A 55,119-nucleotide genomic window follows, 5' to 3' on the forward strand; every position below is an offset into this window, starting at 1 on the left:
CACGAACTGTCCCAGGCGCTGACCGCCGACCTCGACGCCTACGACGAGCGGCTGGACGCCCTGCCGCCCGCCGACCGCGCCGCGACCCGCATCACGGAGGGCGAGGGCGTCGCGTTCCAGGACCTGCGACGGCTGCGCCGCCGGATCGCCGCCCGCCACGCCCGGTCGGAGCAGCTCGGCGCGCGCATCCACGCCCGTTTCACCGCCGCACGGCTGCGCGCGACGAGCCACTTCGACCGTTCCGACGAGAAGATCGCCGTCTACTGGAGCGCGTACCTGCGGGCGCTGTCGCCGCGCCTCGTGCCCGTCCGGGCGCCGGCCCTGCATCGCGCCGACTCGCTGGCCGGCCGGGAGACCTCCGTCGACCGCTGGCATCCCGCGGGCTCCGTCCAAGCGTTCACACCACCCACGTCACCATCCACCGAACCAGGGAGCGTCGATGCGTCACCGTGACAGGATCACCGAGTACCGGGTCCCCTCCACTGCGGGGCTGCGACGGCGGCTGCTCTGGCGGCTGCGGCGGCTGCGCGGCGCCGTCGACGTCGAGACGCTGGAGGTCTTCGAGCACGAGCTGGCCGCGTTCGAGCGCGTCGGGGTCGCGGATCTGGAACGCCAGCGCACCCGCAACGTCTCCGACTGCTCCGCCCGCCTGGCCGAGGCGCAGTCGCGGGTCGAGCTGATCCGGCACGCGCTGGAGCGCACGGAGGCCGACATCCGCCGCGCCGAGCAGGACGCCGCCAGCCTCGACGCCAAGCTCGCCGGCGGCGACCCCGAGCTGCACAGTTACGCCTAGGAGGATCGCATGCCGAGAGACATCGTCACCAAGCCCCCGCGGGTCCGCCCGAGTGTCGGCCACCTGTCGCCGGCCGCGCACGTCCTGGTCTACGTGCTGCTGCTGGCGATGCTGGCCGTCGACTACCTCCTGCTCGCCCAGGCGCTGACGCTGCTGCTGCGGAACGACAGCCAGTACGGCTCGATCGGGCTGCAGATGTACGTGATCACGCTGGGCATCTCCCTCGCGGTCGTCTCGCTGCCGCACGTGTCGGCGATCCTGCTGCGACGGGTGCAGGCGCGCGTGATGTCCCACGGCTGGATCGCGGTCTCGGTCGCCCTGCTCCTGGTCTGGGCGGCGCTGCTGACGGCGATCACGGTCGCGCGGATCAAGGCGGGCATGGACGCGGCGAGCTCGGGAGGCCTCACCGGCCTGGTCGGCGGCGGGACGACGAGCGCGCCCACGTTCTCGTGGACCGCGCCCGACACGCTGATGGCGTTCCTCATGCTCGGGGTGCTCGCCACCTCCGGGACGATCAGCTTCGTCGTCGCCTGGCTGACCACCCGGCCGCTGCTGACCGCCGCGGAGAAGGCGCACGCGCACGTCGCGAAGCTCCGCACCCACCGCGACCGGCTGCTCGCCGAAGCGGTGAAGGCGGACGAAGCCGCCCGCCACGCCGCCCAACTCGACGCCCACGATGCCGTCCGCTACACGGGCGCGCGCGTCACGTTCCATTCCCGGGTGGACGTCATCCGCGCCCGCCTCGCCACCAGTCTCGCCCAGCGCGAACGGGACCCGGAGAGCACGAGCCAGCTCATCCGCGAACTCCGCGCGCGGCGCGTGGTGGAGGCCTCGGCCCCGACGCCGGCGGTGCCGATGGCACCGGAGGCCGCAGCGATGGAGGGGCCGGAGGCCGCGCCGACGTGGCCGTCCTCGACGACCGGGCTCGAGCGATGAGAGGCGGCACGAGCTCCCGCTCTCTCCGCGCGTTCGTCGCCGTCGCCGGAGTCCTCGCCGTGGGCGCCGGCCTCACCGCGTGCACGTCGGCGACCGCCGCCGGCCAGGCGTGCGACCAGTCGCACAAGCGCAACCTCGGCGTCGTCGCGGGAAGCACCGCCAACGCCCCCGCCGTCGCGGTGCCCGCGAGCGCCACCGACCAGCTCAAGGCGGCAGGGACCACCAACGGCAGCGTGACGGTGGTCATCCCCTCGGGCACGCCGCAGACGATGGGCACCACGTCGCTGGGCTCCAGCGCGCAGGACGCGATCGTCTGCCAGAACGACCAGCGCACCAAGCTCACCCAGATCGGCAGCTATCTCGCGGGCCTCAAAGCCGCGACGCCGGAGGTGGACTTCCTCGGCGCGATCGGCCAGGCCGCCCGAGACCTCGGCGACCATCCGCTCGGCGTGCTCGTCATCGGCAACGGCCTCCAGACCGCCGACCCCCTGAACTTCGCTGGAAGCGGCCTGCTCTACGCCGACCCGGCGCAGGTGGTCTCCGACCTCCGCTCGCGGAACCTCCTCCCCACCGATCTGAAGGGCGTCACCGTCTACTGGTCCGGGATGGACGACACGGCGGGAGCGCAGCAGCCGCTCACCGTCCCCGCGCGCAGCAACCTGGCCGCCATCTGGACCGCCGTCATCACGGCCGCGGGCGGGACCCTCTCGCTGCTGCCCGAGCCGGCGTCCGGCGCGGCCGCGACCGGGCTGCCCGCCGTGACTCCCGTGCCGGTGGAGGCCGTGGCGACCAAGACGGACTGGTCGCATCCCGTGGTCATCCGCAACAGCGACCTCCACTTCGTCAAGGACACCGCGACGTTCTCCGACCCCGCAGCCGCGCAGCAGCTCCTTTCGACGCTCGCGCCGTCGATCGAGCAGGCCGGCGGCGTGATCACGATCACCGGCACCGCGTCGAAGGACCAGGCCACGAACAACACCGTCGACACCGCGCTGTCGCTCCGCCGCGCGAACGCGGTGAAGGCCGCCCTGGTGTCGCTCGGCGTGCCGGAGGCCAAGCTCGCGACGGCGGGCGTCGGCTTCCAATGGTGCGGCTGGCGGAGCGAGACGGACGCGTCCGGGTCTTACTCGGACGCCCTCGCCGAGCAGAACCGCTCGGTCATCCTCACCTCGCCCGGAGTGTCCCTCTGCGGCTGACCGCCGGTCAGGTGTTCGGCGTCGGAGCCGGGCTGGCCGTCGTGCCGTGCTTGCCCGCTCCGAGGTGGACGATGCGCGTCGCCGTGACGGTGTCGCCGCTGCGTGCTCCGATCACGCCGACCCGGTCGCCGACGGCGAAGGAGGAGGCGGTGTCCGGCTTCTTCGCCGTTCCGAAGGCGGTGCTGGAGTCGACGGTGACCGTGACGGTCGCGCCGGCGGCCGACTGAATCGTCCAGGAGCCGCCCGACAGGGCGGTCACGGTTCCGACGGTGCCGTGGGCGTGCTTCTGCTTGGCGGAGGTCGCGCCCTTCTTGGCGTGCGCCGCGTTCATCGCCACGGGGGCCGCGGAGTCGCCCCCGGCGATCGCCGCGGACACTCCCCACGCCGTTCCGCCCGCGACCACCACGATCGCGACCGCCGCGGCCGCGATGGAGAGACCGATCGCGTGGCGGCGGAGGAACGAGGGGCGGTCGGCGTCGGCGGACTTCATCGAGTCCGTGACCGCCCGGCCCGCTGGAGTCGCGGACGCGACAAGCGGAACGGACGCCGCGGGCGCTGCGTGCGCCGTCGCCGCCACCGGTGGAATCGGTGCAGCGGGCGTCAACGGCTCGGTGTCGCCGGCGTCCCCGGCATCCGGCCGCTCCGCCCACCACGGCAGCGGCTCGGTGGGATGTTCGTCGCCCGCGGCGTCGTTCGTGTTCATGGCACAACCGTGTCAGGCGCAGATCAGGGCGAGGCTCACGGAATGTCAGAGGACGGTAAAGTCACCCGGAACTCGGTCCCTCCGCCCTCGGCAGGCGCCGCGGCGATCCAGCCGCCGAGCCGGCCGACGAGCGTTCGCGCAATGGAGAGGCCGAGGCCGGTGCCGACCGGCCTCGCTCCGCGATAGCGGGCGTGGAGGGCTCCGCGGTCGAACGCGACGGCGGTGTCCTCTGCGCTCAGGCCCGGTCCCCGGTCGCGGACGGCGAGCTCGACGACCCGGTGCGGAGTGAGCCCGGCGACGATGACGATCTCGGTGCCGGCGGGAGCGACCCGCAGCGCGTTCTCGACCAGCCCGTCGAGGATCTGCCGCAGCCGCATCTCGTCGGTGTGCACCGGGATCGGGTCGCCCGGCAGGTCGGCGCGGAGCGCCACGCCCGCGCCCCCGGCCGCTCCGGCCCACGCCCGCACCACGGCGCCGACGGTGTCGCGGGCGTCGAAATGCTGCGGCAGGATCGTGAAGTCGTCCGCCTCCAGCCGGGCCAGCTCCAGGAGGTCGTCGAGGAACCTCCGCAGCCGCTCGGACTCGGCCGAGAGGGTCCGCCCGGCCTCCGCGACATCGGCGGGAGGGATGACGCCGTCCGCCAGCGCCTCGGCGTACCCCCGGATGGCGGTCAGCGGCGTGCGGATCTCGTGCGAGACGGACAGCAGGAACTCGCGCTGGCGGTCCTCGCTCGTCGCCAGGGCGGTGTCGAGGGTGCGCAGCGCCTGGGCGATGTCGTCGATCTCGGCGACCGACTGCGTCTCGATCGCGACCCCGCGCCGGCCGCCGGCCAGTGCCCGCGCGCTGTCGGCCACCCGGCGCAGCGGGCGGCCGAGCAGTCGCGCGAGCAGCACACCGGCCGCGGTGGCGACCGCGAGGCCGATCGCGAGGGCGAGCACGATGCCGCGGAGCAGTTCGGCGTCGCCCGCGGCGATGTCGGCCACTTTGCGCACCCCGACGATCCCGCCGCCGTTCGGGCCGGGGATGCCGACCAGCACCGCATCCTTGCCGTTCAGGGTCGTGTTCGCCGAGACCGTCTTGCCGGCCTGGAGCAGCCGCACCACGTCGGAGCCGACCGATCCGCGCGCCGCGCCGGTGACCGTGCCGTCGGGCGAGACGACGGCGAACCGGTCGCCGACCACACCCACCCGTCCCTCGGCCGCGCGTCCGGAGGCGACCAGCGCCGCCGCCTGCGCCTTCAGCTGCTGGCGCGCCTGGTTCTGCTCCACCGTCTGCACCACCTGCACGGCGACGAGAGCGGTCACCAGCACGGCGATCAGGGCGACGGCGAACGTCACCAGGGTGAAGCGCGCGCTGAGCGAGCCGAACAGCCGCGTGCGCCGGGCCATGCCCTCAGCCCTCGTCCGCGACGCTGTAGCCGACCCCGCGGATCGTCCGCACGATCCCGGCCGCGTCGCCGAGCTTGACGCGCAACTGCGCGATGTGCACATCCACGGTGCGGCTGCTGCTGTAGTCGGCGACTCCCCACACCGACGAGAGCAGCTGCTCGCGGGTGAAGACCCGGCCGGGCTGGCTCATCAGGTGGTCGAGGAGGTCGAACTCGGTCGCCGTGAGCTCCACCCGTCCGGAGGCGGTCTCCACGCGCCTCCGCGCGCCGTCGATGCTCACGCCGCCGACCGTGCGGGTGGGTGCGGGGACCGGCCCGGCCGCACGCCGCACCATGCCTTTGACCCGGGCGACGAGCTCGCGCGGCGAGAACGGCTTGGTGAGGTAGTCGTCCGCGCCCAGCTCCAGGCCGACCACGCGGTCGATCTCGTCGTCCCGCGCGGTCACGAAGATGACGGGGGTCCAGTCGTCGCGCGCCCGCAGCGCGCGGCAGACCTCGATGCCGTCGAGGCCGGGGAGGCCGACGTCGAGCACGATCGCCGCGGGCCGCAGCCGATCCACCGCGGCCAGCGCCGCGTGCCCGTCGGTCTCGACGTGCACGCCGAAGCCGGCGCCGGACAGGTACAGCCGCTCCAGCTCGACGATGGCGGCCTCGTCCTCCACGACGAGCACCAGCCCTCTCTCCTCACTCACCTGACCATCTTCCCTGGTCGCGCGGCGGGGCACGGCCGTTTCCGGCGCGGTCTTACCGTTTCCTTACATTCCCCGCGCACCGCCCGAACACACCGGGCGTTGACTCGGCGCATGTCCTCCACCTCCCGTCTCAGCAGCCCGGCCGCCCTGCTGATCGCGTTCGGCGCCGCGCTCGTCCTCGCCGCGGGCGCCGCCGCTGCCACCGCTGCCACGGTCGCGTCGTCGGCCCCGCCTCCCCCGGTCGACACGACAGGCTTCCCCGCGGGAGGCTCGAACCCGGGCATCTTCACCGACACCTGCACCCGGTCGACCACCGCGCCGAACGATCCGATCATGATGCCCGGCATGACCGGGATGTCGATGCAGCACGATTTCTTCGGCAATCCGGCGGTGAACGCCTCCTCCACGGCAGCGATGCTCCGCGCCGGCTCGACCACCTGCTCGACCTCCGCCGACGCCTCGGCGTACTGGACGCCGGTCGTCTACCAGGACGGCGCGGCCCTGGTCCCGCAGCGCACACTGCTCTACTGGCGCACCCCGGCCGGAATCGCGTCCTCCACGCGGACCATGCCGGAGGGCATCAGCCTGATCGCCGGCGACGAGACGGCGACCGCTCCGCAGAGCACGTCCGTGGTCGACTGGACGTGCACGACGACCGCCTCCGACCCCCGTCCGGGACGGGCCGCGCTGCCGCACGACTGCCCGTCCGGCTCGCAGCTCCGGCTCGTCATCACCTTCCCGGACTGCTGGGACGGCCACACGATGGACGGCCGGGATCGCGCAGGGGCGGCCTACTCCACGACCACGGGATGCCCGGCGTCGCACCCCGTGCACATCCCGCAACTCGTCCTGCACGTCACGTACCCGACCGCGAGCGGCGCGGGGATCACCCTCTCGACCGGCCCGCAGACCCAGGGGCCGCCGGACACGGGGCACGCCGACTTCGTGAGCGGCTGGCAGCAGAGCCGGATGGACGCCGACGTCGCGGCGTGCGACACGGCGCAGGTGCGCTGCGGACCGGTGAAGGGGGCGGAGGCGACGCCGCAGGGTGGGAAGGTCCAGGGCGGGAAGGCGCAAAGCGGGAAGGCGCAGCCGTAGAACGGGCTCGGCCGCCCCCTGTACATTTCCATACGAACGCAACACAATGACATAACATGAGCCACCCTCATGTAATCCGGACTCCCGATCAGCGATTACGCATCTTCGTGTCGTCCACGCTGCAGGAGCTCGCGGCCGAGCGGCACGCTGCCAGGACCGCCATCGAACGGCTGCACCTCGCTCCCGTCATGTTCGAGCTCGGCGCGCGGCCGCACCCGCCCCGGGAGCTCTATCGTTCCTACCTCCAGCAGTCCGACGTCTTCCTCGGGCTGTACTGGGAGCGCTACGGCTGGGTGGCGCCCGACGAGGAGGTCTCCGGGCTCGAGGACGAGTACAACCTCTGCCCCGACGACGTGCCGCGGCTGCTCTACGTGAAGGTGTCCGACCACCGCGACGAGCGGCTCACCGGCCTGCTGAACCGGATCCGCGAGGACGACCGCGCCGCCTACAAGTACTTCGAGACCTCCAAAGAGCTGGCCCGGCTGGTGGAGGCCGACCTCGCCATCCTCCTCGCCGAGCGGTTCGATCAGAGCCGGCCCCTGTTCCTCGGCGAGCCGGATGCGCCGGGGCCGGCCATCGGGCGGTCGGGCCCCGATCCGGCCGTGGCGGACCCCGTCCGGCTGCCGTCGCCGCTCACCGGGCTGGTCGGGCGCGAGCGCGACATCGCCTCGATCCACGGGATGCTCGCGGAGGGGACCCGGTTCGTGACACTGGTCGGTCCGGGCGGGATCGGCAAGAGCCGGCTCGCGATCGCGGCGGCCCGCGCATCGGCGCCGGACTTCGAGGACGGCTCCGTGTTCGTCGACCTCTCCGCCGTGCACGACCCCGAGCGCGTGCCCAGCCGCATCGCTCAGTCCCTCGGCGTCCGCGACACCGGGGACGCACCCATCATGGAGAACCTGGCCACCGCGCTGCGCGAGCGCAGCATTCTGCTCGTGCTCGACAACTTCGAGCAGGTGGTGGAGGCCGCGCCCGCGCTCACGACCCTCCTCGCGGAGGCGCCGGAGCTCGCGATCCTGGTCACCAGCCGGGTGCTGCTGCGGATCAGCGGCGAGCAGAGCTACGACGTCGAGCCGCTCGCGGACGAGCAGGCGGTCGACCTCTTCGTCCAGCGCGCCCACGCCGTCAAACCGGACTTCGAGATCACACCCGACAACGAGGAGGCCGTCGAGCGCGTCTGCGAGGCCCTCGACGGGGTGCCCCTCGCGATCGAGCTGGCGGCGGCGCGCGTGCGGGTGCTCTCCCCCGCCGAACTGCTGGACCGGCTCGACCGGCGGCTGTCCGTGCTGGTCGGCGGGCCGCGGGACCTCCCGGCCCGGCAACAGACCATCCGGCGGACCATCGAGTGGAGCACGCAGCTGCTCGACAGCGACCAGCGGAAGCTGCTCGCCCGGCTGGGGGTGTTCGAGGGCGGCTTCACGCTGGAGGCCGCGGAGTTCGTGGGGGCGGCGGGTGCGACCGACGTCCTCGAGAACCTCGCCGCCCTCGTCGACAGCAGCCTCGTCGGGCAGCACGACAGCGACGACCGGCCGCGGTTCTCCATGCAGGCGATCGTCCGCGAGTACGCCAGGGAGCAGCTCGCCCGCAGCGGTGAGCAGCCGGCGACCCGCGACGCCCACGCCCGCTACTTCCTCGCGCTCGGGGACGACGCCGAGGACGACCTCCGCGGCACAGGCCAGCGCCGGTGGATGCAGCGGCTCGGCGACGAGCGCGACAACCTGCGGGCGGCCGAGCGGTTCCTGCTCGACGGCCGCGACTGGGACCGGGCCGCGCGCCTCGCCTTCAGCCTCTACCTGTACTGGTGGGTCACCGGCCTCCTCGGCGAGGTGCGCACGTGGATGGAGGAGGCGCTGTCATCCGGCGACGAGCTCGACCCGCACACCCGCGCGATCGCGCTCTACTTCAGCCGCACGATCATGTTCTGGAAGGACCCGGACGGCAGCGTCGCCGCCGACCTCGCCGAGAGCATCGACCTCTTCCACCGCACCGGCGACCCGAACGGCGAGGGGATCGCCTCCATCTCACTCGCCCTTGCGCTGCTCGCCGGCGACACGCCCGACACCGAGCGCGCCCGGCGGGTGATGGAGGCCGCCCTCGCCCTCTACCGGTCGACCGGCAGCGTGTGGGGCGAGTCGATGGCGCTGGTGCTGCTGGGGCGCGTCGCGCTGCGGGAGGGCGACCTGGCGGAGGCGCAGGACAACTTCACCACGAGCCTCGCGCTCACGAACCGGTCCGGCGACCGCGTGGGCCAGCGGATCGCGTCCTACCACCTCGGCTGGACCGAGCTCATGCTGGGCGATGTGGCGGCGGCGCGGTCGGACTTCGCGCTGAGCGTCACCATCTCCGCGGCGGTCGGGCACCCGGAGGGCATCGCGTACGGCCTGGAGGGCATGGTCGCGGTCGCGGCGCTCCTGCACGACGACGAGCGCGCCGGCGAGCTGGCCGGGGCCGCGCAGGCCCTCCGCGAGCGCAGCGGCCTCCACAACGGGCCGACGTTCACGTTCCACCAGCGCTACCTGGACGACCTGCTCGCGGGGCCGGACGGCGATGCGGTCGCGGCCGCCATCGCGGACGGGCGCGAGCTCACCGTGGAGGAGGCGGTCGCGGAGGCGCTGGCGGAGGGGCGGGGCGAGCAGGGGTGAGACCCCTTACGGCACCACGATGTCGAAGTCCGGATCCCCCTGATCCAGCACCCCGATCAGCGTCGTCAGCACCCCCAGGTCGCCGTCCACCACCAACCCGTCCGACTCGGTGTCGCCCCCGACCAGCCGCAGCAGCCGCGGCTTGGTCAGCGTCAGGTGCAGCGGCGCCTCCCCCGACGGCTCGCGCTCCACGTACACGAAGACCCCGTTGCGCAGGGTGAGGTGGAAGCTGCGGCCGAGGTCGGTCAGCGTGAGGTCGAACTCCAGGTCGAGGTCCCACGCGCGCGGGCCGTCGACGCGGATCGCGACCGAGTCGAACAGCTGCTCCGGGGAGAGCTGGATGAGGATGGCCGGCGACGCCGTCGCGGTGGGGGTGCCGAAGTTGCCGTCGCGCAGTTCCGTCGCTCCGGAGAGGAAGAAGTTGCGCCAGGTGCCGTTCTCCGAACCGTAGGCGAGCTGTTCGAGGGTGTCGGCGTAAAGCCCCTTGGCGGCCTCGTGCTCCGGGGAGGCGAACACGGCGTGGTCGAGCAGGGTCGCGGCCCAGCGGAAGTCGCCGGCGTCGTACGCCTCCCGCGCGACCTCGACGACGCGGTCCACGCCGCCGATCGCTGCCACGTACCGCTCCGCCAGCGCCTGCGGCGGGTGCGGCCACAGCCGCGCCGGGTTGCCGTCGAACCAGCCCATGTAGCGCTGGTAGACCGCCTTGACGTTGTGCGACACCGACCCGTAGTAGCCGTGCGTGCTCCACTCGGCGACCAGCGCCGGGGGCAGCTCGAAGTCCTCCGCGATCTCCGCCCCGGTGAAGCCGCGGTTGATGCCGCGCAGCGTCTGGTCGTGCAGGTAGCCGTAGAGGTCGCGCTGCACGCCGAGGAAGTGCCGGATGCGGTCGCCTCCCCAGGTCGGCCAGTGGTGGGAGGCGAACAGCACATCCGACCGGTCGGCGAAGCGCTCGATCGCCTCGGTCAGGTAGGCGGACCAGATGTGCGGGTCGCGGACGAGCGCGCCGCGCAGCGTGAGCAGGTTGTGGAGGTTGTGGGTCGCGTTCTCGGCCATGCACAGTGCGCGGTAGCGCGGCAGGTAGAAGTGCATCTCCGCCGGCGCCTCGGTGCCCGGCGCCAGCTGGAACTCGATCTCGACGCCGTCGATGGTGTGCGTCTGGCCGGTCTCCCGGATGTCGACGGTCGGGACGAGGATGCCCGCCTCGCCGGTGGAGGTCGTCTGGCCGAGGCCCGCGCCGACCTGGCCCGAGGGCCCCTTGTCGAGCGCGGCGCCGTACATGTAGCCGGCGCGGCGGCCCATCGCGGTGCCGGCGTAGACGTTCTCCGCGATGGCGTGGCCGAGGAAGCCGTCCGGCGCGACGATCTGCACCGTGCGGCCCTCCAGGTCGGCGGCCTCCACCACCCCGAGCACGCCGCCGAAGTGGTCGATGTGGCTGTGCGTGAAGATCACGGCGACCACCGGACGGTCGCCGCGGTGCGCCCGGTACAGGCCGAGCGCGGCGGCGGCGGTCTCCTTCGAGATGAGCGGGTCCACGACGATCACGCCGTTGTCCGACTCGATGAAGGATATGACCGACAGGTCGAGCCCGCGCGCCTGGTAGACGCCCTCGACCACCTCGTAGAGGCCGTGCTTGGCGACCAGCTTCGACTGCCGCCACAGGCTCGGGTTGACCGTGGCGGGCGCGTCGCCGTCGATGAAGTCGTACGCTGCCGCGTCCCAGACCGCGTTGCCGTCGGCGTCGCGGATCACCGGGTCCTCCAGCGTGCCGAGGTAGCCGCGGTCGGCGTCGGCGAAGTCGCCGGTGTCGGCGAACGGCAGGGCGTCGAGGAGCGCGCGGTTGGCGTCGGCGATGGAGGCGGTCGGGTCGTTCTGCGTCATCGGGTCTCTCCCTCGGGGCCGGTCGGCACGCGGTGCGCACCGTCATCGCCGAGGTTTCCTCAGAGGCGACCCGAGCGTCTAGCCCCGATCCGCCGGATCGCGCCACATCGTCGTGATCGGGGCGCCGTCGAGGACCGCGCGGAAGCCGCCCACCGGCCGGAAGCCGGCGCGCGCGTAGCGGTGGTCGTTCGCTGGGTTGGTCGACTCCAGGTAGGCGGGCAGGCCGTCCACGTCGAACCGGGCGAGGTCCTCCGCGAGGAGCCGCTGCCCGATCCCCTGGCCGCGGTGGCCGGGATGGGTCGCCAGGAGGCTCAGGTACATGTGGTCGGGCTCGTGCGGGTGCGCGTCGTCGAACAGCGAATAGAGCTGCTCGTAGGCGGCGTACCGCTCGGGCGACAGCGCCGCGACCAGGAGGGCGTCGAGGTCGCGCTCCTGCTCGGGCGTGAGCTCGTCGGCGCCTGGCGGCAGCCAGACGGCGACGGTCGCGGCCTCCCCGTCCGGCCCGTCGATGAGGGAGACGGTCCCGTGGCCGACGGCGCCCTCCACGAAGAAGCGCCAGAACGGGAGGAGGTGGCCGGTGCCGCCGTCCGCGGAGACGAGCGCCGGACCCCACACCGGGTCGTCGCGGAACGCGAGCGCGATGGTGGTGGTGACCGCGTCCACGTCCTCGGGACGCGCGGTGCGGTGGCTCATACCGGGAACTGTAGCGGGGAGGGCGCCGCTCAGGCGACCATCGTGTAGCGGCGGAACGCGTCGAGCACCTGGTTGGCGCGGTCGGCGCCCGCGACGGTGATCCCGTGCCGGCCGTAGACGGGGAGGGGCGCGTCCAGGCGGGCGCCGTCGGCGAGGAAGATGTGGATGGTGCGGGCCGGGAACTCGCGATTGTTGATCGCCACGAGCAGACGCCCCGGGTGGACGTGACCGATCGCGCTCCACGGGAGGACGACCCGCGGCTCGTCGGCGGACCCGCGCCACAGCTCGACGCCGAGCGGGCCGACGGAGACAGTGACCGACTGTCCGAGACTCGGATACTTGCCCATCAGCTCCTCGAGCGCGTCCTGCAGCTCCGGCGTGCGGCGGCTGAGGAAGACGAACGCGTCAGGGCGCCGCCTGGCGACCGCGGTGGTCTTCTGGCGCGTGCGGAGCGCAATGCCGCCGTAGACGGCCGCGATCAGGACGGCCGTGAGGCCGAGCACGAGCAGGAGCACCGCGAGTACAAACCCGGTGTCGGCGCCGTCCGGGGGCGCGGCGATGAGAGGGATCGCGACCACGAGCGTCACAGCGACGACCACGACGATTCCGATCAGCATCGCGCCGGTCTTGCCGGACCGACCGTCGAACCGCACCCCGCCCGACGACCCGCCGTTGAGCACCGCCCCCGCCGACAGTCCGGTCGCGTCTCCCGTGGCCGGACGCCCCGGCTTGGTGAGCACAGCGGAGCCCGCGCGGCGGATGACGACGCCGGTCAGGGGGTCCACCTGGTCGAACTGATGGAGGACGCCCGCGCGGGTCGTGTACCCGGCAGCCGTCTCCGCGGCGTCGCGTCGCCGCACGAGAAGGATGCTGATGGTGATCCAGGTCAGAACCGGAACGAGCACGATCAGGTACGTCACGATCCTGTCCGCGGAGCCTCCCCGTGTCGACTGGGCGAAGACGTACCAGACCACCGCGGCGATGGCTGCCGCGTACACCCCGAACTGCGCCCGTTTCAGGATGGCGTTGAGACGGTAGGCGGTCATCCCGGGAACCAGGTCGTACTGGGTCCGCTGCGGTGCTGTGTCGGTCACGGAGTGAGCCTAGGGTGCGTGGGCGCGCAGCGATGCTCCCCGGTTCGGGTGTCAGCCCTACTGCGGATGCGGCGTCCGGCCCGCCTCCAGCATCCCGATCAGCTTGGCGAGCCGGTTGCCGCGGCTGGTCGCGCTGGGCGCGGTGATCACACGGTGGATGACGGAGTAGCGGTTGGCCGCGTTGAGCGTCGCGAACGTCGCGGCGGCCGCGGCCGATACCTCCAGGGCCGCGGCGAGGTCCTCGGGGATCTCCGCCGTGCTCGACGGCGCGTAGGCGCGCTCCCAGCGGCCGTCGGCCTTGGCGCGCTCGATCTCGGCGTGGCCGCGGTCCCGCATCCTGCCCTCGGCGATCAGCGCCTCCACGAGCCCGATGTTGCGCTGCGACCACAGCGACGCCGCCCGCCGCGGCGTGAACCGCTCCACGAACGTCGACGCGTCGCGGCTGCGCTTCTGCCCGTCGATCCAGCCGCTGCACAACGCCTCGTCCACCGCCTGCGCATAGCTGAGGGAGGTCGGATCGGTCGTCCCCTTCTTGGCGAGCACGAGCCAGACGCCGTCCGAGGCGTCCTCGTTCGCGTCGAGCCACGCGCGCCACGCGGCGGCGTCGGCGACGATCAGCTCGGTCATCGTCTGCTGCCCCATCCCGCAACCCTAGCGACCGCCGCCGACGCCGGCGCCGCGTCACACGTGCAGCAGGACCAGCACGTGGTAGACGACGTACGCGGGCCAGACGATCGCCTGCAGCAGTCCGAGCACGACGCCCCAGAACGAGCCGTCGGAGACCGACACGAAGTAGACCGCCGCGCCGATGTACGCGATGAAGAAGAAGAACCCCCACTGCGCCGACTGCACCACCACCCGCCCGCGCCCGTTCTCGCTCATGGCCGCCAGCGTAGCGAGCCGCAAGGGCGCCGGGTAGCGCGAGAAGTCACACGCGCGACCGAGGCCGACTGCACCACCACCCGCCCGCGCCCGTTCTCGCTCATGGCCGCCTCCCGTTCCACTCGCCGCCAGGGTAGCGCGGGATGACCCGTCGAGGCGGCGCATAATCGCGATCTGGAACGATTCAATCCCTATTTTGGGCCGTTTCGACGGCGGAGACCGGGGCGCGTGTCACGGGGGACGGGGCGGGTTCGTCTGAGGGGGTGAAGCGAACAGGAAGGTGGACATCATGCGGGTCTTCGTGGCAGGTGGGAGCGGCGTGCTCGGGCGGCGGCTGGTGCCGCAGCTCGTGGCGCGCGGGCACGCGGTGACGGCGTCGACGACGAGCGCGGCGAAGCTCGGGACGATCGAGGCGATGGGCGCGGCGGGCGTCGTCATGGACGGGCTGGACGGCGCCTCCGTGGGCAGGGCGGTGGCGTCGGCCGAGCCGGAGGCGATCATCCACCAGATGACCGCGATCAACCCGGCGCACGCGGGCAAGCCGGACCTCAAGCATCCCGACAAGTGGTTCGCCGGCACCAACCGGCTGCGCACGGAGGGCACCGACCACCTGCTGGCCGCGGCCGAGGCGCAGGGTGTGACGCGTTTCCTCGCCCAGGGCTACGCGAGCTGGAACGGCCTCCGCGACGGCGGCTGGGTGAAGACGGAGGCCGACCCGCTCGACCTGCTCCCCGGCACGCCCGCCGAACCCGGGATGCGGGCGATGAAGCACGTCGAGGACGCGGTCACCGCGTTCGGCGGGACCGTCCTGCGCTACGGCGCCTTCTACGGTCCCGGCGCGACCGACGACCAGGTGGAGCTCGTGCGCCGCCGCCAGTACCCGCTCGTCGGCCGCGGCCAGGGCTACAGCTCGTGGGTCCACCTGGATGACGCCGCGTCGGCGACCGTCCTCGCGCTGGAGCAGGGCGCGACCGGCGTGTTCGACATCGTGGACGACGACCCGGCCCCGGCGAGCGAGTGGCTGCCGTACCTCGCGCAGTCGGCCGGAGCCAAGCCGCCGCTGCGCATCCCGGTGTGGCTGGCGCGGATCGCCGCGGGAGACCAGGCTGTCATCATGATGACCGAGGGACGCGGCTTCTCCAACGCGAAGGCCAAGCGCGAGCTGGGCTGGGAGCTGCGCTACCCGTCGTGGCGGCAGGGGTTCGCGGAGGGGCTGAGGTGACCGAGGGCACGCAGGAGACGTTCCAGGAGCTGCGCCCGCTGCTCTTCTCGATCGCGTACCGCATCCTCGGCAGCGTGACGGAGGCCGAGGACGCCGTGCAGGAGACCTGGCTGCGCTACGAGGCGGCGGGCGTCGAGCCGGTCTCGGTCAAGGCGTACCTGTCGACGATCGTCACCCGCGTCTCCATCGATGTGCTCTCCTCCGCCCGGGTGCGCCGCGAGGCGTACGTCGGGCCCTGGTTCCCGGAGCCGCTGCTCTCCGACCCGTACGAGGATCCGGAGCGCTCGGCGGAGCTGGCGGACTCGCTGTCGATGGCGGCCCTCCTGCTGCTGGAACGGCTCACCCCGCTGGAGCGGGCGGTGTTCGTGCTGCGCGAGGTGTTCGCGTTCGACTTCCCGGAGATCGCGGCGGCCGTCGGGCGGTCGGAGGCCGCGTGCCGCCAGCTCGCGGTGCGCGCCCGCCGCCACATGGACGCGGGCCGGCCGCGCTTCGACGCCGACCGGGCCGAGCGCGAGGACCTGGCCGCCCGGTTCTTCGACGCCTTCCGCGCGGGCGACGTGGAGGCGCTGCGCGTGCTGCTCCTGGCCGACGTCGAGATCGTCGGCGACGGCGGAGGCAAGGCGCCGCAGTGGGCGCGGCGCGTCGTCGGGGCTAGCGAGGTCGCGAAAGTCCTGATCGCGCTGGCCGGGCCGTTCGCGACGATCGGCGGGACGGTCGAGCCGCACGAGGTCAACGGCCAGCCGGGCGCGGTGTTCCGCGACCGCGACGGCCGCGTGGTCAACACGATGGTCCTGGAGATCGCGGGCGGCGGCGTCCAGACCATCCGCGCCGTCATCAACCCCGACAAGCTGACCCACGTCGGCCCGGTCGCCGACGCCTGGTCGGTGCTGCGGGAGGCCAACCGGGCGCGTCTCGCCGCCGGTGGAGACCCGCTGCCTCCGCTGGCCAAGCGCGTCCGGCCCGACTGAGCGGCGCCGCGCGCGGAGCCTTTTCCGCGCCCGCCCGCACCGATACTCTCGGCTCATGGCCTCCGTCCCGCTCACCGACGCCCAGGTGCGCGAGCTGCGCGAGAAGTACGCCGCCGGCGCACGCCAGGTGCAGCTCGCGGCGGAGTACGGCGTGCGCCAGAACACCGTGTCGAGCCTGGTGACCGGGAGGTCGCGCCAGGAGGCCGGCGGCCCGATCATGCCCGGCAAGGCGCGCAAGGTGACGAGCGCGGAGGTGGTCGCGATCCGGGAGGCCGTCGCCGCCGGCGCCCCGCGCGCGGAGGTCTCCGAGCGCTACGGCATCTCGCACCAGATGGTCTCCAACATCGCCTCCGGCCGCGCGTTCGCGGACGTGGGCGGACCGCTCACGTCCAGCGCGGCGACGCGCGCCCGGCCGCTGACCGTCGAGCAGGTGGAGCGCATCCGGGAGCGCGTCCGCGCCGGGGAGGACCGCCAAGCGATCGCGGACAGCTTCGGCGTCTCGCACTGGACGATCGCGTCGGTCGTCCGCGGCGCGACGACCGGGGTGGCGGAGGCGACTGCCGACGACGACGAGGTCGTCCAGATGCGGCGGCTGCACAGCGCGGGGGTGTCGCAGACCGAGATCGCCCGCCGGTTCGGCACCAGCCAGCAGCGGGTCAGCCTCATCGTGCGCGGCAGCTCGCACGCCGCCCACGGCGGCCCGATCGCCGCGGCCCACCGGAGGCGGCTCGGCGACGAGGAGGTCCGCGGCATCCGGGAGGCGTACGCGGAGGGCACGCCGCTCGCCGAGCTGGCGGAGCGCTACGACGTCGCGCCCGCGATCCTGCGGCTCGTGGTCACGGGGCGCACGTACGCGGACCGGCCGGGGCCGATCGCGGCGGATGGCCACCACCGCTGACCGCCCCGCCACCTGACCGCCCGGTGCGAGACGGTTGAGGTTCCCGCGATCCGGTGGGACCGTCGGGAGATGGGCAAGAAGAAGAAGCTCGTGAAGGCGGCCAAGAAGTCGTACAAGCAGGCGGCGAAGGCCGTCGACAAGGCGGTCCGCGCAGCGGAGAAGGCCGACGACGCGGCCCGCAAGCGCGCGAGAAAGCTCGCGGAGCGTCTCGCCGCCTCGTCGCCGGACACCCGGGATGGGCGGCCCGCGCCCGTCGACCTCACTCCGCCGCTGCCGAGGCCCCGGTAAGCGACAGACCTACGAGACCGCCGCAGGGCGACTAGCCCGCCGCATCCTCCACCACCGCCGCCGCCGCCTCCACCCGGTGGTAGTGCCGCAGCACCAGCCACAGCGTGACGATCCCCGCCGCGGACACGATCGCCAGCCCCGCCACGTAGAGCACCGTCGCGAGCGCCTCCACCTGGTTCGCCGTGCTCTGCTGCAACGCCCCGTTCTGCAGTTCCTGCACCGCCTCCCCGTTGAACAGCACCGCGAAGAACGAGGCAACGTCCCCCGACGAGTCCCACGCCGCGTGCAGCAACGACACGCACGCGTAGGTGAGAAGGATCCACCACGACCAGCGGAACCGCCTCCCGCCGCCGGCCGCGCCGAAGATCACCGCGCCGAGGATGGCCGTCCACAGCACGTGCCCGACCGGCGCCAGGATGGCGCGCACCAGCTCCGTCTGCAGGAGCGACACCAGGTCGATGCCGCGTGAGGTGATGGCGGCGTTGAACGCGTAGCCCGCCGACTCGAACGCCGCGAACCCCGCGCCGATCGTCGCGCCGAGCAGCGCGCCCTGCTTCGCCGTCTTGGGCACGGTCCGCCAGCCGAAGATAACCAGCAGCACGACTTTGACGAACTCCTCGATCAACCCGACCAGCCCATAGACCCAGAAGCTCTGATGGAGGTCGGCCTCCAGCAGCGACGCCCCGAGCACGCCGAAGATGCCGCCGACGAAGAAGGCGAGGATGAGCTGCAGCGTGCTGATCGAACCGGTGACGCGCTCGATCGCGAACAGCACGACGCAGAACGGCACCAGGAAGCTGCCGAGCAGGATGAGCGTCGGGACGAGGTTGACGTTGCCGGTGACCGCGGTGACGACGATGGTGATGATCCACAGCCCGAGGCCGGCGAGGAGCGTCTTCCACCACCAGCCGTGGTGGTGGTGCGGGTGATTCCGGTTCTCGACGTTCAGCGCTTCAGCTGCGGTCATGCGCCCGACGCTACCCCGTTGAGGGGCGCGCAGACACCGGGTCGCGGTTGGTGATGGTGAAAGCGAGTTGGGCGGCCGGGCCGAAGACCGGCAGGGCTCGCGCGGCGGGCGGGAGGTCGAGCACCGCGTGGATGACGTTGCGGTCCTGCGGATCGGTGGTGAGCGCGAGCTCGTCCGTCATCTGCCCGAGCTGGTTGATCGCCCCGGGGACGGCGCTGTTCCAGCCCGTCCACGCGCCGAAGCGGCCGTCCGCCGCGCGGCCGATGTCGACGATGAGCACGTCCTGCCAGTCGCCGACCTGCTCCAGGTTGCTGGAGAAGTCGAAGACGCCGTTGCGGGTGATGACCTGGTAGACGCGCAGGGTGAGGGCGTAGCGGGAGAGGTCCTGGCTGAGGCGGGCGTAGTCGGAGGCCGGCTGCGCGCCCGTCGGGGTCGCGGCCGCGTCCGCCGCGAGGTCGTGGGACACCGACGCGACCGCCGCCGCGGCCACCGCGGGCAGCGTCGGGTCGAGCGGGTTGTCGAGCGCGACGTTCACCGGCTCGAGCGTCGGCGCCTCCCGCTCCTGCTCCTCCTCCCCCGCGGAGAACGACTCCACGAAGCGATGCCACCAGCCCTGGTGTGCGGGCGCGGGCGGTGTGCTCGGCGCAGGAGCGACCGCCGGGGCCGGGTCGTCGCCGACCCCCGGTGTGACGTGCGTCGGCGGGAGGTCGGTCGGCGGCTCCTTCGAGAACAGGAACGTCCCGACCAGCGGGATGGGCGCGTCCACCGAGTCGTCGCCCGGCGCGCCGGCGGCGTGTTGCGCGATCTCCGCGTTGAGCTGCACCGGGTTGTAGTGCACGGCCTTCTGCTCGGTGATCAGCACCGACAGCCCGCGGATGGCGAGCTGGAGGTCGGCCTGCCAGGCGACGTCGGGCTGCGCGGCGATGGCGGAGGCGGGCGGCAGCTTGCTCAGCTCCACCTGCACCGACCAGTGGCCGAACAGGAAGCGCGACAGGTTCTGGTAGCCCTCCTCGGAGTTGACCTCCCCGTACGGGCCGGAGTGCGACTTGTAGACGAACGCCCGGTGCGCGCCCTTCACGTAGGCGTTCTCGATGAGCACGAGCCCGTCGCTGCGGGGTCCGACGCCGAGCTTCGCCAGGTTGTAGTCGTTCTGGTCGGTGCCGATGATGCAGAACACATCGTCCACGTCGAACACGTCCGGCGGGATGACCCGGGGGTCCCAGGTCTCCCCGATCGGCTCCTCCCCGAACTTCTTGCCCGGCGTGAGGTAGCCATACATCTTCGGCGGTGAGAAGATGTTGGACCCGGCCGGGCCGAAGGTCTCCATCAGCCAGTTCAGGAGGCCGCCGGTGAAGACGATCCCGCCGTGCGGCGTCGCGTAGGTGCAGAACTTGGCGACCAGCTCCTTCGCCGGGATGCGGCCGCCCTCCTCGCACACCTTCTGCATCATGCAGCGTGCGACCAGGCCGCCCATCGAGTGCGCGACCAGGAACACCTTCGGCGCGCCGGTCTTCTCGCGCACCTGCAGCACGAGGTCGTAGAGTTCGCGCGCGGCCTGCTCGATGTCGAAGCCCTGCGCGCTGGTGTGCTCCTTGACCAGGTCCTCCGTCCAGGTGATCGCCCGGTCGAAGAGGTTGCCGCTGCGCGGGGTCGGCGCGGCGTAGGTGGTGGCCGCCTCGTCGTAGAAGCGGTGGATCCAGATGGACTTCTGCGGCAGTGAGCCGTCGGCGGCGGTCGCCAGCAGCTCCTTCTGGCTGCCGCGCACGAGCACCTGGTAGGCGCGCTCCCCCAGCAGGCGGAGCAGCGGCCCCTCGAACTGGTAGAACATCGGGTCGCCGTCCCCGTTGACCCGGGTGTGGGTGGCGCCCTCGTTGAAGCCGTAGAAGGGATCGTTGACCGTGGAGTCGATCTGACTGGTCGGGCCGGCATACCCGCGGCAGTAGACGATCGGCAGCTCTTGCACGGGGAAAGGGTCCCGCCGATGGTGAGGAAGTGTCAAGACCGCTTCGTCTACCGCGACACGACGAAGGCGGCCGGCCGCACGAATGCGACCGGCCGCCGTACGCGTCGGGAGGCTCAGCCGCCGATGCGGATGAGCTTCTTGTTCACGAACTCGTCGGCGCCGAAGCGGCCGAGCTCGCGGCCCGAGCCGGAGCGCTTCACGCCGCCGAAGGGCAGCTCCGCGCCGTCGGCGAGCACGACGTTGACGAAGACCATGCCGGCCTCGATCTGGTCGGCGACCCGGAGGGCCTGCTGCTCGTCGGTCGTGTAGAGGTACGAGCCGAGGCCGAACGGGGTGTCGTTGGCGATGCGCACGGCGTCTGCCTCGTCCTTCGCGCGGAACACCTGCGCGACCGGCCCGAAGAACTCCTCCTTGGAGGCCGGGTTCTCCGGGGTGACGTCGGTGAGCACCGTCGTCTCAAAGAACGCGCCGTTCCGGCCGCCGCCGCGCACCAGGGTCGCGCCGTTGGCGACGGCGCGCTGCACCTGCTCGTCCAGGCCCTCCGCCGCGCGCAGCGACGAGAGCGGGCCCAGAGCCGAGGACTCGCTGGTGGGGTCGGTGGCCTCCACCTCGGCGAGCTTGGCGGTGAACTTCGCCAGGAACGAGTCGTACAGCTCGTCCGCGACGACGAAGCGCTTGGCCGCGTTGCAGGACTGGCCGCTGTTGTCGAGGCGCGCGTCGACCGCGTTCTGCACGGTCGCGTCCAGGTCGTCGGTCGAGAGCAGGATGAACGGGTCGGACCCGCCCAGCTCCAGCACGACCTTCTTGAGGTTGCGGCCGGCGATCTCGGCGACCGCGGCGCCCGCGCGCTCCGAGCCGGTCAGCGAGACGCCCTGCACCCGGGGGTCCGCGATGACCGTCTCGATCTGGTCGTGCGACGCGTAGATGTTGACGTACGCGCCCTCCGGGAAGCCCGCGTCCAGGAACATCCGCTCGATCGCGGCGGCCGACTCCGGGCACTGCTCGGCGTGCTTGAGCAGGATGGTGTTGCCGATGATCAGGTTCGGGCCGGCGAAGCGGGCGACCTGGTAGTACGGGAAGTTCCACGGCATGACGCCGAGCAGCACGCCCAGCGCCGAGCGGCGGACGACCGCGGAGCCGGCCCCATCGAGCAGCTGGATGGGCTCGTCCTTCAGGAACTCCGACGCGTGGTCGGCGTAGTACTCGTAGATCGCACCGGCGAAGTCGACCTCGCCGAGGGCCTGCTCGACCGGCTTGCCCATCTCGCGCACGATGATGTCCGCCAGCTCCTGGCGGCGCTCCACGTGCAGCTCCCCGACCCGGCGCACGAGGGCGGCGCGCTCCTCGACCGTGGTCGTCTTCGACCAGGTGCGGTACGCGTTCTCGGCCGACGCGATCGCGGCCTGGAGGCCGGCGTCGGTGATCGTGTCGAAGGTCTTGACCGTCTCGCCCGTGGCGGGATTGGTCACGGCGTAGCTCATGTTGCTCCTTATTCCTACAGTGACGGGGTCGTGGCCCTGGGTGATCGGGGCGGAGAAGCCCCCGAGAAGACACTACGGGTCCGGTGTCGGCTCGCGCTACGAGTCGAAGCCGAGCCCCAGCGCATCCAGGGTCTTCTGGAGGACGTTGCGGCGTCCTTCGTTGTGGTCGGCGCGGTTCAGCGCCCACCGGCTCAGGTTGATGCCGGTGCTCGCCAGCGGCTCCGGCGGGAACGGGCTCGGCTCGCTCCTGACCATCTTCAGCTCGGTCAGCTCGGTCGGCGTGCCGCCCAGGAGGTCGAGCAGCACGCGCGCGGCGAACCGGGTGCTCCCGACGCCGAGCCCGGTGAAGCCGCTCGCGTAGGCGACCCGTCCCGCGCGGGCCCTGCCGTAGAACGCGCAGAACCGGCTGCAGGTGTCGATCGCGCCGGCCCAGCGGTGCGTCGCGCGGATGCCCTCCAGTTGCGGGAAGGTCGTCAGCAGGTGCCCGGCCAGCCGCTCGAAGGTCGCGCTGCGCTCCTCGTAGCCCGGCTCCACCCGGCGGCCGTAGTGGTAGACGGCGTCGTAGCCGCCGAACAGCAGCCGGTTGTCGCGGGAGAGCCGGTAGTAGTGGAACTGGTTGGCCATGTCGCTGAGGCCCTGCCGGTTGCTCCAGCCGATGTCGGCGAGCTGCGCGTCGCTCAGCGGCTCGGTCATCAGCACGTAGTCGTAGACCGGGACGGTCATCAGCCGGTTGCGCTTCAGCAGGGAGCGGAACACGTTGGTCGCGAGCACCACGCGGTCGGCCGTCACGACCGTGCCGTTGACCGGCAGGCACACGGGGCCGGAACCGTCCGTCTCCACGCCGCCGACCGGCGAGCCCTCGTACAGCTCGACGCCGAGCGCCTCGCAGGCGTCCGCGAGGCCGCGGGCCAGCTTGGCGGGATGGACGAGGGCGGCGTCGCGGCGGTTCCAGACCCCGGCGAGGTAGGTGGGCGAGTCCACCTCGTCGCGCACGGCCTCGGCGTCCAGGAACTCCCCGTCGCCGTCGGCCGCGGCCTCCTCCGCCCAGGCGACCTGGTGCGGCTCGACCGCGACGTTCAGCAGGCCGGTGCGCTCGAAGTCGGCGTCGACGTGGAGCTCGGCCAGCGTTCGCTCGATCGCGTCCAGGTTCTCCCGGCCGAGCTGCTGGAGGCGGTCGAACTCCTTCGGGAACCGGCCGCGGCCGTTGACCTCGCCGTGCGTGAGGCTGGCCTCGCAGAAGCCGCCGTTGCGCCCGGAGGCCGCCCAGCCGATCCGCTCGGCCTCCAGCAGCACCACGCGCCGCCCGGGATGCTCCTGCTTGGCGAGCAGCGCGGTCCAGAGGCCGAGGTAGCCGCCGCCCACGACCGCGAGGTCGGCGCGGAGCGGCTCCTCGACGGCGGCCCGCCGGGCTGCGGGCGCGTCGGCGAGCCAGAACGAGCCGTGCTCGCTGCCCTCCAGGAGGTGCGCGACGGCGGAGGCGGAGGGGGCGTGCCGTTCGAAGACGGTCGTGTGGGGCATGGAGCTCCTGTCGAAGGGATTGCTGGGGAGGGAGACGGCTCAGGCGACCGGGTCGGGCTCCGCCCGCGGAACCGAGTCGAGCAGCAGGCGCGTGTACGCGTGCTGTGGGTCCGAGAGCAGGTCGACGGTCGCCCCGCTCTCGACGATCTCGCCGGAGCGCATCACCACCGTCCGCTCGCAGACCGTGCGCACGACGCCGAGGTTGTGGCTGATGAACAGCACGGTCAGGCCGCGCTCGCGCCGGAGGTCGGCGACCAGTTCGAGCACCTGCGCCTGCACAGAGACGTCGAGCGCGCTGGTCGCCTCGTCCATGACGAGCAGCGCCGGCTCGATCGCGAGCGCGCGGGCGATGGCGACCCGCTGCCGCTGGCCGCCGGACAGCGTGCGCGGCAGCGCCTGCGCGTGCGCCTCCACGAGCCCGACCCGGCCGAGCAGGTCGAGCACCTGTGTGCGGGCGTCGGTCGCGCTCAGGCCCGGGTGGTGGAGGCGCAGCGCGTCCTCCACGGCGCGGCCGGCGGTCATCCGCGGATCGAGCGAGAGGTACGGGTCCTGGAACACCATCTGCACACGTCGCGCGTGCCGCAGCCGGTCGGCGCGCGTGCGCGGGCGCCCGGCCTGGGCGACGCCGTCGATCTCGACGGTCCCGGAGTCCGGCTGTTCGAGGCCGACGATCATCCGGGCCAGCGTCGACTTGCCCGAGCCGGACTCCCCCACGACGCCGAGCGCCTCGCCGGACGGGATCGCGATGCTGGCGCCGGCGACCGCGCGGACCGGTCCCCGGCCGCGCACCTGGTAGGTCTTGGCGAGGTCGTGCACGTCCAGCACGGGAGGCGTGCCGGCGGCGGCCCGCTCGCGCGGCTCGTCGCCGGTCACCTCGATGGTGGGCGTCGCCGCGACCAGCCGCTGGGTGTACGGGTTCGCGGGCCGGCGGAGAACGCTTGCTGCCGAACCCTGCTCGACGACCTTCCCCTCGCGCATCACGTAGACCCGGTCGCAGAAGGCCGCGGCGAGGGTGAGATCGTGCGTGATGAACAGCATCCCCATCGCGCGCCGGTCGCGCTGCTCGGCGAGCACGTCGAGGATCTGCGCCTGAGTCGTCACGTCGAGCGCCGTGGTCGGCTCGTCGCAGACCAGCAGCTTCGGCGATCCGGCCAGCGCGCCCGCGATCATCACGCGCTGCAGCATCCCGCCGGAGAACTCGTGCGGGTACTGCCGGAGGTGCTGCTCGGGATGCGGCAGGTGCACCGCCTCCAGCAGCTCGACGGCGCGGGCGCGGGCCTCCGCCGCCGGACGCCCCTCGCCGAGCCGCAGGGCCTCGGTGAGGTGGTCGCCGATCGTGCGCATCGGGTTGATGCCGGCGCGCGGGTCCTGGAACACCATCGCGGCGGTCGTGAGGCGCAGCCTCCGGAGGTCGGCGCGGCTGGCGGTCAGCACGTCCGCGCCGTCGAGGCGAACGGCGCCGGTCGTCTCCGCGCGCTCGGGCAGGAGACCGAGCACGGTGCGCGAGGTGACGGACTTGCCGGAGCCGGACTCCCCCACCAGCCCGACGGTCTCGCCGTCCGCCACCGCGAGGTCGATGCCGTCGAGGAGGCGCCGGCCCGTCGCGCCCTTCGCCGCTGCGGGGAGGTCGAGGGTCAGCCCGGAGATCTCGAGCAGTGGGCCCACGCGGCCGGAGGCTCCGGGCGACGCGCCAGCGGCGTCTGGAGGGGACGTGGGGATCATGGCAGGTTCCTTCCGCCGATCCGGTCCGAGAGCTCCTCGCCGATCACGTTCACGGCGACCACGACGATCACGACGGCGACGGCAGGGACGATCGCGGGCAGGAAGTACCCGCCGGCGACCCCGGCCTGGGCCTCGTTGATCATCGCGCCCCAGTCGGCCGTCGGCGCCTGGACGCCGAGGCCCAGGAACGACAGTCCCGCGAGCTCGGCGAGCACGTAGCCGAAGTTGAGAGTGGACTGCGCTCCGACGGTGGGCGCGACGTTCGGCAGGACGCGCCGGACCGCGATCCACGACCCGGCGAACCCCTGCACCCGGTACGCCGAGACGTACGGGCGGGACCGCTCCGTCGCGACGAGCTGGCGCGTCAGCCGCGCCACGAACGGCGAGTACGCGATGCTCATCGCGATCACCGGGGCCACCAGGCCCTTGCCGAACAGCGCGACCGCCATGATCGCGATGAGCAGCGAGGGGAACGCGAACAGCACATCGAAGACGCGGGCGAGCGTGGCGTCGAGCCAGCCTCCCCGCCAGCCGGCGACCAGCCCGAGCACGATGCCGAGCAGCGTGGACGCGATGACGACCAGCAGCGGCCCGAGCAGCGCGGTGCGCGCGCCGAAGATCATCCGGCTGAGGGTGTCGCGGCCGAGCGCGTCGGCGCCGAGCCAGTGCGCGGGGCTCGGGTTCGCGTACACGGCCGAGAAGTCGACGTGGTCGGGGTCGTACGGGGCGATGAACGGGGCGAAGACCGCCGCGAGCGCGATCACGGCGAGCACGACGAGCGCGACGGTGAAGCCGAGCCGCGCGGGCCTCCGCACGGTCGAGCGCATCACCTTCAGCGCGAGGGTCGGAGTCGGGGCGCTCATCGTCCGGCCTCCCCCGCCGCCGCGCGCGGGTCGATGACCGGCTCCAGGAGGTCCACGATCGCGTTGACCACGATGAACGCCGTCACCACGAACAGCACGATCGCCTGCACGACGGGGAAGTCCAGCCGGTCGACCGACTGGACGAGCAGCGAGCCCATGCCGGAGATGCCGAACGCCGACTCCACGATGGAGGTCGCGACCAGGAGGCCGGCGACCAGCATGCCGCTCACCGTCACGATCGGCCCGATCGCGTTGCGGAAGACGTGCCGCCGCACGACCGTGGCGCGCTTCAGGCCGCGGCTGGTGGCGACCTCCACGTGCTCGCGGCCGAGCTGCTCGACCATCGACATGCGCGTCACCTTTCCGATCAGGACCACGAACACGATCGCGAGCGCGATCGAGGGGAGCACCAGGTGGTAGGCCATGTCGAGGAGGCCGGTGCCGGAGCCGAACGCGGGGAACCAGCCGAGTTGCACGGCGAAGACCGCGATCAGCACGATGGAGCCCACGAACGACGGGATGGCGCCCAGCACGGTCAGGAGGGTCAGGGTCGCCCGGTCGGCGATCCTGCCGCGGTTGAGCGCGGCGACCGTGCCGGCGACGAGGCCGACGACGGTGATCATCAGCCCCGCCATCACGACGAGCCCGAGGGTCACCGGCAGCCGGTCGCCGATCACCGTGGCGACCGACTGGCGGTACTGCAGCGAGCGGCCGAAGTCGCCGTGCAGCATCCCGCCGACCCAGTTCAGGTACTGCTGCCAGGGCGGCAGGTTGAGGCCGAACTCGGCGGTGACCTGGGCCACCGCCTCCGGGGACGGCTTGCGCCCCCGGAGGAGGAAGCCCACCGGGTTCCCGGGAACGAGGAAGCGGGAGAAGAAGACCAGGAGCGAGGCGAGGAACAGCGTCAGCAGGAGCGAGCCGAGCTTGCCCGCGACCCGCCGCGCCGCCGCCTTACCGCGCGCCAATCGTGGCCGCCCACGGGTAGTAGAGGAACGCCACGGACGGCGCGACTCCGGTGATCTTCTTACCGACGAACACCGTCATCGGCCCCTGGAACAGCGGCAGCCACGGGAGCTGCTGGTTGGCGATCTTCTGCAGCTGGGCCGACGTCTCCGCGCGCGCCTTCGGGTCGGCGGTGCCCACGGCTTTGTCGACCAGCGCGTCGAAGGACGGGTCGGACCAGTTGCCGTAGTTGCTGAACTGGCCGGTGCGCAGCACGCCGTACATCTCCAGCGGGTCGGGCGTGGAGAGGTACCAGGAGGTGTAGAACAGGTCGACGCCCTGACGCGCGGTCGGGTCGGAGAACAGCCTGGTGTACGAGTCGGGCGTCATCGTCTGGATCTTCGCCTTCAGGCCGATCGACTCGGCCGCCGCGGCCGTGGCCTGGGCGACGACGCTGAAGTCGGCGCCCATCGGCGCGGTGCGGATGGTGATCGTCTTGCCGGTCGCCCCGGCCTTCTCGACCAGCTTCTTCGCCGCGGCGACGTCGTACTTATAGGGCTCCAGTCCGCTGAACGCCGCCTTCCTGGTCGCGTCCGACGCCTCGCCCCACACCGACTCGGTGGTCAGCGCATTGGTGACCGAGCCGTAGCCCTTGACCGCGGCGTCCACGACGCCCTGCCGGTCCATGGCCATCAGCAGCGCTTTGCGGACGTCCAGGTCGCCGAGCACGCCCTTCAGGTTGCCGACGATCAGGCTGCCGACCGCGGTGTTGAGGCCGAAGTAGAGCTTCCCCGCGCTGGTCGAGTTGAGCTTCTGGATGGCCTCGGTCGGCACCATCCAGCCGCCGTCGACCTGGCCGGAGGTCAGTGCGTTCACCCGCGCGTTCGGGTCGGTCATGAACAGAATGGTGACCGTGCCGGCCTTGGCCTTCAGCTTCGGGTCCCAGTACTTGTCGTAGCGGGTCAGCGTCACCGACTCGCCCGACTTCCACGAGGTCAGCTCGAACGGCCCGGTGCAGTTCACGAGTCCGGTCGAGTTGCCGTAGTTCTTGCCCTTCGCGGCGAGCGTGGCGGCGGACTCCACGACCCCGGCGGCGCCGCTGATGCCGAGGTTGAACTGCGAGTCCGGCTTGGTCAGGGTGACCGTGACCTCCATCGGCGCGGTCTGGTCGATGGACGCCACGTTCTGGTAGACGGAGAACCACGACGAGCCGACCGCCGGGTCGAGGTGACGGCGCATCGACGCGACGGCGTCGGCGGCGGTCATCGGCGTGCCGTCGTGGAAGGTGACGCCCGGCCGCAGCTCGTACACCCACGTCGTGGGCGTCGGGTTGCTGTACGACTCGGCGAGCCCCGGGGAGATCGTGTAATCCGGGTTGAGCCGGAGCAGCGACTCGCAGACGTTGGAGAGCACCTGGTTGTCGGAGTAGTCGAACGCGTACGCGTAGTCGAGCGAGTACGGCTCCGAGTACGAGACCCAGGTGAACGAGTCGATGTCGCCGGAAGGCGCGGGGGTCTGCGCAGTGAGCTGGTACGACGGGTGCGCGCCGGCGGACGAGGAGCCGGCGCCGGCGGGCGAGCACGCGGCGAGCGCGATCCCGGAGGCGAGGACGACGGCCGTCGTGAGGACGAGACGGCGTCGGGTGCGGAGTCGAGGCATTGCGTGATCCTCCTGTGCAGTGGGGGCGGGTGGCTGTGGGGTGGTCAGGCGTTCGCGGGGACCTGGTCGCGGACGTAGACGGGCACGCCGCCGACCCAGGTGGAGACGACCGTGCTCTCGTGGATGCGGTCGGCCGGCACCGCGAACGGGTTCGGCTCGATCACGACGAGGTCGGCGCGGTAGCCGGCGGCGATCGTGCCGGTGTCGTGGTCGCGGTGGTTCACGTACGCCGAGCCCGAGGTGTAGGCGGCGAACGCGGTGGCGAGGTCGAGGCGCTGGTGCTCTCCCCCGAGCGGGGCGTCGTCCGATCCGGGCGAGATGCGGTTGACGGCGATGTGGATGGCGGCGATCGGGTCGGCGCTCGACACCGGCCAGTCGCTTCCGGCGGCCAGCCGTGCGCCGGCCCGGTCGAGGTCGCCGAACGGGTACTGCCGGGCCTCCAGCCCGTCCTGCAGGAACGGCAGCGTCAGCTCGTCGAGCTGCGTCTCGTGGCACGCCCAGAGGGCCTGCAGGTTGGCGACGGCGCCGAGCTCCGGGAAGCGGGCGGCGTCCTCCTCGGACACCACCTGGAGGTGCGCGAGGTGGTGCCGGCCGTCGCTCGCGCCGTTGGCGTCGCGTGCGGCCGCCACGGCGTCCAGGGCCTCCTGCACGGCGCGGTCGCCCAGCGCGTGGAAGTGCACCTGGAAGCCGAGCCGGTCGAGCTCGGTGACGTACTCCGCGAGCCGCTCCGGGTCGATGAACGACAGACCGGAGTTGGCCGTCTCGTGGCCGTGCGCGTCGAGGTACGGCGACTTCATCGCCGCGGTGAAGTTCTCGGCGACGCCGTCGACCATGATCTTGACCGTGCCGAGCGTGAAGCGGTCGTCCCCCAGCCGCTCGAACTCGTCCCGCCGCTTCACGATCGCGTCGACCTGCTCGGCGCCGGTGTCGCGGAGCCACCACTGCGCGCCGCGGACGTGCGCGATGAGGGTGTCCTCGTCCAGCGCGCGGCGGTAGGCGGGGAGGTTGGCCGGCATCGAGGCGACGACCCCGATCATGGCGTCCTGCCAGCCGGTGATCCCGAGCGTCAGCAGCTCCCTCTGGGCGCGCAGCAGCCCGGCGTAGGCGAGGTCGGCGTCGATGGGCGGCTTGACCGCGTCGAACAGGTCGCCCGCGCCCTCGTGGAACGTGCCGGCCGGGAACCCGTCGGCCTCCCGCTCGATGCGCCCGTCCACCGGGTCGGGCGTGGCCGCGTCGAGCCCGGCGAGCCGGATCGCTGCCGTGCTCGCCCACAGGCTGTGGTGGTCGCGGCTGGCGACGAGCACCGGCCGGTCGCCCACCACGGCGTCGAGGAGGCCGCGCGCGGGGGCGCCGCCCGGGAAGTGGTCCATCGACCAGCCGCCGCCGAGGATCCAGGCGCTCGCGTCGTCGGTCGCGGGATGCTCCGCCGCGTGCTCCGCAACCCGGCGCAGCGTGTCCGCCGCGTCAGCCGAGTCGGCCAGCGAGCACTGCAGCAGCTCGACGCCGCCGCCGACCGGGTGGATGTGCGCGTCCTGGAAGCCGGGGCTGAGCAGCGCGCCCCGCAGGTCGACCACCTCCGTGGCCGGGCCGCGGTGGGCCTCCGCCGCCGCCTCGGTCACCAGCCCGAGGATGCGGCCGTCGCCGATCAGCACGGCATGGCCGGCGAGCGGCTGCCCTGTCCCGGTGAAGATCTGACCTCCGGTCAGGATCACGTCTGCGTCGGCCATCGACCTGGTTCCCTTCGTCTTCGAGTGGATCGAGGCGATGCTAGAAGACTTTCAACACCAATGTCAACACTGCTGACATTTCTGTTGGCATGGGCTATGGTTGGCACGTGACTGAAGCGATGACGCACGACCATTCGAAGCGCCTCGATCGCGCCACGATCGTGAGGGCCGGCCTGGAGATCGCCTCCAGCCCGCGCACCACCACGATCTCCATCCGCGCGCTCGGCACGGCGCTCGGCGTCGACCCGACCGCGGTCTACCGCCACTTCCGCGGCAAGGACGACCTGATGAAGGCGCTGCTGGACGAGGTGCAGGCGGTCGCGCTGACGCAGCTGTCAGACGCGGACGGCGACTGGCGCGACCGCCTCCGCGCGCTCTCCCGCGCGACGCTCGACACCTTCGTGCAGTACCCGGCGATCGCCCTGGAGGCCACGGTGCTCACCACCAACGGCCCGGCGGAGCTCGCGACCATCGAGTACATCCTGGCGGCCTTCGCGGAGGCCGGCCTCAGCGGCTCCGACCTGGTCCGCCACTACGCGCTGTTCGCGTCTTTCGTGCTCTCGGAGGCCGCCGGCATCGCCCGCGGACGCACCGCCCCGTCGGCGACCAGCGACGACACCCGCGTCACCAACGCCTGGTTCGAGGGCCCCCTCCTGGTCGACCCGCTCACCCACTCCCACATCGCCTCCGTCGCCGCCGAGCTCCGCGACCTCCGCGACGAGGACATCTACCGAATGGGCGTCGACGCCATCCTCGACTCCGCCACCCGCACCGCCGCCTAACCTGCTCCCCTCGCTCCCCTGCCCCCCTCGCTGGCAGGAGTTCCGGCGTCGACACCCCAACGATCTCCTGCCGAACGCCCTTCGGAAGGAGATCCAGCCGTGTCTTCCTTCCTCCGGATTAGGTCGCGGAGAGCGCTCGTGACCAGGCGACTTCGCTCTCGAGCTTCCCGGTCTGCTGGAACAGCCGTACTTGATGGGTGCCTGCCAGCGCTTCGGCGAGTTCGTCGCGGTCTGCGGAGGCACTCCCGCGACCACGTGAACGCTGCGCTGATCTCATAACCAGTGCTGCCGACTCGCACCCCCGTCGACGTGCTGCCACTGCTCCCTGTCGGCAGGAGTTCTATGGGCGACACCCCACCCATCTCCTGCCGAACGCCCTTCGGAAGGAGATCCAGCCGTGTCTTCCTTCCGACGCGAGCGCTCACGCAGCGCGCGCCCGCCGCCCGCGCGCCGCGGTCTTCCATCCGAAGTCGATCACCGCCGCCAGCACCAGGATCCCGAGCAACGCGAACGCCGTCTTCGGCTCGTGCACGAGCGTGGTCGTGCTGAAGATCACGAACGTCCCGAGCGTGGCCAGCAGGCCGACGACCAGCACCACGAGGTTGCCGCCGGTCTCGTGCCGGATGCGCAGGTGCCCGACGCTTACCGCCGAGAACACCAGCAGGGCGACCGCGCTGCCGATGGAGGCGATGGCGTTGAGGTTGAAGAACGACACCAGCAGGATCGCTAGCACCGCCATCACGACCAGCCCGGCCGGGAACGGCCCCCACTTGCGGCCGAAGAACGGCGGGAACTGGCCGACGCGCGCCAGGTGCTGCGTCATCCCGATGGACGGGTACAGGCCGGCGTTCACCGCGCCGGTCGTCGAGAACAGCGCCGTCACCACCATGAGCACATACCCGGCCTGCCCCAGCACCGGCTTGGCGGCCTCGGCGAGCGCCGTCGACCCGTACTGCACGACTTGGTCCGCGGTGAGCGTGCCGAACACCCCGAGCGACACCGCGACGTACACGGTCGTGGCGATGAGCAGCGCGAAGTAGATGGCCCTCGGCAACTGGCGGCCCGGGTTCGGGAGGTCCTTCGCCGTGAACGTGATGACGCCGAAGCCGAGGAACGCGAAGAACGTCAGGGCGACGCTGGAGATGACGTGCGTCCAGCCCGGATAGCCGGAGGGCGCGAGGAGGGCCGGGTTCCAGGTCGCGATCGTGACGACCGCGAACAGCACCAGGATGACCAGCACGACGCTCACGATGACCGACTGCACGCGCGCCACCGCCGTCGAGCCGATGGTGTTGAGCCCGCTCATCACCAGGATGAGCAGCACGCCGAGGACCTTCGCCCAGAACGGGTCGTCGTGCGCGACGACCGAGCTCGCGTAGCTGCCGAACGACGACGCGATCATCGCGACCACGATCGACCCGGCGGTGAAGAACAGCCACGCCCCGATCCCGGCGACGTGGCCCTCCCCGTACCCTTTCGAGAGGAATGTCAGGATGCCGCCGCCCGAGGGGTACTTGGAGCCGAGCTTCGCGAAGGAGTAGCCCTGCAGGAGGGCGATGATCCCGGCGATCAGGAACGACAGCCAGACCGCCGCCCCGGCGACCGCGCCCGCAGCTCCCAGGAGGGCGAAGATCCCCGCCCCCACCATCGAGCCGACACCGATGTAGGTCGCCTGGAGCACTGTCATGCGCTTGGCGCCCGACGTCGCGCTCATCCGCGGCCTCCGATCCCCTCGCCATCGGCGTCCGACAGCGGGCGCCGCTGCGCGGGGGGTTGAACCGTCGCGGCGCCCGGAGCCGGTGATCCGGCGTGCGCGCTAGCCGAGCGCGCGCGCCTTCAGGTGCGCGAACTCGTCCTGCGAGATCGCGCCCGCGTCCAGCAGGGCCTGCGCCTTGGCGATCTCGTCCGCCGGGCTCGCCGTGGAGGTGACCTCGCGGATGTGCGCGTCCACCGCCGCCTGCGTGTCGACGGCCTCCTTCATGTTGCGCTCCGCCATCCCGCGGCCGCGCGCGATGAGGTAGATCAGCGCGGTGAGGAACGGCACGAAGATCAGGAAGATGATCCACACGGCCTTCCACCAGCCGTTGAGCGTGTGATCGCGGAACAGGTCGCCGATGATCGCGAACAGCGCGAACAGGTAGGCGACGAACGCGAAGCACCAGAAGAACAGCCAGACGTAACTCCAGAAGTTGCTCATTTCGGTCCTCCCCTCCAGCGCCGGCCCTCTGACCGGCGACCGGAATGTAACCCCGGCCGGACGCCTCTGGCTACACCCGGTTTTTGCGAGCCCTTTTGCCCTATTCCCATCACCGCCCTGGTGATGCATCCTGTGGCCGGGCGGGGAGATGAGGATGGGGGTCAGACATGGAAATCGCTGGTCCTGACCGGATCGGGGAGCCGGTGATTCCCGGCGCCGTCTCGGGTCGCGCGGACGGGGCCGCCCAGGGCGGGCCGGTGCGCCGGGAAGGTTCGGCCATCCTCCCCGGTGCCGACTTCCCGGCCACCGGCTCTTCGGCCGGCCGGAGCCGCGCCATCCCGGCCGCGATGTAGGCCCGGGATGCGGTGACGGTCGATGCGGGAGCTCGCCAGGTTCGCGGGGGCGGTGGCCCTCGTCGCCCTGGTCGCGCTGGCGACGACGCCGGGCGCGGCGCTGAGCACGGTACGGCTGATGGACGCGCTCGTGGTGCTGATCGCGGCGGCGGTGTGCGCGTTCTGCGCGGGGGTGGCGGAGGTGCGGCGGGCGCGGGAGGCGTCTGCGGCCGTGGCGGCGGATCCGGTGGCGAAGTCGCGGGTGCCGTCATAGCCGTGTCGATCGGCGCCCCTGTGTAGTTTGTTCCCATGACCGACGTCCCGGACGCGCTCCCCGCCGACTACGAGCCCGCGCACGTGTTCCGCGTGGTCGCGATGCCGCTCGACCGCGGCTGGGGCGTGTGGCTGCGCGCCGCCGACGACAGCGTCATCCACAGCTTCGGGATCGGGCTGCCGCCGGAGATGCCGTTCCGGCCCGACGTGCTGGAGGTGCTCGGCCCCGTGCTCAACCTGCAGTTCCGGCTGGCGTACATGGACGACTCGGCGTGGGATGAGCTGGAGAACCACTGGTCGGCGGTCGTGTACGAGTACACGCCGCGGTAGGGGCGCTCAGTCGTCGGGCGTGGACACCTGCTCGACGCCGTCGCCGTCCGCCACGGTGCCCGGCTCCGTCCCTGCGTACAGATAGGCCGCCGCCTCCGGCCACGCGCTGGCGTCCACCAGGCGGAACACGTCGACCGCCGCCGCGCCCTCGAACGCAGAGGCCGCCCGGATCACCGCGGGAGGCCCTGCTCCCACGATCGGGAGCCGCCTGCTGACGCTCTCGGCGGAGTCGTCCGGGTAGAGGAAGACGGCCACGAACGTGTCACGCGCCTCGTCCATGACCCACCCCCGAAAGTCGCCCTCACACCGCAGCGAGGACGTCGCGCCTCTACCTTCCGGCACCTCCCCGAACCGTGTGGCCGCATGATGCACCAGCCGTCACGGGCGCGGCAAGACGTCGCAGCGTCGCGCCCGGGGGACAAAATCTCGGTAATAGCCAAGGCCGTGCCGCAGGAGGCACAATCCGCGTATGACCGAAGCCAACGCCACCGGCCCCACCGCCCTCGGCCCCGGCACCGTGCCAGGGGGAATTCCACTCAAACTGCACCTGAGCGAGCCGGAGTACGCCGCGCTCGTCCGGATCGCACTGCACCGCCACACCACGGCCTCCCACCTCGTGGAGACGCTCGTGCTGCGCGCACTCGAACACGCCGAGGTCCCGCCGCCGGCCGACTCGTCGCCGAAGCGGTCGCACACGACCTACGACGAGGCGACGCGCGGGTTCACCCGGGACGGGGCGCGGGTGACGCTGCCGGAGCGGTGAGCTTCGGTGGCAGGATGACCTCGTGACCGAATCCATCCTCCTCGTCACCGGGACGTCCTCCGGTATCGGCCTCGCGACCGCGGTCGCCGCCGCCCGCCACGGGTTCACCGTCGTGGCGACCATGCGCGACCTCGGCAAGGCGTCCGCGCTGCAGGCTGCGGCCGACGCCGCCGGCGTCACCCTCGACCTGCAGCCCCTGGATGTGACGTCCCCTGCGTCCATCGAGGCCTGCCTCGACCACATCCGGTCGACCTACGGGCGCCTCGACGCCCTCCTCAACAACGCGGGCTCCGGGCACCTCGGGACGGTGGAGTTGGAGTCCGTCGACGACGTGCGCGCCGTGATGGAGGTCAACTTCTTCGGCGTCGTCGCCGTCACCAAGGCAGCCCTGCCGCTGCTGCGGGAGAGCGGCGGCCGCGTCGTGACGGTCTCCAGCGTCGGCGGCGTGGTGGGCCAGCCGTTCAACGAGGCGTACTGCGCCGCGAAGTTCGCCGTCGAGGGCTTCATGGAGTCGCTGACCCCGGTCGCCGCGACCGTCGGCGTCCGTGTGAGCGTGGTCGAGCCCGGCGCCGTGACGACCGAGTTCGTCGCGAGCGTGCAAGCGCAGGAGCCGCCGGCCGTGGCGGGAACGCCGTACGAGGGCGCGCTGCACGCCTACCTCGCCCGCACCGCCGCCGCATTCGACCCGGCCACGGCGCAGACCCCGGAGGGCGTGGCCGCGGTGATCGTGGAGACGCTGACGGCGGCCGAGCCTCCCGCGCGCGTGCAGACCTCGGAGGCGGCGCACCGCTTCGCCGCGGTGAAGCTCTCGGACCTGGACGGCGCCCACGTCCAGGCCGTCACCCGCCACTGGGTCACCACCGCCTGACGCGCACTCGCCTGACCGTCCGGGCTAGCGCCTCCGGCCGCCGACGAGCACGTAGATCAGGGGCAGCGCGGACACGCTCATCAGCACGATCCCGAACGCCTGCACCGTCGGCAGCAGCACGGCCCCCGCGACCAGGAACGCGCTGAACAGCACCGCCGCGATCAGCCGCCGCGTGACGCGTTCGAGCCGCCCGATCCGTTGGTCGAGCGCCGGCGTCCTGACCGAGAAGTTGCCCTCCTCGATGCGGTTGACCATCCCGTCGAGCCGTTTCGGCAGCCGCACGGCCACGCCCGCGATGGAGGCGGCCTCCTTCAGCGCGTCCTGCACCATGTTGCCGCTCTCGTCGCGCAGCAGCTGCGTCGCGTACGGCTCGATCGAGTCCCACAGGTTGAACTCCGGGTCGAGCGCGCTGCTCACCCCCGACGTCAGCGACATCGCCCGCACGATGAGGAGGAAGTGCTCCGGCAGCTGGAACGGCAGCGACCGGATCACGTCGCCGAACTGGACGGCGAAGTCGCGGAACTCCCGCTGGTCGACCTCCCGCAGCTGCGCGAACCCCATCCCGCCGAACCGCGCGAAGAGCTGGGTCATCGCCCGCTCCAGCTCGGACGTGTCGGAGGTCGGCAGCAGCACCCCTACGTCGCGCATCGCGTCCACGAGCCCCTTGCCGTCCCGCCCCGCCGCCGCGATGAGGAGCTTGCGGAGGCCGCGCCGCGTGCCGTCGGGGACCTCCCCCATCATCCCGAAGTCGATGAACGTCAGCTTCCACGGGTGCGCGGTGGTCGCGTCCATCCCGTCGGCGGCGAGCGTGGGGTCGGGCGTGACGAAGATGTTGCCCGGGTGCGGGTCCGCGTGGAAGAACCCGTTGGTGAAGAGCTGGTCGAACATCACGGAGGCGAACACCGGCGCCACGTGCGCCGGGTCGATCCCCGCGGCGCGCAGCGCGAGCACATCGGTGATCTTGATCGCCGTGACGTCTTCGAGCGTGAGCACGCGGCGGGTGGTCCGCTCCCAAACGACCTCCGGGACCGCCACGCGCGGGTCGTGGGTGAAGTCCTCCGCGAACCGCGCCGCGCTCCTGGCCTCGTGGAGGTAGTCGATCTCCTCCAGGCTCGTCGCCGCGAACTCCTCCACTAGCGCCGGCATGTCCACCCGGTCGGCCACCACGCGGACCCGCTTCAGCCAGCCGCCCACGCGCCGCAACGCCGCCAGGTCGACATCCACGATCGCGTCGATTCCCGGCCGCTGCACCTTGACGACGACCGTGTCGAGCCCGGTGTCGCTCCTGTCCTGCTCCGCGAGCCGCGCCCGGTGCGCCTGTCCGAGGGACGCCGCCGCGACGGGGACGGGGTCGATGCTGTCGAAGACGCGCTCCAGCGGCATCCCGAGCTCGGCCTCGGCGAGCCGCCGGATGGCGTCGAACGGCACCGCGGGCACCTCGTCCTGCAGCCCTTCGAGCTCCTTCGTGATCTCCGGAGGGAGGACGTCCAGCCGCGACGACATGAACTGCCCGACCTTGATCATCAGCCCGCCGAGCTCGACGGCGAGGTCGTGGAACCGGCGGGCGAACGCGGTGAGCCGCTTGGTGCGCCCCCGCTCGCTGAAGCGTCCGAGCCCGATGCGCGGAAGGAAGAGGTCGTACCACCAGATGTGGATGAGGTTGGCCGCGGCGAACCGCAGGATGCGGCGGTAGCGGGCCCGGGTGTTGCCGGAGCCCGCTACTGCCGTCCTGTTGTTCGTCGGTGTCGTCGTCGCGCCTGATCCGGCCGCGTCGGGCGCCGCCACCCGCTCAGCCCTGGGCGTCCTGGGCGAGGATCGAGTACAGCTTCCGCCGCGCCTCGTCGAGGACCGCGGCGGCCTCCTTCACCTGCTCGGGCGTGCCCGTGCGCCGTACCTGGGCGGCGGCCTGCGCGAGCGCCATCCCGGCCTTCGGCAACTCGGAGTCGAACGGGTTGTGCCCGCCGCTCCAGTTGCCGGGACCCCACGGCATGCTGGTCGTGTCGCTCTTCTCCTCCGGAGCCCACGGCGCGGGCCCGGCCTCCTCGGCGGCGGCCTTGCCCTCCTCGGTGAGCGCATACGTCTTGCGCCCATTGGACTCCTCGGCCGTGATGAGCCCCTCGTCGGCAAGCAGCTGAAGCGTCGGGTACACGGACCCGGCGGACGGCTTCCAGCTCCCGCCGCTGCGCTCCTCGATCTCCCGGATGATCTGGTACCCGTGCATGGGCTTCTCGGCGAGCAGCGCGAGCACGGCGCTACGGACGTCGCCCCGCCCCATCCGCGTGCCGACCTTCTTCTCGAACTGCGACCGCAGCTGGTCGAACGCCTGGAAGAGGCCGTCGGCGTTCATGTTGCCCCAGCCGCCGCCACCGGTGAAAGTTCCGCTCATGATGTGCCTCCTGATACGGATCGTGGTGAGTCGGTAACGATAGTCAACGATATATCGCTGAGGGGCGATTTGGGAGGGTTCCCAGCACACATTCACCCCAGTCCAGGGGCAATTCCATACCGAACGGTCGGCTTCTCTGTAGTCTGCTCTCACTCGACCCGAGAAAGACTCACAGTGAGCAATCCGTCTTCGCCGCCCGCCGGCTGGTACCCGAATCCCGAGAAGCCGACCGAACTGCGCTGGTGGGATGGCTCGGCATGGTCCACTCATACCGCTGAACCGGGCACGGTGAACCAGAGCGGGCCGGATGCGCCGAAGAGGAAACGCAAAATTCCCGTGAGCACCTGGGTCGTCGGCGCGATCGTCCTGTTCGTCCTCTTGGTAGCCGCCGTCAGCGGAGGCTTCGGTTCCTTCCTGGTCTGGTTGTCCTTGTTCGCCGGCCCCACCGCCCTCTACACGGTCGTCACGCGCCGCCGCGGCTGGGCCCTACTGCCGCGGTCCCGCAAAACAGCCGGTGCGATCCTGGGCGCCGCACTTGTCGCACTCGTTGCCGGCGCGAGCATCTTCGGAGCCGGCCACCCGCCCGCGCTGGCGGATGCGGACGCCCCGATGCACTCCGCAACCTTGACACCCGCAACACCGAAGCCGTCTCCCACCCCGTCGCACCAGGGCGAGCCGCTCGACCCGGCCACAGTCGTCGCCGCCGACACCGGCCCGACAGTCGCCATCGCCGATGCCCGCATCACGGACGCGACCGCGCTGGACCTGCTGGCCACCCTTCCCGTGAAGGGCAAGTCGCCCTCCACCGGGTATGCCAGGACCACCGACTTCGGCGCCGCCTGGCTCGACGTCGACCACAACGGATGCGACACCCGGAACGACATCCTTGCCCGCGACCTCACCGACACCATCAAACAGGGCGGCTGCCGCGTCCTCTCCGGGACCCTCGCTGACCACTACACGGCTCAGAAGATCCCGTTCGTCCGTGGTGCGACGACGTCGGCGCTGGTCCAGATCGACCACATCGTCCCCCTGCAGAACGCCTGGGTGACCGGGGCCCAGAAGCTCACGCAGGCGCAACGGATCAGCCTGGCGAACGACCCGCTGAACCTGATCGCGGTGGATGCCCACTCCAACGAGCAGAAGTCCTCGGGCGACGCGGCGACCTGGCTACCCGCGAACAAGGCGTTCCGCTGCGAGTACGTCGCACGGCAGATCTCGGTCAAGGCCACCTACGGGCTCTGGGTGACCCAGTCCGAGCACGACGCGATGACGCGCGTGCTCGCCGACTGCGGCGGGCAGATGGCGCAGTCCTCGACGTTCACGCCGCCGGCACCGACACCCACACCGACCCAGGCGCCGGCACCGGCCCCCGCCCCCGCTCCCGCTCCGGCGCCCGCTCCAGCGCCGGCCCCTGCCCCAGCGCCGGCTCCTGCCCCCGCTCCACAGCAGGACCCCGGCAACGGCGCGACGGCACTGTGCAATGACGGCACCTACTCCTTCGCGGCCCATCACCAGGGCGCATGCTCCCACCACGGCGGCGTCGCCGTCTTCTACAAGTAGGTCGACGTGGAGGATCGTGGAACGGCGTCACCACTCGGCACCCCTCCGCGCGTCGACTTCGCCGGCATCAACGCACTCGCCACCCGGCCCGCCGGCTATGCGGTCGCGCTCAAGTGCCTCCAGGTCCAAGCCGACGCGGAGGACGTCGACCCCTCGCTCCGGTCGGACAAGCACGTTCGCCTCCACCCCGACGCCTGGTCCTGGTATCAGGGAGCCCTCGGCGAGATCGAGGTCGGCAGCTTACTCGGCGCCCTCGGCCCGGAATGGTTCGTCCGGCACTCCGTCCCGATCGGGGCGGACACGAAAGACGTCGATCACCTCGTCATCGGGCCAGGCGGTGTGTTCGCGATCAACACGAAACATCACGCCGGCGCCTCGGTCTGGGTGGGCGACCACGTGCTCCGGGTCAACAACGCGAACACCTCGCACCTGAAGATCGCCCGCAGCGATGCCCTGGACGTCAGCCGACGGCTGGCCGGACACGTCGGATTCCCTGTGCCGGTGACGCCGGTGCTCGCGGTGTTCAACGCGAGGGCTCTCAAGGACGGCCGCTCGACTCAGAACAGGCCGATCGTCGTGAAGGATGCCAGACAACTGGTCGCCTGGCTCCGATCGCAGCCGGCCCAGTTGAGCCCCACCAAGATCGAACTGCTCAAGCTCGCCGCCGAGGAACCGACGACCTGGCACGTCGACCCCCGGGCCGCGGACACGCTCCGGGTGATGCAGCGGTTCGAGCGGCTCGTCGCGCGGGCAGGCCTGTCGGAGGCGCACGCGTCGCGCTCGGGGTCACCGACATCCACCCGGCGTGCTGCGACGGGGGCTCGATCCGGTGGCGCACCGCGCCGCACTGCCACGTCCTCCGGCCCGAGGCTCGGCGACGTGCTCCGCGCGTGGTTGGGCGCAACCATCGTCATCGCTGCGATCCTCATCATCCGGGGCGTCGCCGACCAACCCTGCGGGTCGCCACTGGCATGCGTGTTGCCCTCCGTCTATGCGGCGTGGAGGCCGCTCATGCTGTTCGGCGGACTCGTCGCCGTCGCCCTCGCGCTGCTCCGCACCGGCCAGTACGCCCTCCCCAGAGCCGTCGCCGCACTCCAGCGCCGGCTCGCATCCCGCCCGCCGAGATCACGACGAGCGGCGACCTCCCCACCAACACGCGACCGACACGAAAGGCACCCCATGAACCCTCCCGCCGGCTGGTACGCCGACCCCGTCACCTCTGGCATCGTCCGCTATTGGAGCGGCACCGCCTGGACGGAGCACACCGCGCCGCATCAACCGGTCCCGCACGTCGGGTACGGCGCAGCGCCCGATACGACCGCGGCCGGGAGCTCGTACGGCGACCCAGGAGGCTACGTCCCCATGCAGTCGCACTCGGCATACTCGCCGGCGCCCACCCCGCACTACGTCGTCGCCGTCCCCCCGAGCAACAGCAAGGCGACCCGCGCGCTCGTCTGGGGGATCATCTGCGTCATCATCAACCCGTTCGCGCTGCCGTCCATCCTCGCGATCGTGTTCGGTGTGCAGTCGCGCACGACGGCCGCGGAGATGGAGCGAGCCGGGATCGTCGACTCCGGCCGGGGGCGGGCCACGGCCGGCATCGTCCTCGGCTGCATCGGCGCGGCGTTCTTCGTGCTGTGGATGGTGTTCTACGTCAGCCAGGCCCTCATCCCCCGCGTGAACGGCTAGCGCGCAACCCCATCTGCGGGACTGCCTCCGCGCAGCGACCGCCGCCCGATCGCGAACCACAGGATCGCACCCACCACCGGGACCAGCGTCACGATCAGCACCCACGCCACCACGGGCCCGGCGGTCGCCCTCGTCTTGGCGATCTGCGCCAGCGCGATCAGCCACAGCACGAACGGCACGACCCAGAACGACAGCACGACCATCACATGCCAACCGGTGAGTCCATAGAACATGCCCGAACTGTACCGAACGGTTGGAAACCCGTTCGACGGTCTGCTGACCGTTCGGGGTGACGCGAACTCGCGTCACCCCGAACTTCGCCTAAGCGCGATGCGCGACATAGACGATCGCGAAATCCCAGACCTCCGCAGCAAGCCTCGCAGCGAGGACGTCGCCACGATCCTCCCATTCACGCTCGGCGACCGGATCCTTCCACGGCTCCGCAGGGCCGACCGCAGCCTCCCACTCGTCGTACCACTGACGAAGGTCACGAGTGAGCGCGCCGCTCAGGCCGAAATCTTCGGGGACGGCGGTGTAGCCGACCGACGAGTCCCAGAGAGGCCAGCGGTGGCCGTGATCGGGAAAGAATCTAACGGTGCGCAACTCGCCGGACCGGCGCTTGGCCTCGCGGGCCACCGTCGATTCCGGATCGCTGAATGCTGGGACCGGAAGCTCCACCTGGGTGGCCGGGTCGACCACGATCCCGGCGGAGTCGAAGCTGAGGCCTGTGATCTCGCGCTGCATGCGTCCAGCCTCCCAGCTGTGCGCGGCCTGACGATCGGGACCCTCCTCGGCGAGATTGTTTCCCAGCGAGGCGCCCCGACGACTCGCACCCCCACCCTGACCGTGCCAAGCTGAACACCGTGGCCCTCCCTCCCCCGCCGCCCGCCGCCATCGTCATCGCCGGTGGCCGCTCGTCGCGGTTCGGCAGCGACAAGCTGCTCGCGAAGGTCGACGGCCGCACGCTGCTGCAGCGGACGATGGAGGCCGTGGGCGGCTGCGCGACGGTCGTCCTGGTGTCGGCGACCAACGAGACGGTGCCGCGCGGGGTGGTGACCGTGTCCGAGTATCCGCGGTGGGGCGGGCCGTGCGCCGGGATCGCCGCGGGCGTCGCAGCGCTTCCGGAGACCGCCGCCGAGACGCTCATCGTCTCGGCCGACCTCGCACGGCCGGACCGGGCCGTCGCCGCGCTGCACGCGATCGCGTCGGGGGTGCTCGCCGACCAGGACGGGAACGCGCAGTGGCTGATCGCGCGCGTCCCGGTCGCCGCGCTCCGGGCGCAGCTCGCCGAACTCGACGCCAGCGGGGGCACGGCCGGCCGGCCGGTCCGCGCTCTGATCGGCCACCTCGGCCTCCCGATCGTCCGCGCCCACCGCGACGCGGTCGCCGACATCGACGAACGGCACGACCTCGAACGAGTGAAGGAGCGACCCTGATGGAACCGCAGGAACTCGACGCCTGGGCCGGAGCAGCCGCGCGACGGCTCGGGGTCAGCCTCGAACCGGGCGACGTGGCCGCACTGCTCGACCTCGCGCGGGATGCCGCCCACGGCGTGACCCGGCCGGCGGCGCCGCTCACGGCCTACATCGCCGGCATGGCCGTCGGGTCGGGGCGGACGTTCGAGGATGTCGCCCGCGAGTTGCGGGTGGCGATCGCGGAGGCCGGGCAGGGCGAGGGCTGAGCCCGCCTACATCGCCGCCATCAGCAGGACCCCGACCGCCATCCCGGCGACCTCGCCGAGTTGCAGGAGCCGTCGCGCACCCGGGCGCGGGACGTGGCGAGCCCGCACCATCGTGACGAGCAGCCACGCACTGTAGGCGAGGTACCCCGCGACGAACGCGACCACGATCGCGCCGAGCGACACCCCGTGCGCGTGCGCCGAGACCGCAGCGCCGCCTCCCCGCGACATCCCCAGCGACATCCCCACCAGCGCCGCCATGGTCACCCCGCCCAGCGCCCGGTGCAGGCTCATCGGCGGCACCCTCCCCGACCTCCGCTGCAGAGCGAACCCGGCCGACGCCAGCGACAGCACGATGGCGGCCAGTCCGACGCCGGGCACGGACGACCCGAGCACACAGCCCGCCATCGCCAGCACCATCAGCGCGGCCGACACCCACACCCGCACCGGCCGCGGCGATCCCAGCAGGCAGCACGCGGAGACCGTGGAGGCCCCGAGCGCGCCCACGTCGAGCAGCATCAGTGGCCGCAGGTGCAATCGGGGCCGCAGGAGGCGGACGCCGAAGCAGCCGTGGAGTGGCACGACGACGCCGACCGCGGCACGTCCAGCGTCGGGTTCCGGTCGAAGAAGCCGTACGGCTTGAGCGTGAACCCGGCGTAGTCGACCGGCATGATCGGCCAGTCCTCCAGGCGCGGGAAGTGCGTCAGGCCGAACGTGTGCCAGACGACGATGTCCTCGCCGTCGAGGGGGCGGTCCTGGGCGACGTACGCGGGGAGGCCGGCGCCGCCCGGGTGCAGGTTCACCGCGTAGCCGGCCGCCCACAGCTCCGACGGCTCGTACTGCGTGACCCAGAGATGATGCGCAGCGAACCCCGCGCGGCGCCGCTGGTGCGCCTCGTCCGCGGTGAACAGTGCGGGCTCCGACGACGGGTGCAGCACGTAGCTGGTCGGGCGGCCGACCCGGTTGCGGCGGGAGGCGCTGCTGATCGACCACACGCGGCCCACCGAGCCGTCGGCGTCGCGCACGGCGTCGGACTCCGCAGACAGCCGGGTGATGGTCCGGCCGATCGCGCTCCCCCACGGGTTGCTCGCCGAGACGGGCACGCGGGCGACGTCGATCTCGTCCACAGAGTTGGCCACGCCGTCCACGGTCATGTCGAGCCGGGCGCAGAACATGTGCTGGTGCACGGGCGCGCCGAGTCCCGGTGCGAGCGGGGTGGAGTACGGGTCGTCGCCGCCGTCGTGGGCGCCGGTGAAGACGATCCCCGTGGCCTTGGCCTCCACCTCGAACGTCCCGTCCAGGTAGAAGTAGAAGTAGAAGCCGTAGTCGTAGTTGCCGACGGTCGTGAAGAAGGAGACGACCAGGCGGCGCTGGCGGCGGGCCTCGGAGGTGTGGGTGAACTCGTCGGTGTGCTTCCAGAGGATGCCGTAGTCCTCCTCGTGGATGCAGATCGCGTTGCGGATGGTGCGCGGGCGGCAGAAGTCGTCGGCGACCACGGCGTCCAGGTAGAAGATGTCGCCGAGGCAGTCGCAGCCGAGCTCCAGCGAGTTCGCGAGGCGGCCGAACTGGTACTCGCCGGCGTCGTAGTAGTTCTGCCAGCCGTGGATGGGCGTCGGGTCGGCGTAATTGACGACCATCTCCGAGATGGAGGCCCGGTACAGGATGGGGCGGCGCTCCTGCTGGTAGGTGAAGGCGACGTCGTGGAGGGTGAGGCCCTCGCGGGCGTTGAAGCCGACGCGGAGGTCCCAGTTCTCCCAGCTCAGCACGCCGTCCCGGTACTGGAAGCTGACGCCCTCCGGCTGGGTGATCTCGATCGGCTTGAGCGAGGTGCGCAATAGGCCGGTGACCTCCGGGTCGAGGTAGTCGCCCGACTCCATCGGGACGGTGTCGACCGGGGTCTCGACCAGGCGGATGACCGAGCGCGAGAGGGTGTCGACGTGCGCCACCACGCCGTCGATCGGGTGCGCCCACGGGAGGTCGGACTCGCTCTGCTGGACGAAGGCGAGCACGCGGAACATCCGGCGGCCCTCCTCGTCGTCGTAGTCGAAGTGGCCGGCGGTCAGCGGGCAGGTGCGGACGGTGCTGACGTCGTGGATGCCGCGCCTGGCGAGCGCGGCGACCCAGCCGGCGTCGGCCTTGACGATCTCGTCCACGAGGGCGAACTCCTCGTCCAGGACGGGCGCGGTGCCCTCGGTGACGGGGTCGAGCTCACGGGTGTGGACGACGACGCCCGCGGTGATGTCGGCGACGGCCTGGGTGACGGCGCCGGTCGAGAAGTCGAGCAGCAGGGCCTCCACCTCACGGTGCAGCCCGGGCGCGCGGTCGGGGTCGAGGACGTCGCGCTTGTGCGGCTCGCGCAGCATCACGTAGGTGAACCGGGTGTGCTCGGTCACGAGGCCGGACGCGGCGAACACCTCGCGGGCGCGGTCGATCTCGGCCTCGGTGAGCGCGGCGAGCGGGTGGGAGGTCGCGGTGGCGATCGTCAGGGACATTCCAGAACTCCTTCGTCGGTGGATCCCGATTGTTATTGACTGTAGCGTCAAAAACCGGGATTGGGAAGAGGGGGTGCGGGGACCGGAGGAGATTCGAGGTGGCGCGCCGGGGTGGGGCGGGTTGTGGAGGAGATTCGAGGTGGGAGCGGGTGGATGTCCTCCGTTGGCGGCGGGGCGTCGGGCAAGATGGGGGCGTGCCGAAGATCGTCGATCACGACCAGCGCCGCCGCGACATCGTGGACGCCTACCTGCGCGTGCTCGCGCGCTCCGGCGTCGCGGGGACGCACGGCCGCTCCGTCGCGGCCGACCTCGGCGTGGTGCCCGGCACACTGTGGCACTACTTCGACTCGGTGGAGGAGATCGCGGAGGCAGCGGCCCAGCGGGGAGTCGAGCGCACGCTGGAGCGGATCGCCGCCCGCGCCGGGGACGCCCGCGGGCTCGCGGCGCTGCTCGCGATCGCGGAGGAGATCCTGCCGACCTCCGCGGTGACGCGCGAGGAGGCGCGCGTGGTCGTGGCGTTCTGGGGGCAGGTGCATCCGGGCTCCGACCCGCGCTCGGCGTTCGGCCGCACGCGCGAGTTCACCGAGCTCACCCGCACCGCGCTCGCGCAGGCGGTGGCCGACGGCGAGCTCGCGACCACCACTCCGGTGGAGCCGCTGGTACGCCTGCTCGACTCGATCTACGCGGGCGAGCAGGTGATCTGGGCGGCGGAGTCCGTGGAGGACGACGTGAGCCAGGTGCGTGCGACGTTCGCGACCGCCGTTCTGCCATGGCTGGGCGAGAGCGGATCCCCGGCCACCGGAACGCTGCAGGACTGGGCGACCTCGAAGCGTCGTAGATAAATGTCTACGAGCTGAGGTATCGTGTGGGGATGATATCGACCGTCGATGACCACAGCATCACCGTCGGGCAGCTGCGGCAGAACCCCACGAAGATGCTCGCCGACGTCCAGGGCGGCGAGCGCTATGTGGTGACCAATCATGGTCGTCCTGTCGCCGACGTCGTGCCCCACGTCGAGTCGGCGTGGGTCCCGGTCGAGCGGGTCGCTGCGCTGCTCGAGCGCAGCGGCGACGAGGATTGGGCACGCGAGCTCCAGGACCAGCGGGCCGAGCAGGATCTGCGAGACCCCTGGCAGTGAGGGCTCTGCTCGACACGAACGTCCTGATCACCGGCGGGTACGTCATCCCGGAGGGGATCACCGATGTCGCGATCTGCTCCGTCTCCTACGCCGAGCTCGAGCAGGGACTCGTGGCGCCCGGGCTCGATCCGTCGATGCTCGCCGACCGTAAGCTCCAGGTCCTGGAGATCCGGCAGGCGTTCGGGAGCGGCCTCCCGTTCGACGACGTCGCGGCGATGTACTACGGGCGCATCGTGGAGGCGGTGCACGCAGCGGGCCGGTCGCCGCGCGGCCGGATCGCCGACCTGATGATCGCGGCGGTCGCCCGGGCGCACGGCGCCGCGATCGTCACGCACAATGTCGCCGACTTCGCCGGCCTCGAACGCATCGTCCGCGTCATCCCCGCAGACTGACCGCACAGTCCCGGATGCCGGCTCACCGCGCCCCGGTCAGCACCCGCGGGTCCGTGATCGCGTCGTACTCCTCCGCCGTCAGCAGCCCGCGCCCGACGATCGCCGTGCGCACGTCTCCCCCGGTCTCCAGCGCCTCGTGCGCGATCTGCGCCGCCGTCGTGTAGCCGATCCGCGGCGTCAGCGCCGTCACGAGGCCGACCGAGGACGCCACGCGCGCCCGCAGCAGCTCCGCGTCGGCCTGGATGCCGTCCACGCAGTTGACCCGCAGCGTCCGGCAGGCGTTCGTCAGCCAGGTCAGCCCCTGCAGCAGCGCGTTGGCGATGACCGGCTCGAACGCGTTGAGCTGGAGCTGGCCGTTGTCGGCCGCCATCGTGATCGAGACGTCGGCGCCCGCGATCGCGAACGCGACCTGGTTGACGACCTCCGGGATGACCGGGTTGACCTTGCCCGGCATGATCGACGAGCCGGCCTGGCGCGGTGGGAGGTGCAGCTCGCCGAAACCGAACTGGGGGCCGCTGGACAGCAGGCGCAGGTCCGAGGATATCTTCGAGAGCTTGATCGCGGCGCGCTTCAGCGCGGCGGAGACCAGCATGAAGACGCCGGTGTCCGAGGTCGCCTCGATCAGGTCGGAGGCCGTCACCAGCGGCAGGCCGGTCAGCGCGGCGAGGTGCCGCACGACCGCGCCCGCGTAGCCGGGCGAGGCGGTGATGCCGGTGCCTATCGCGGTCGCGCCGAGGTTGATCTCCGCCAGCAGCGGGATGGTCTCGGTCAGCCGGAGGTTGTCCTCGTCCATCGTCACCGCGAAGGCCGTGAACTCCTGGCCGAGCGTCATCGGCACGGCGTCCTGGAGCTGGGTGCGGCCGATCTTCACGTGGTCGCGGAACTCCACCCCCTTGGCCCGGAACGCCGCGGCCAGCAGCGCGTGCTCGGCGATCAGCCGCCGCAGCCCGATGGTGAGCGCGACCTTGACGGCGGTCGGGTAGACGTCGTTCGTGCTCTGGCTTCGGTTTACGTGGTCCAGCGGGTGGATGACGTCGTACCTCCCGCGCGGATGCCCGAGGCGTTCGAGCGCGCGGTTCGCGATGACCTCGTTGGCGTTCATGTTCGTGGACGTGCCCGCGCCGCCCTGGATCAGGTCGACCACGAACTGGTCGTGGAGGCCGCCGTCCACGATGTCCTGGCAGGCCGAGTCGATCACCTCGGCCAGGCCCGGCTCCAGCACGCCGATCTCCGCGTTCGCCCGCGCGGCCGCCTGCTTGACCAGCGCAAGCGCGGTCACGAGCTCGGGATACGCTCCGATCCCCCGCCCGGAGATGGGGAAGTTCTCCACGGCGCGCTGCGTATTGGCGCCCCAGTAGGCGTCGGCCGGGACCTCGACGGGGCCGAGCGAGTCGTGCTCGGTGCGGGTCGCGGTCACGAGACCACGTCCACGACGGTCTGCGCGAGCGCCACGGCGGCATCCCGCAGCGCCTTCTCGGCCAGCGGGCCGACACACGCGGCGGCGAACTCGGGCTGGTGGTTGGTGGCCGGGAGGCTGTCGACGCCGATGTACGGGTGGATGGCAGGGACGGCCTGCGACACGTTGCCCATGTCGGTGGAGGCGCGGTTCATCCGGCCGGCGGAGGACGAGCCGTCGAACACCCGGCCCAGCGCCACCGCGTTCGCCCGGTACAGCGCGAGCGCGCGCTCATCGTTCCGGAACTCGGAGTACGGCTTGCTCTCCGGCGTGATCGTGAGGGTCGTGCCGGAGGCGAGCGCGCCCGCCTCGAAGCAGCGGTTCACCCTCTCCTCGATGCGCTCCAGCTCCTCCAGCGTCTCGGCGCGGACGTACCAGCGGCCCTCGGTGCGGTCCGGGATTGCGTTGGGCGCCTGGCCTCCGACCGTCTGGATGCCGTGCACCCGCGCCGAGTGCGGGAGCTGCTGGCGCAGCAGGCCGATGGCGACCTGCGCGACCACGAAGGCGTCGTTGGCGTTGACGCCCTCCTCCGGGTAGGCGCCGGCGTGCGCGGACTTGCCGTCGTACCGGACGTGCGAGTGCGCGACGGCGAACGGGCGCGCCTCGGCGACATCCACCGGGCCGGGGTGCGCCATCAGGGCGAGGTCGAGGCCGGCGAACGCGCCGCGGTCGAGCAGCTCGATCTTGCCCCCGCCGCCCTCCTCGGCCGGAGTGCCGTAGACCTCCACGGTGATGCCGAGCTCGTCCGCGAGCGGGGCGAGGGCGGAGGCGACGCCGACGGCGATCGCGGCGATGAGGTTGTGCCCGCAGGCGTGACCGAGGCCGGGAAGGGCGTCGTACTCGGCGCAGACGCCGATCCGGACGGGGCCGGTGCCGGCGGTGGCGAGGAAGGCGGTGTCCAGGCCGAGGTAGGCGGGCGTCACGGCGAACCCGCGGGCGGCGAGCGCCTCCTGCAGTCGGGCGCTGGAACGGTGCTCGTTCCAGGCGGTCTCGGGATCGGCGTGGAGGGCCTCCGAGAGCGCGACGAGCGACGGGAGGTCGGCGTCCACGAGCGCGCGGGCGCGGTCCTTCAACGCCGTGGCCGCCACGACGTCACTCATCGCGGTGTCACTCATCCCCGGGCACCCCGTAGCTCGGCGCCCCCGCCGGCATCAGCCCGCGCGTCACGTACGCGTCGCGCTGCGGCAGCCACGTCTCCACCAGGATCTCCCCCAGCAGCTCGACCGGGTCGTCCGCCCAGTCCACGCGCAGGTCGGTGACCCGCCAGCCGGCGTCGCGCACGACCGCGACGCCGGCCGAGTGCACCGGCCCCTCCTCGCCGCCGGCCGCGATCGCGGCCTGGAGCGCGGCCAGCAGCCGTACCTCCAGCTCGCCGGTGGCCGCCTCGAACGCGTCCACCATGAGCTGCGGCACGTCGTCGCGCGCGAGCATGTTGCCCGCCGCGACCGCGTGCGCCGACTGCGCCTGGCCGTGGTGGCCGAGCACGTGCGAGCCGGAGTGGATGGCCGAGCGGCCGTTGCGGTCGATCACAAGGAGCTGCCGGTAGTCGATGTCCGGCGTGGAGTCCACGACCCACGCGAGCACCTCCTCCACCGGCCGCCCGTCGCGCAGCCCGTCGATGAGCCGCGGGCCGAGCCGGGGGTCGGTGATGTTCTGGGAGTGCGCGCCGCCGACCCCGTCCGCGAGGTTCACGCAGCGGGCGGCGACCGCGGGCGAGGAGGAGCAGATGGCGGAGCCGATCGCCCCGGTCCCGTCGACGGCGAGGATCGAAAACGTCACCGCGAGGCCTCCCCGCTGAGCACAGCGGTGGCGTCGATCTCGACCAGCCACTCCGGCCGGGCGAGCGCCGAGACGACGATGCCGGTGGAGACCGGGAAGACGCCCTTCAGCCAGCGTCCGACCACCCGGTAGACGGCCTCCCGGTAGCGCGGGTCGATGATGTAGATGACGACCTTCACGATGTCCTCCAGGCTCGAACCGGCCTCCTCCAGCAGCATCTCGATGTTCGCCATCGCCTTCTCGGCCTGCGCCTCCACGTCGCCGACGCCGACCGACTCGCGGGTCTCCAGGTCCTGGCCGATCTGGCCGCGCAGGTAGACGACGCCGCCGGCGACGACGGCCTGGCAGAGGTCGTTGTCGAGGTTCTGCTCGGGGTAGGTGTCCTTGGTGTTGAACGGGCGGATGCGGGTGTGTGTCGGCATCAGACGGCTGCTCCTTCCGCCGCGACCGCGGCGTTCTCGTACGACAGGTAGGTGCGCTGGATCTGGATCTGGTCGGCGATGTAGCCGGCGTCGTGCCAGACGCCCCAGATGAAGCTGGAGCCGCGGCGCGACTGCCACGGCAGGCCCAGGAAGTACACGCCGCGCTCGGCGGAGACCCCGCGCTGGTGCACCGGCCGGCCCGCCGCGTCCAGCGCGTCCACCTGCAGCCAGCCGTAGTCGACGCCGAAGCCGGTGGCCCAGACGATGGAGGTGATCCCGGCCGCGGCGAGGTCGAGCTCGGTCACCGGGTCGGTCACGCACGCGGGGTCGGGACCGAGGATGCGGGCCTCCGGCTCCTCGGGGAGGTCGAGGCCGTTGCGCTCGATGTAGGCGTCCGCCTCGTCCAGCACCGACAGGTAGTTGGCGTCTCCCGCGTGGATGTTCGCGGCCAGGTCGCCGCCGAACCGGAGGACGCCGTCGGCGTAGTCCTGCGTGCGGCCGACGAGCGTGATGCCGCTCTCGGCCAGCTCGCGGAAGTCCACGGTGCGGCCGCCGCGGGCGCCGCTGACCGCGATGGTCACGTGCTCGGCGCCGGCGGCGGGGGCGGCGGCCTCCCACTTGCCGAGGACGCCCAGCCACCACACGTTGTCGCGCCCCCGGTAGCGGCGCGGCGGCCGGTCGTGCGGTCCGACCGAGAGGTGCACCTGGCGTCCCGCGCGGCGCAGCTCGTCGGCGATCTGCACGCCGGAGGAGCCGGCGCCGACGACGAGCACGCCGCCGGCCGGGAGCTGGTCCGGGTTGCGGTAGTCGCTGGAGTGGAGCTGCTCGACGCCCGCCTCGGAGGGGATGACGGTGGGGATGACCGGCTTCTGGAACGGGCCGGTCGCGGCCACGACATGGCGCGCCGTGTAGGAGCCGTCGGTGGTCTCGACCCGGAAGCCGGGGGCGCCTGCGTTGCGACGGACCGACAGCACCTCCACCCCGCTGCGGATGGGTGCGTTCGTCATCGCGGCATAGGCGACGAAGTAGTCGGCGACGCGCTCCTTGGGGGCGAAGCCGTCCTGGTCGACGTCGTCGAACTCCAGGCCGGGGAAGCGGTCGTGCCACGCGGGGCCGTTGGCGACGAGCGAGTCCCAGCGGCCGGAGCGCCAGCGCTCGGCGATGCGGCCGCGCTCCAGCACGAGATGCGGGATGCCGCGCTCGGTCAGGTGGGCGCTCATCGCCACACCGGCCTGTCCCGCGCCGACGACGAGGACCTCGATTTCCTGGCTCGACATGCTGATCTCCTTCGCTGATGGTGCAGCCATTGTCAGCAGGCCCGGCCGAATCTGTAAAACAATGAGAATCGCCGTATTGGATCAACAGAAGTGATGCTTCGCGTGCGTTTCGCGCGCGTGAACGCCTCATTTCGGGATCGCGCACTGCTCAGCCAGGGTGCATTACATCACTTCAAGCGATCCACTGGAACGGTTTTCAACGCTCGTTTCGATGCACCGGACGTGCGTACTCTTCCGGCATGACGATCGACACAACCGTCCGCATCGACGGCAGGGCCATCATCGACGGCGACCGCGTCGCCTCCGCGTCGGGCGACACGTTCGTCACGGTCAACCCGGCGACCGGCGAAGCGCTCGCGGAGGTCGCCAAGGGCGGCCCCGCCGACGTCGACCGCGCCGTGGCCGCGGCCCGCACCGCCTACGAGTCCGGAGTCTGGAGCCGCCGCGACGCCGCCGATCGCGGCGCGGTCCTCCGCCGCCTCGCCGACATCATCGAGCACAACGCGGCCGAGCTCGCCCTCCTCGAATCCCTCGACATGGGCAAGCCGCTCTCGCAGACCAGCACCGTCGACGTGCCCGGCACCGCGGCGACCTTCCGCTGGTACGGCGAGCTCGCCGACAAGCTCACCGACGAGGTGCCCTCCACTCCCCCCGGCTCGACCGCGATCGTCAGCCGCGTCGCGCTCGGCGTCGTCGCCGCGATCGTGCCGTGGAACTACCCGCTCGACATCGCCGCCTGGAAGCTCGCTCCCGCGCTGGTCGCCGGCAACAGCGTCGTGCTGAAGCCCGCGGAGACGACCAGCCTCACCGCCCTCCGGCTGGGCGAGCTGGCGCTGGAGGCCGGCATCCCGGCGGGCGTGCTCAACGTCGTCCCCGGTCCCGGCTCGGTGATCGGGCGCGCGCTCGGCCTCCACCCGGACGTCGACGCCCTCACGTTCACCGGCTCGACCGCGGTCGCGAAGAAGCTGCTGACCTACGCGGGCGAGTCGAACCTGAAGCGGCTGAGCCTGGAGGCCGGCGGCAAGAGCTCGAACCTGATCTTCGCCGACGTGGAGGACCTGGCGCTGGCCGCCGAGAAGGCCGCGTTCGGCGCGTTCTACAACCAGGGCGAGGTCTGCTCGGCCAACTCCCGCATCTTCGTCGAGCGTCCCGTCTACAACGAGTTCGTCGGGCTGCTCACCGCCGCCGCCGAGGCCTATCGCTCCGGCGACCCCCTCGACCCGGCCAGCGGCAACGGAGCGCTCGTCTCCGAGTCGCACGCCGACGGTGTCGCCGCCGCGATCGAGACGGCGGCGCGCGACGGCGAGCTGATCGGCGGCGAGCGCCTCCAGCGGCAGGGCTCCCGCGCGTTCATCGACCCGGCGATCGTCGCCGGCCTCCCGCTCTCGCACCCGCTGCACCGCGACGAGGTCTTCGGCCCGCTGGTCGTGGTCCAGGCGTTCGACCACGAGGACGACGCGGTGCGTGCCGCGAACGCCACGGACTACGGCCTGGCCGCGTCGCTGTGGACCTCGAGCCTGTCCCGCGCCCACCGGGTGTCCGAGCGGCTGGTCGCCGGCACCGTGTCGGTGAACACGGTGGACGCGCTCGGCTCCACCACCCCGTTCGGCGGGTTCCGGCAGTCCGGCTTCGGCCGCGACCTCTCCCGGCACGCCATCGACAACTATGTGGGCCTCAAGACCACGTGGTTCCAGCACGCGTAGGAGGACGGCAATGACGATGCAGCTCGACACCACGCCTGCGACCCGGGTGCCGCCCGAGGTCGCCCGCTCCTGGCTGCTCCTCTCGGCGGCCCGCCTCGACGCGGTGGCCGTCGCGGGATCGGCCGCCGACGCCGTCGTGATCGACCTGGAGGACGCGATCAACGCCTCCCGCAAGGAGGTCGAGCGGGAGCGCGTCGCGCGGTTCCTGGAGTCCGGCGGCGAGGCCTGGGTGCGCGTCAACGACCGCACCTCGGCCTTCTGGGGCGGGGATGTGGACCGGCTCCGCGGCCTCCCCGGGCTGCTCGGCGTGGTGCTCGCCAAGACCGAGGAGGCGCACCACGTCACCGAGACCGCCGAGCGGTTGGGCGGCGCGACGCCGGTGGTCGCCCTGATCGAGTCCGCCCTCGGCATCGAGAACGCTGCCCTGATCGCCCGCGCGCCCGGAGCCTTCCGCCTGGCGTTCGGCAGCGGCGACTACCGCCGCGACACCGGCGTCGCCAACTCGGAGGCCGCCCTGGCCTACCCGCGCTCGCGGCTCGTGGTCGCGAGCCGGGTCGGCGGCCTCCCCGGCCCCATCGACGGGCCGTCGGTGGTCGACGGCGCGCCGATCGTCACCGAGCAGTCGCGCTCGGCCGCCGCGCTCGGCCTCACCGGGCGGCTCTGCCTGCGCGAGAAGCAGGTCGGCATCGTCAACGAGGTGATGGCGCCCTCCGCCGAGGACGTGTCCTGGGCTGCGGGCTTCCTGGACGAGTTCGAGGAGGCCGGCCGCGTCGTCCGCGACGGCAGCGACCTCCCGCGGCTCGGACGTGCCGAGAAGATCCTCAGCCTGGACCGCGCGTTCAGGTAGCCCTCCCTCCGGCCGGGCGTCCCCGGGCCGGATTTCCCCCGCCAGTCCCACCCGAAGAGAATGCAAGGACGAAGGAGTCCCCCGATGACCGATACGAAGCTCCAGACCTCGAACATCCGAACCCAGCATTTCCGCAAGACCCTCGGCCGGCTCGACATCGTCTTCCTGTCGATCAGCGCGGTCATCTCCATCGACACCGTCGCGCAGATCGCGGCGGGAGGCGGCGCCGAGGCGTTCACCTGGACCGCGGTGATCGGGATCACGTTCCTCTTCCCGTACGCGCTCGTCATCTCCGAGCTGGGCAGCACGTTCCACGACGAGGGAGGCCCCTTCGTCTGGGTGCGGCTCGCGTTCGGCAAGCTGACCGCGGCCATCGCGACGCTGTTCTACTGGATCACCAACCCGCTCTGGATGGGCGGCTCGCTGGTGTTCATCTCCGCGGCGACCTGGGGCGCCTACATCGCCCCGCTCCCGGAAGGCAGCGCAGGGGACATCGTCTTCAAGCTGGTGTTCATCTGGCTGGCGATCGGGACCGCGATC

General features: G+C 71.9%; 57 protein-coding genes (2 of these 57 only partly in view). 26 read left to right on the forward strand and 31 right to left on the reverse strand.

Going from position 1 to position 55,119, the window contains the following annotated elements:
* The 4 genes in view from ABCS02_RS15405 to ABCS02_RS15420 are tightly spaced (at most 9 nt apart) and all read left to right on the forward strand, a layout consistent with a single transcriptional unit that may run on beyond the window.
* On the forward strand, window positions 1-453 hold the 3' portion of the coding sequence (locus ABCS02_RS15405; RefSeq protein ID WP_345836546.1) for a hypothetical protein. It extends 258 nt beyond the left edge of the window; only the last 453 of its 711 coding nucleotides appear in the window; its start codon lies off the left edge, out of view; its stop codon occupies window positions 451-453.
* Window positions 440-793, forward strand: a complete 354-nt coding sequence (locus ABCS02_RS15410; protein ID WP_345836547.1) for a hypothetical protein — start codon at window positions 440-442, stop codon at window positions 791-793. Before ABCS02_RS15405 ends, ABCS02_RS15410 begins: the two co-directional genes overlap by 14 nt.
* A 9-nt stretch (window positions 794-802) precedes the next feature.
* Complete coding sequence (locus tag ABCS02_RS15415) at window positions 803-1,729, forward strand: hypothetical protein (RefSeq protein WP_345836548.1); 927 nt, start codon at window positions 803-805, stop codon at window positions 1,727-1,729.
* Window positions 1,726-2,925, forward strand: coding sequence for an OmpA family protein (locus ABCS02_RS15420; protein WP_345836549.1), 1,200 nt, complete (start codon window positions 1,726-1,728; stop codon window positions 2,923-2,925). Before ABCS02_RS15415 ends, ABCS02_RS15420 begins: the two co-directional genes overlap by 4 nt.
* 7 nt (window positions 2,926-2,932) lie before the next feature.
* Here the strand turns inward: ABCS02_RS15420 and ABCS02_RS15425 are convergent, their stop codons facing one another.
* The 3 genes from ABCS02_RS15425 to ABCS02_RS15435 are packed head-to-tail and all read right to left on the reverse strand — an operon-like array spanning window position 2,933 to window position 5,707.
* Window positions 2,933-3,628 (reverse strand): DUF5666 domain-containing protein, encoded by a 696-nt coding sequence (locus tag ABCS02_RS15425; protein ID WP_345836550.1) that lies wholly within the window; start codon window positions 3,626-3,628, stop codon window positions 2,933-2,935.
* 35 nt (window positions 3,629-3,663) lie between these two features.
* Window positions 3,664-5,016 carry a HAMP domain-containing sensor histidine kinase gene (locus ABCS02_RS15430; protein WP_345836551.1) on the reverse strand — a complete coding sequence of 451 codons (1,353 nt, stop codon included), beginning with the start codon at window positions 5,014-5,016 and terminating at the stop codon, window positions 3,664-3,666.
* A gap of 4 nt (window positions 5,017-5,020) precedes the next feature.
* Entirely contained in the window at window positions 5,021-5,707 is a 687-nt protein-coding gene (locus ABCS02_RS15435) for a response regulator transcription factor (RefSeq protein WP_345836552.1), read from the reverse strand.
* Window positions 5,708-5,818: 111 nt separating this feature from the next.
* Here ABCS02_RS15435 and ABCS02_RS15440 point away from each other — a divergent pair, with 111 nt between their 5' ends.
* Both ABCS02_RS15440 and ABCS02_RS15445 read left to right on the forward strand, forming a co-directional pair.
* Window positions 5,819-6,805, forward strand: coding sequence for a DUF1996 domain-containing protein (locus tag ABCS02_RS15440; RefSeq protein WP_345836553.1), 987 nt, complete (start codon window positions 5,819-5,821; stop codon window positions 6,803-6,805).
* Window positions 6,806-6,912: 107 nt separating this feature from the next.
* Window positions 6,913-9,447 (forward strand): DUF4062 domain-containing protein, encoded by a 2,535-nt coding sequence (locus tag ABCS02_RS15445; RefSeq protein ID WP_345836554.1) that lies wholly within the window; start codon window positions 6,913-6,915, stop codon window positions 9,445-9,447.
* Window positions 9,448-9,453: 6 nt separating this feature from the next.
* Here the strand turns inward: ABCS02_RS15445 and ABCS02_RS15450 are convergent, their stop codons facing one another.
* From ABCS02_RS15450 to ABCS02_RS15470, 5 genes are all read right to left on the reverse strand, one after another.
* A complete protein-coding gene (locus tag ABCS02_RS15450; protein ID WP_345836555.1) occupies window positions 9,454-11,325 on the reverse strand; it encodes an alkyl sulfatase dimerization domain-containing protein in 1,872 nt (623 codons plus the stop codon).
* A gap of 78 nt (window positions 11,326-11,403) precedes the next feature.
* Window positions 11,404-12,018 carry a GNAT family N-acetyltransferase gene (locus tag ABCS02_RS15455; RefSeq protein ID WP_345836556.1) on the reverse strand — a complete coding sequence of 205 codons (615 nt, stop codon included), beginning with the start codon at window positions 12,016-12,018 and terminating at the stop codon, window positions 11,404-11,406.
* Window positions 12,019-12,047: 29 nt separating this feature from the next.
* Window positions 12,048-13,112 carry a hypothetical protein gene (locus ABCS02_RS15460; protein ID WP_345836557.1) on the reverse strand — a complete coding sequence of 355 codons (1,065 nt, stop codon included), beginning with the start codon at window positions 13,110-13,112 and terminating at the stop codon, window positions 12,048-12,050.
* Between the two features lie 57 nt (window positions 13,113-13,169).
* The gene (locus ABCS02_RS15465; protein WP_345836558.1) at window positions 13,170-13,754 is read right to left on the reverse strand and encodes a YdeI/OmpD-associated family protein; all 585 of its coding nucleotides are present in this window, start codon (window positions 13,752-13,754) and stop codon (window positions 13,170-13,172) included.
* Between the two features lie 39 nt (window positions 13,755-13,793).
* Window positions 13,794-13,994, reverse strand: a complete 201-nt coding sequence (locus ABCS02_RS15470) for a hypothetical protein (RefSeq protein WP_185278082.1) — start codon at window positions 13,992-13,994, stop codon at window positions 13,794-13,796.
* Between the two features lie 289 nt (window positions 13,995-14,283).
* Between ABCS02_RS15470 and ABCS02_RS15475 the strand changes: the two genes are divergently transcribed.
* The 4 genes from ABCS02_RS15475 to ABCS02_RS15490 all read left to right on the forward strand — a co-directional run bounded on the left by ABCS02_RS15475 (window position 14,284) and on the right by ABCS02_RS15490 (window position 17,370).
* Complete coding sequence (locus tag ABCS02_RS15475) at window positions 14,284-15,216, forward strand: NAD(P)-dependent oxidoreductase (protein WP_345836559.1); 933 nt, start codon at window positions 14,284-14,286, stop codon at window positions 15,214-15,216.
* On the forward strand, window positions 15,213-16,184 hold the full coding sequence (locus ABCS02_RS15480; RefSeq protein ID WP_345836560.1) for an RNA polymerase sigma-70 factor: 972 nt from the start codon (window positions 15,213-15,215) through the stop codon (window positions 16,182-16,184). Before ABCS02_RS15475 ends, ABCS02_RS15480 begins: the two co-directional genes overlap by 4 nt.
* A 55-nt stretch (window positions 16,185-16,239) precedes the next feature.
* A complete protein-coding gene (locus ABCS02_RS15485; protein WP_345836561.1) occupies window positions 16,240-17,082 on the forward strand; it encodes a hypothetical protein in 843 nt (280 codons plus the stop codon).
* 69 nt (window positions 17,083-17,151) lie between these two features.
* Window positions 17,152-17,370 (forward strand): hypothetical protein, encoded by a 219-nt coding sequence (locus ABCS02_RS15490; RefSeq protein ID WP_345836562.1) that lies wholly within the window; start codon window positions 17,152-17,154, stop codon window positions 17,368-17,370.
* Between the two features lie 31 nt (window positions 17,371-17,401).
* Here the strand turns inward: ABCS02_RS15490 and ABCS02_RS15495 are convergent, their stop codons facing one another.
* The 9 genes from ABCS02_RS15495 to ABCS02_RS15535 all read right to left on the reverse strand — a co-directional run bounded on the left by ABCS02_RS15495 (window position 17,402) and on the right by ABCS02_RS15535 (window position 30,212).
* Window positions 17,402-18,337, reverse strand: coding sequence for a PrsW family glutamic-type intramembrane protease (locus ABCS02_RS15495; RefSeq protein ID WP_345836563.1), 936 nt, complete (start codon window positions 18,335-18,337; stop codon window positions 17,402-17,404).
* 10 nt (window positions 18,338-18,347) lie between these two features.
* The gene (locus tag ABCS02_RS15500; RefSeq protein ID WP_345836564.1) at window positions 18,348-20,300 is read right to left on the reverse strand and encodes a hypothetical protein; all 1,953 of its coding nucleotides are present in this window, start codon (window positions 20,298-20,300) and stop codon (window positions 18,348-18,350) included.
* Window positions 20,301-20,413: 113 nt separating this feature from the next.
* Window positions 20,414-21,781 carry an NAD-dependent succinate-semialdehyde dehydrogenase gene (locus ABCS02_RS15505; RefSeq protein WP_345836565.1) on the reverse strand — a complete coding sequence of 456 codons (1,368 nt, stop codon included), beginning with the start codon at window positions 21,779-21,781 and terminating at the stop codon, window positions 20,414-20,416.
* Between the two features lie 96 nt (window positions 21,782-21,877).
* On the reverse strand, window positions 21,878-23,299 hold the full coding sequence (locus ABCS02_RS15510) for an FAD-dependent oxidoreductase (RefSeq protein ID WP_345836566.1): 1,422 nt from the start codon (window positions 23,297-23,299) through the stop codon (window positions 21,878-21,880).
* Between the two features lie 39 nt (window positions 23,300-23,338).
* The gene (locus tag ABCS02_RS15515; protein ID WP_345836567.1) at window positions 23,339-25,021 is read right to left on the reverse strand and encodes an ABC transporter ATP-binding protein; all 1,683 of its coding nucleotides are present in this window, start codon (window positions 25,019-25,021) and stop codon (window positions 23,339-23,341) included.
* On the reverse strand, window positions 25,018-25,884 hold the full coding sequence (locus ABCS02_RS15520) for an ABC transporter permease (protein ID WP_345836568.1): 867 nt from the start codon (window positions 25,882-25,884) through the stop codon (window positions 25,018-25,020). The genes ABCS02_RS15515 and ABCS02_RS15520 overlap by 4 nt, the downstream gene beginning before the upstream one ends.
* Entirely contained in the window at window positions 25,881-26,849 is a 969-nt protein-coding gene (locus ABCS02_RS15525; RefSeq protein ID WP_345836569.1) for an ABC transporter permease, read from the reverse strand. Before ABCS02_RS15525 ends, ABCS02_RS15520 begins: the two co-directional genes overlap by 4 nt.
* Window positions 26,836-28,485 carry an ABC transporter substrate-binding protein gene (locus ABCS02_RS15530; RefSeq protein ID WP_345836570.1) on the reverse strand — a complete coding sequence of 550 codons (1,650 nt, stop codon included), beginning with the start codon at window positions 28,483-28,485 and terminating at the stop codon, window positions 26,836-26,838. The genes ABCS02_RS15525 and ABCS02_RS15530 overlap by 14 nt, the downstream gene beginning before the upstream one ends.
* A 44-nt stretch (window positions 28,486-28,529) precedes the next feature.
* Window positions 28,530-30,212 (reverse strand): amidohydrolase, encoded by a 1,683-nt coding sequence (locus ABCS02_RS15535; protein WP_345836571.1) that lies wholly within the window; start codon window positions 30,210-30,212, stop codon window positions 28,530-28,532.
* Window positions 30,213-30,319: 107 nt separating this feature from the next.
* On the opposite strand from ABCS02_RS15535, the gene ABCS02_RS15540 reads away from it, so the two are divergent.
* The gene (locus ABCS02_RS15540; RefSeq protein ID WP_345836572.1) at window positions 30,320-30,994 is read left to right on the forward strand and encodes a TetR/AcrR family transcriptional regulator C-terminal domain-containing protein; all 675 of its coding nucleotides are present in this window, start codon (window positions 30,320-30,322) and stop codon (window positions 30,992-30,994) included.
* A 421-nt stretch (window positions 30,995-31,415) separates the two neighbouring features.
* Here ABCS02_RS15540 and ABCS02_RS15545 read toward each other — a convergent pair whose 3' ends face one another.
* Together ABCS02_RS15545 and ABCS02_RS15550 are read right to left on the reverse strand one after the other, a co-directional pair.
* Window positions 31,416-32,708: an APC family permease gene (locus tag ABCS02_RS15545; protein WP_345836573.1), complete on the reverse strand. Its 1,293-nt coding sequence runs from the start codon at window positions 32,706-32,708 to the stop codon at window positions 31,416-31,418.
* A 102-nt stretch (window positions 32,709-32,810) separates the two neighbouring features.
* Window positions 32,811-33,191 carry an SHOCT domain-containing protein gene (locus ABCS02_RS15550; protein ID WP_345836574.1) on the reverse strand — a complete coding sequence of 127 codons (381 nt, stop codon included), beginning with the start codon at window positions 33,189-33,191 and terminating at the stop codon, window positions 32,811-32,813.
* 167 nt (window positions 33,192-33,358) lie between these two features.
* Between ABCS02_RS15550 and ABCS02_RS15555 the strand changes: the two genes are divergently transcribed.
* From ABCS02_RS15555 to ABCS02_RS15565, 3 genes are read left to right on the forward strand one after another with little or no spacing between them, the layout of a single operon-like run.
* Window positions 33,359-33,544 carry a hypothetical protein gene (locus ABCS02_RS15555; protein WP_345836575.1) on the forward strand — a complete coding sequence of 62 codons (186 nt, stop codon included), beginning with the start codon at window positions 33,359-33,361 and terminating at the stop codon, window positions 33,542-33,544.
* Between the two features lie 22 nt (window positions 33,545-33,566).
* Entirely contained in the window at window positions 33,567-33,797 is a 231-nt protein-coding gene (locus tag ABCS02_RS15560) for a hypothetical protein (protein WP_345836576.1), read from the forward strand.
* Between the two features lie 35 nt (window positions 33,798-33,832).
* Complete coding sequence (locus ABCS02_RS15565; RefSeq protein WP_345836577.1) at window positions 33,833-34,126, forward strand: hypothetical protein; 294 nt, start codon at window positions 33,833-33,835, stop codon at window positions 34,124-34,126.
* Window positions 34,127-34,132: 6 nt separating this feature from the next.
* Here the strand turns inward: ABCS02_RS15565 and ABCS02_RS15570 are convergent, their stop codons facing one another.
* A complete protein-coding gene (locus ABCS02_RS15570; RefSeq protein ID WP_345836578.1) occupies window positions 34,133-34,405 on the reverse strand; it encodes a hypothetical protein in 273 nt (90 codons plus the stop codon).
* 190 nt (window positions 34,406-34,595) lie between these two features.
* On the opposite strand from ABCS02_RS15570, the gene ABCS02_RS15575 reads away from it, so the two are divergent.
* On the forward strand, window positions 34,596-34,889 hold the full coding sequence (locus ABCS02_RS15575; protein ID WP_345836579.1) for a hypothetical protein: 294 nt from the start codon (window positions 34,596-34,598) through the stop codon (window positions 34,887-34,889).
* A 22-nt stretch (window positions 34,890-34,911) separates the two neighbouring features.
* Window positions 34,912-35,757 carry an SDR family NAD(P)-dependent oxidoreductase gene (locus tag ABCS02_RS15580; protein ID WP_345836580.1) on the forward strand — a complete coding sequence of 282 codons (846 nt, stop codon included), beginning with the start codon at window positions 34,912-34,914 and terminating at the stop codon, window positions 35,755-35,757.
* A 24-nt stretch (window positions 35,758-35,781) separates the two neighbouring features.
* Here ABCS02_RS15580 and ABCS02_RS15585 read toward each other — a convergent pair whose 3' ends face one another.
* Together ABCS02_RS15585 and ABCS02_RS15590 are read right to left on the reverse strand one after the other, a co-directional pair.
* Window positions 35,782-37,542, reverse strand: coding sequence for an AarF/ABC1/UbiB kinase family protein (locus ABCS02_RS15585; RefSeq protein ID WP_345836581.1), 1,761 nt, complete (start codon window positions 37,540-37,542; stop codon window positions 35,782-35,784).
* A 4-nt stretch (window positions 37,543-37,546) separates the two neighbouring features.
* A complete protein-coding gene (locus tag ABCS02_RS15590) occupies window positions 37,547-38,143 on the reverse strand; it encodes a PadR family transcriptional regulator (RefSeq protein ID WP_345836582.1) in 597 nt (198 codons plus the stop codon).
* 336 nt (window positions 38,144-38,479) lie between these two features.
* Here ABCS02_RS15590 and ABCS02_RS15595 point away from each other — a divergent pair, with 336 nt between their 5' ends.
* Together ABCS02_RS15595 and ABCS02_RS15600 are read left to right on the forward strand one after the other, a co-directional pair.
* Complete coding sequence (locus tag ABCS02_RS15595) at window positions 38,480-39,706, forward strand: DUF1524 domain-containing protein (protein WP_345836583.1); 1,227 nt, start codon at window positions 38,480-38,482, stop codon at window positions 39,704-39,706.
* 6 nt (window positions 39,707-39,712) lie between these two features.
* Window positions 39,713-41,395: a DUF2510 domain-containing protein gene (locus ABCS02_RS15600; RefSeq protein WP_345836584.1), complete on the forward strand. Its 1,683-nt coding sequence runs from the start codon at window positions 39,713-39,715 to the stop codon at window positions 41,393-41,395.
* Here the strand turns inward: ABCS02_RS15600 and ABCS02_RS15605 are convergent.
* Window positions 41,392-41,628, reverse strand: coding sequence for a PLDc N-terminal domain-containing protein (locus tag ABCS02_RS15605; protein WP_345836585.1), 237 nt, complete (start codon window positions 41,626-41,628; stop codon window positions 41,392-41,394). The genes ABCS02_RS15600 and ABCS02_RS15605 overlap by 4 nt on opposite strands.
* Window positions 41,629-41,716: 88 nt before the next feature.
* Window positions 41,717-42,139, reverse strand: a complete 423-nt coding sequence (locus ABCS02_RS15610; protein ID WP_345836586.1) for a hypothetical protein — start codon at window positions 42,137-42,139, stop codon at window positions 41,717-41,719.
* A gap of 119 nt (window positions 42,140-42,258) precedes the next feature.
* Between ABCS02_RS15610 and ABCS02_RS15615 the strand changes: the two genes are divergently transcribed.
* Window positions 42,259-42,831 carry an NTP transferase domain-containing protein gene (locus tag ABCS02_RS15615; RefSeq protein WP_345836587.1) on the forward strand — a complete coding sequence of 191 codons (573 nt, stop codon included), beginning with the start codon at window positions 42,259-42,261 and terminating at the stop codon, window positions 42,829-42,831.
* Complete coding sequence (locus tag ABCS02_RS15620; protein ID WP_345836588.1) at window positions 42,831-43,076, forward strand: DUF6457 domain-containing protein; 246 nt, start codon at window positions 42,831-42,833, stop codon at window positions 43,074-43,076. The genes ABCS02_RS15615 and ABCS02_RS15620 overlap by 1 nt, the downstream gene beginning before the upstream one ends.
* Window positions 43,077-43,082: 6 nt before the next feature.
* Here the strand turns inward: ABCS02_RS15620 and ABCS02_RS15625 are convergent, their stop codons facing one another.
* On the reverse strand, window positions 43,083-43,592 hold the full coding sequence (locus tag ABCS02_RS15625) for a hypothetical protein (RefSeq protein WP_345836589.1): 510 nt from the start codon (window positions 43,590-43,592) through the stop codon (window positions 43,083-43,085).
* On the reverse strand, window positions 43,592-45,565 hold the full coding sequence (locus ABCS02_RS15630) for a primary-amine oxidase (protein WP_345836590.1): 1,974 nt from the start codon (window positions 45,563-45,565) through the stop codon (window positions 43,592-43,594). The genes ABCS02_RS15625 and ABCS02_RS15630 overlap by 1 nt, the downstream gene beginning before the upstream one ends.
* 194 nt (window positions 45,566-45,759) lie before the next feature.
* Between ABCS02_RS15630 and ABCS02_RS15635 the strand changes: the two genes are divergently transcribed.
* From ABCS02_RS15635 to ABCS02_RS15645, 3 genes are read left to right on the forward strand one after another with little or no spacing between them, the layout of a single operon-like run.
* Complete coding sequence (locus ABCS02_RS15635; RefSeq protein ID WP_345836591.1) at window positions 45,760-46,407, forward strand: TetR/AcrR family transcriptional regulator; 648 nt, start codon at window positions 45,760-45,762, stop codon at window positions 46,405-46,407.
* Between the two features lie 29 nt (window positions 46,408-46,436).
* Complete coding sequence (locus ABCS02_RS15640; protein ID WP_345836592.1) at window positions 46,437-46,703, forward strand: type II toxin-antitoxin system prevent-host-death family antitoxin; 267 nt, start codon at window positions 46,437-46,439, stop codon at window positions 46,701-46,703.
* A complete protein-coding gene (locus ABCS02_RS15645; protein ID WP_345836593.1) occupies window positions 46,700-47,095 on the forward strand; it encodes a PIN domain-containing protein in 396 nt (131 codons plus the stop codon). Before ABCS02_RS15640 ends, ABCS02_RS15645 begins: the two co-directional genes overlap by 4 nt.
* A gap of 22 nt (window positions 47,096-47,117) precedes the next feature.
* Here the strand turns inward: ABCS02_RS15645 and ABCS02_RS15650 are convergent, their stop codons facing one another.
* The 5 genes from ABCS02_RS15650 to ABCS02_RS15670 are packed head-to-tail and all read right to left on the reverse strand — an operon-like array spanning window position 47,118 to window position 52,029.
* Complete coding sequence (locus tag ABCS02_RS15650) at window positions 47,118-48,512, reverse strand: aspartate ammonia-lyase (RefSeq protein ID WP_345836594.1); 1,395 nt, start codon at window positions 48,510-48,512, stop codon at window positions 47,118-47,120.
* Complete coding sequence (locus ABCS02_RS15655) at window positions 48,509-49,666, reverse strand: M20 family metallopeptidase (RefSeq protein WP_345836595.1); 1,158 nt, start codon at window positions 49,664-49,666, stop codon at window positions 48,509-48,511. The genes ABCS02_RS15650 and ABCS02_RS15655 overlap by 4 nt, the downstream gene beginning before the upstream one ends.
* Window positions 49,659-50,330, reverse strand: coding sequence for a DUF1028 domain-containing protein (locus tag ABCS02_RS15660; RefSeq protein WP_345836596.1), 672 nt, complete (start codon window positions 50,328-50,330; stop codon window positions 49,659-49,661). Before ABCS02_RS15660 ends, ABCS02_RS15655 begins: the two co-directional genes overlap by 8 nt.
* A complete protein-coding gene (locus ABCS02_RS15665; protein ID WP_345836597.1) occupies window positions 50,327-50,752 on the reverse strand; it encodes a RidA family protein in 426 nt (141 codons plus the stop codon). Before ABCS02_RS15665 ends, ABCS02_RS15660 begins: the two co-directional genes overlap by 4 nt.
* On the reverse strand, window positions 50,752-52,029 hold the full coding sequence (locus tag ABCS02_RS15670) for an NAD(P)/FAD-dependent oxidoreductase (protein WP_345836598.1): 1,278 nt from the start codon (window positions 52,027-52,029) through the stop codon (window positions 50,752-50,754). Before ABCS02_RS15670 ends, ABCS02_RS15665 begins: the two co-directional genes overlap by 1 nt.
* A gap of 239 nt (window positions 52,030-52,268) precedes the next feature.
* Between ABCS02_RS15670 and ABCS02_RS15675 the strand changes: the two genes are divergently transcribed.
* The 3 genes from ABCS02_RS15675 to ABCS02_RS15685 all read left to right on the forward strand — a co-directional run.
* Window positions 52,269-53,732 (forward strand): aldehyde dehydrogenase family protein, encoded by a 1,464-nt coding sequence (locus ABCS02_RS15675; protein WP_345836599.1) that lies wholly within the window; start codon window positions 52,269-52,271, stop codon window positions 53,730-53,732.
* 10 nt (window positions 53,733-53,742) lie between these two features.
* Window positions 53,743-54,579 (forward strand): aldolase/citrate lyase family protein, encoded by an 837-nt coding sequence (locus ABCS02_RS15680; RefSeq protein ID WP_345836600.1) that lies wholly within the window; start codon window positions 53,743-53,745, stop codon window positions 54,577-54,579.
* 84 nt (window positions 54,580-54,663) lie between these two features.
* Window positions 54,664-55,119, forward strand: partial view of an APC family permease gene (locus ABCS02_RS15685; RefSeq protein WP_345836601.1) — the beginning only. The gene runs 1,053 nt beyond the window's last position; the window shows 456 of its 1,509 coding nt (coding positions 1-456); the start codon lies at window positions 54,664-54,666; its stop codon lies off the right edge, out of view.

This window comes from Microbacterium sp. X-17, assembly GCF_039615055.1.

Bases quoted from the DNA above. Each gene is read 5' to 3' on its own strand.
- ABCS02_RS15535 (WP_345836571.1), bottom strand. From the start codon at position 30,212: ATGGCCGACGCAGACGTGATCCTGACCGGAGGTCAGATCTTCACCGGG.
- ABCS02_RS15470 (WP_185278082.1), bottom strand. From the start codon at position 13,994: ATGAGCGAGAACGGGCGCGGGCGGGTGGTGGTGCAGTCGGCGCAGTGG.
- ABCS02_RS15515 (WP_345836567.1), bottom strand. From the start codon at position 25,021: ATGATCCCCACGTCCCCTCCAGACGCCGCTGGCGCGTCGCCCGGAGCC.
- ABCS02_RS15490 (WP_345836562.1), top strand. From the start codon at position 17,152: ATGGGCAAGAAGAAGAAGCTCGTGAAGGCGGCCAAGAAGTCGTACAAG.
- ABCS02_RS15430 (WP_345836551.1), bottom strand. From the start codon at position 5,016: ATGGCCCGGCGCACGCGGCTGTTCGGCTCGCTCAGCGCGCGCTTCACC.
- ABCS02_RS15565 (WP_345836577.1), top strand. From the start codon at position 33,833: ATGACCGACGTCCCGGACGCGCTCCCCGCCGACTACGAGCCCGCGCAC.
- ABCS02_RS15485 (WP_345836561.1), top strand. From the start codon at position 16,240: ATGGCCTCCGTCCCGCTCACCGACGCCCAGGTGCGCGAGCTGCGCGAG.
- ABCS02_RS15440 (WP_345836553.1), top strand. From the start codon at position 5,819: ATGTCCTCCACCTCCCGTCTCAGCAGCCCGGCCGCCCTGCTGATCGCG.
- ABCS02_RS15495 (WP_345836563.1), bottom strand. From the start codon at position 18,337: ATGACCGCAGCTGAAGCGCTGAACGTCGAGAACCGGAATCACCCGCAC.
- ABCS02_RS15465 (WP_345836558.1), bottom strand. From the start codon at position 13,754: ATGGGGCAGCAGACGATGACCGAGCTGATCGTCGCCGACGCCGCCGCG.
- ABCS02_RS15640 (WP_345836592.1), top strand. From the start codon at position 46,437: ATGATATCGACCGTCGATGACCACAGCATCACCGTCGGGCAGCTGCGG.
- ABCS02_RS15475 (WP_345836559.1), top strand. From the start codon at position 14,284: ATGCGGGTCTTCGTGGCAGGTGGGAGCGGCGTGCTCGGGCGGCGGCTG.
- ABCS02_RS15680 (WP_345836600.1), top strand. From the start codon at position 53,743: ATGACGATGCAGCTCGACACCACGCCTGCGACCCGGGTGCCGCCCGAG.
- ABCS02_RS15560 (WP_345836576.1), top strand. From the start codon at position 33,567: ATGCGGGAGCTCGCCAGGTTCGCGGGGGCGGTGGCCCTCGTCGCCCTG.
- ABCS02_RS15630 (WP_345836590.1), bottom strand. From the start codon at position 45,565: ATGTCCCTGACGATCGCCACCGCGACCTCCCACCCGCTCGCCGCGCTC.
- ABCS02_RS15625 (WP_345836589.1), bottom strand. From the start codon at position 43,592: ATGCTGCTCGACGTGGGCGCGCTCGGGGCCTCCACGGTCTCCGCGTGC.
- ABCS02_RS15545 (WP_345836573.1), bottom strand. From the start codon at position 32,708: ATGAGCGCGACGTCGGGCGCCAAGCGCATGACAGTGCTCCAGGCGACC.
- ABCS02_RS15520 (WP_345836568.1), bottom strand. From the start codon at position 25,884: ATGAGCGCCCCGACTCCGACCCTCGCGCTGAAGGTGATGCGCTCGACC.
- ABCS02_RS15450 (WP_345836555.1), bottom strand. From the start codon at position 11,325: ATGACGCAGAACGACCCGACCGCCTCCATCGCCGACGCCAACCGCGCG.
- ABCS02_RS15610 (WP_345836586.1), bottom strand. From the start codon at position 42,139: ATGCAGCGCGAGATCACAGGCCTCAGCTTCGACTCCGCCGGGATCGTG.
- ABCS02_RS15555 (WP_345836575.1), top strand. From the start codon at position 33,359: ATGGAAATCGCTGGTCCTGACCGGATCGGGGAGCCGGTGATTCCCGGC.
- ABCS02_RS15510 (WP_345836566.1), bottom strand. From the start codon at position 23,299: ATGCCCCACACGACCGTCTTCGAACGGCACGCCCCCTCCGCCTCCGCC.
- ABCS02_RS15605 (WP_345836585.1), bottom strand. From the start codon at position 41,628: ATGTTCTATGGACTCACCGGTTGGCATGTGATGGTCGTGCTGTCGTTC.
- ABCS02_RS15570 (WP_345836578.1), bottom strand. From the start codon at position 34,405: ATGGACGAGGCGCGTGACACGTTCGTGGCCGTCTTCCTCTACCCGGAC.
- ABCS02_RS15665 (WP_345836597.1), bottom strand. From the start codon at position 50,752: ATGCCGACACACACCCGCATCCGCCCGTTCAACACCAAGGACACCTAC.
- ABCS02_RS15590 (WP_345836582.1), bottom strand. From the start codon at position 38,143: ATGAGCGGAACTTTCACCGGTGGCGGCGGCTGGGGCAACATGAACGCC.
- ABCS02_RS15670 (WP_345836598.1), bottom strand. From the start codon at position 52,029: ATGTCGAGCCAGGAAATCGAGGTCCTCGTCGTCGGCGCGGGACAGGCC.
- ABCS02_RS15530 (WP_345836570.1), bottom strand. From the start codon at position 28,485: ATGCCTCGACTCCGCACCCGACGCCGTCTCGTCCTCACGACGGCCGTC.
- ABCS02_RS15550 (WP_345836574.1), bottom strand. From the start codon at position 33,191: ATGAGCAACTTCTGGAGTTACGTCTGGCTGTTCTTCTGGTGCTTCGCG.
- ABCS02_RS15410 (WP_345836547.1), top strand. From the start codon at position 440: ATGCGTCACCGTGACAGGATCACCGAGTACCGGGTCCCCTCCACTGCG.
- ABCS02_RS15505 (WP_345836565.1), bottom strand. From the start codon at position 21,781: ATGAGCTACGCCGTGACCAATCCCGCCACGGGCGAGACGGTCAAGACC.
- ABCS02_RS15420 (WP_345836549.1), top strand. From the start codon at position 1,726: ATGAGAGGCGGCACGAGCTCCCGCTCTCTCCGCGCGTTCGTCGCCGTC.
- ABCS02_RS15655 (WP_345836595.1), bottom strand. From the start codon at position 49,666: ATGAGTGACACCGCGATGAGTGACGTCGTGGCGGCCACGGCGTTGAAG.
- ABCS02_RS15620 (WP_345836588.1), top strand. From the start codon at position 42,831: ATGGAACCGCAGGAACTCGACGCCTGGGCCGGAGCAGCCGCGCGACGG.
- ABCS02_RS15575 (WP_345836579.1), top strand. From the start codon at position 34,596: ATGACCGAAGCCAACGCCACCGGCCCCACCGCCCTCGGCCCCGGCACC.
- ABCS02_RS15675 (WP_345836599.1), top strand. From the start codon at position 52,269: ATGACGATCGACACAACCGTCCGCATCGACGGCAGGGCCATCATCGAC.
- ABCS02_RS15415 (WP_345836548.1), top strand. From the start codon at position 803: ATGCCGAGAGACATCGTCACCAAGCCCCCGCGGGTCCGCCCGAGTGTC.
- ABCS02_RS15425 (WP_345836550.1), bottom strand. From the start codon at position 3,628: ATGAACACGAACGACGCCGCGGGCGACGAACATCCCACCGAGCCGCTG.
- ABCS02_RS15455 (WP_345836556.1), bottom strand. From the start codon at position 12,018: ATGAGCCACCGCACCGCGCGTCCCGAGGACGTGGACGCGGTCACCACC.